The sequence below is a fragment of the Anaerostipes hadrus ATCC 29173 = JCM 17467 genome (genome assembly GCF_030296915.1).
GTDB classification, from domain to species: Bacteria; Bacillota; Clostridia; order Lachnospirales; family Lachnospiraceae; genus Anaerostipes; species Anaerostipes hadrus.
This window is the reverse complement of the sequence record NZ_AP028031.1, coordinates 1,102,843-1,160,513: the sequence shown is the minus strand read 5'-3', so window position 1 is coordinate 1,160,513 and position 57,671 is coordinate 1,102,843. Positions and strand designations below refer to the sequence as shown.

The 57,671-nt window shown below is 36.3% G+C and carries 61 protein-coding genes, 1 tRNA gene and 1 other RNA gene (2 of these 63 only partly in view); 10 read left to right on the top strand and 53 right to left on the bottom strand.

What is annotated here, in order from left to right; translation table 11 throughout:
* The 10 genes from QUE18_RS05650 to argC all read right to left on the bottom strand — a co-directional run.
* Nucleotides 1-475: the start of a DNA internalization-related competence protein ComEC/Rec2 gene (locus QUE18_RS05650; RefSeq protein ID WP_009203482.1), read on the bottom strand. Its footprint begins 1,715 nt before the window's first position; 475 of the gene's 2,190 nt are visible here — the first part of the coding sequence; the start codon lies at nucleotides 473-475; its stop codon lies off the left edge, out of view.
* A 3-nt stretch (nucleotides 476-478) separates the two neighbouring features.
* Nucleotides 479-997, bottom strand: a complete 519-nt coding sequence (locus QUE18_RS05645) for a GerMN domain-containing protein (protein ID WP_008392898.1) — start codon at nucleotides 995-997, stop codon at nucleotides 479-481.
* 9 nt (nucleotides 998-1,006) lie between these two features.
* The gene (locus QUE18_RS05640; RefSeq protein WP_008392899.1) at nucleotides 1,007-2,407 is read right to left on the bottom strand and encodes a sensor histidine kinase; all 1,401 of its coding nucleotides are present in this window, start codon (nucleotides 2,405-2,407) and stop codon (nucleotides 1,007-1,009) included.
* Nucleotides 2,408-2,435: 28 nt separating this feature from the next.
* Entirely contained in the window at nucleotides 2,436-3,125 is a 690-nt protein-coding gene (locus QUE18_RS05635) for a response regulator transcription factor (RefSeq protein ID WP_008392900.1), read from the bottom strand.
* Between the two features lie 16 nt (nucleotides 3,126-3,141).
* Nucleotides 3,142-3,708: a helix-hairpin-helix domain-containing protein gene (locus QUE18_RS05630; RefSeq protein ID WP_009203483.1), complete on the bottom strand. Its 567-nt coding sequence runs from the start codon at nucleotides 3,706-3,708 to the stop codon at nucleotides 3,142-3,144.
* An 86-nt stretch (nucleotides 3,709-3,794) separates the two neighbouring features.
* Nucleotides 3,795-4,298 (bottom strand): DMT family transporter, encoded by a 504-nt coding sequence (locus tag QUE18_RS05625; RefSeq protein WP_009203484.1) that lies wholly within the window; start codon nucleotides 4,296-4,298, stop codon nucleotides 3,795-3,797.
* A gap of 1 nt (nucleotide 4,299) precedes the next feature.
* Nucleotides 4,300-5,493, bottom strand: coding sequence for an aspartate aminotransferase family protein (locus tag QUE18_RS05620; RefSeq protein WP_015530235.1), 1,194 nt, complete (start codon nucleotides 5,491-5,493; stop codon nucleotides 4,300-4,302).
* A 1-nt stretch (nucleotide 5,494) separates the two neighbouring features.
* A complete protein-coding gene (gene argB / locus QUE18_RS05615; protein ID WP_008392904.1) occupies nucleotides 5,495-6,436 on the bottom strand; it encodes an acetylglutamate kinase in 942 nt (313 codons plus the stop codon).
* A 70-nt stretch (nucleotides 6,437-6,506) separates the two neighbouring features.
* A complete protein-coding gene (gene argJ, locus QUE18_RS05610; RefSeq protein WP_009203485.1) occupies nucleotides 6,507-7,733 on the bottom strand; it encodes a bifunctional ornithine acetyltransferase/N-acetylglutamate synthase in 1,227 nt (408 codons plus the stop codon).
* Nucleotides 7,734-7,759: 26 nt separating this feature from the next.
* Entirely contained in the window at nucleotides 7,760-8,800 is a 1,041-nt protein-coding gene (gene argC / locus QUE18_RS05605; protein WP_008392906.1) for an N-acetyl-gamma-glutamyl-phosphate reductase, read from the bottom strand.
* 300 nt (nucleotides 8,801-9,100) lie between these two features.
* On the opposite strand from argC, the gene QUE18_RS05600 reads away from it, so the two are divergent.
* On the top strand, nucleotides 9,101-10,330 hold the full coding sequence (locus QUE18_RS05600; protein WP_008392907.1) for an argininosuccinate synthase: 1,230 nt from the start codon (nucleotides 9,101-9,103) through the stop codon (nucleotides 10,328-10,330).
* A gap of 568 nt (nucleotides 10,331-10,898) precedes the next feature.
* Here QUE18_RS05600 and QUE18_RS05595 read toward each other — a convergent pair.
* The 5 genes from QUE18_RS05595 to QUE18_RS05575 form a co-directional block, all read right to left on the bottom strand.
* Complete coding sequence (locus tag QUE18_RS05595) at nucleotides 10,899-12,017, bottom strand: IS110 family RNA-guided transposase (protein ID WP_044925645.1); 1,119 nt, start codon at nucleotides 12,015-12,017, stop codon at nucleotides 10,899-10,901.
* A gap of 732 nt (nucleotides 12,018-12,749) precedes the next feature.
* Nucleotides 12,750-13,271 (bottom strand): nitroreductase, encoded by a 522-nt coding sequence (locus QUE18_RS05590; protein WP_008392908.1) that lies wholly within the window; start codon nucleotides 13,269-13,271, stop codon nucleotides 12,750-12,752.
* 37 nt (nucleotides 13,272-13,308) lie between these two features.
* Nucleotides 13,309-13,842: a DUF3877 family protein gene (locus QUE18_RS05585; RefSeq protein ID WP_009203660.1), complete on the bottom strand. Its 534-nt coding sequence runs from the start codon at nucleotides 13,840-13,842 to the stop codon at nucleotides 13,309-13,311.
* Between the two features lie 21 nt (nucleotides 13,843-13,863).
* The gene (locus QUE18_RS05580; RefSeq protein WP_008392910.1) at nucleotides 13,864-14,322 is read right to left on the bottom strand and encodes a hypothetical protein; all 459 of its coding nucleotides are present in this window, start codon (nucleotides 14,320-14,322) and stop codon (nucleotides 13,864-13,866) included.
* Nucleotides 14,323-14,424: 102 nt separating this feature from the next.
* Nucleotides 14,425-14,850, bottom strand: a complete 426-nt coding sequence (locus QUE18_RS05575) for a putative ABC transporter permease (RefSeq protein WP_009265752.1) — start codon at nucleotides 14,848-14,850, stop codon at nucleotides 14,425-14,427.
* A 227-nt stretch (nucleotides 14,851-15,077) separates the two neighbouring features.
* Here QUE18_RS05575 and argH point away from each other — a divergent pair, with 227 nt between their 5' ends.
* Both argH and QUE18_RS05565 read left to right on the top strand, forming a co-directional pair.
* Nucleotides 15,078-16,460: an argininosuccinate lyase gene (gene argH / locus QUE18_RS05570; protein ID WP_009265753.1), complete on the top strand. Its 1,383-nt coding sequence runs from the start codon at nucleotides 15,078-15,080 to the stop codon at nucleotides 16,458-16,460.
* A 13-nt stretch (nucleotides 16,461-16,473) separates the two neighbouring features.
* Nucleotides 16,474-18,195 carry a hypothetical protein gene (locus tag QUE18_RS05565; RefSeq protein WP_009203662.1) on the top strand — a complete coding sequence of 574 codons (1,722 nt, stop codon included), beginning with the start codon at nucleotides 16,474-16,476 and terminating at the stop codon, nucleotides 18,193-18,195.
* Nucleotides 18,196-18,599: 404 nt separating this feature from the next.
* Here QUE18_RS05565 and QUE18_RS05560 read toward each other — a convergent pair whose 3' ends face one another.
* The gene (locus tag QUE18_RS05560; RefSeq protein ID WP_008392917.1) at nucleotides 18,600-18,755 is read right to left on the bottom strand and encodes a hypothetical protein; all 156 of its coding nucleotides are present in this window, start codon (nucleotides 18,753-18,755) and stop codon (nucleotides 18,600-18,602) included.
* Between the two features lie 25 nt (nucleotides 18,756-18,780).
* Complete coding sequence (locus QUE18_RS05555; protein WP_242852751.1) at nucleotides 18,781-19,272, bottom strand: hypothetical protein; 492 nt, start codon at nucleotides 19,270-19,272, stop codon at nucleotides 18,781-18,783.
* A gap of 385 nt (nucleotides 19,273-19,657) precedes the next feature.
* Here QUE18_RS05555 and QUE18_RS05550 point away from each other — a divergent pair, with 385 nt between their 5' ends.
* On the top strand, nucleotides 19,658-19,972 hold the full coding sequence (locus tag QUE18_RS05550; protein ID WP_008392919.1) for a PadR family transcriptional regulator: 315 nt from the start codon (nucleotides 19,658-19,660) through the stop codon (nucleotides 19,970-19,972).
* 88 nt (nucleotides 19,973-20,060) lie between these two features.
* Here the strand turns inward: QUE18_RS05550 and QUE18_RS05545 are convergent, their stop codons facing one another.
* The 3 genes from QUE18_RS05545 to pdxS all read right to left on the bottom strand — a co-directional run bounded on the left by QUE18_RS05545 (nucleotide 20,061) and on the right by pdxS (nucleotide 23,160).
* Nucleotides 20,061-21,026, bottom strand: coding sequence for an RNA-guided endonuclease InsQ/TnpB family protein (locus QUE18_RS05545; RefSeq protein ID WP_286259528.1), 966 nt, complete (start codon nucleotides 21,024-21,026; stop codon nucleotides 20,061-20,063).
* A gap of 690 nt (nucleotides 21,027-21,716) precedes the next feature.
* Entirely contained in the window at nucleotides 21,717-22,280 is a 564-nt protein-coding gene (pdxT, locus tag QUE18_RS05540; RefSeq protein ID WP_009204579.1) for a pyridoxal 5'-phosphate synthase glutaminase subunit PdxT, read from the bottom strand.
* A gap of 1 nt (nucleotide 22,281) precedes the next feature.
* On the bottom strand, nucleotides 22,282-23,160 hold the full coding sequence (gene pdxS, locus QUE18_RS05535) for a pyridoxal 5'-phosphate synthase lyase subunit PdxS (protein ID WP_008393773.1): 879 nt from the start codon (nucleotides 23,158-23,160) through the stop codon (nucleotides 22,282-22,284).
* Nucleotides 23,161-23,307: 147 nt separating this feature from the next.
* Here pdxS and pdxR point away from each other — a divergent pair, with 147 nt between their 5' ends.
* The gene (gene pdxR / locus QUE18_RS05530; RefSeq protein ID WP_015530238.1) at nucleotides 23,308-24,720 is read left to right on the top strand and encodes a MocR-like pyridoxine biosynthesis transcription factor PdxR; all 1,413 of its coding nucleotides are present in this window, start codon (nucleotides 23,308-23,310) and stop codon (nucleotides 24,718-24,720) included.
* Here the strand turns inward: pdxR and QUE18_RS05525 are convergent.
* The 10 genes from QUE18_RS05525 to hrcA all read right to left on the bottom strand — a co-directional run bounded on the left by QUE18_RS05525 (nucleotide 24,709) and on the right by hrcA (nucleotide 33,764).
* Nucleotides 24,709-24,936, bottom strand: a complete 228-nt coding sequence (locus tag QUE18_RS05525; protein ID WP_118738749.1) for a hypothetical protein — start codon at nucleotides 24,934-24,936, stop codon at nucleotides 24,709-24,711. The genes pdxR and QUE18_RS05525 overlap by 12 nt on opposite strands.
* 500 nt (nucleotides 24,937-25,436) lie before the next feature.
* Nucleotides 25,437-25,820, bottom strand: a complete 384-nt coding sequence (locus QUE18_RS05520; protein WP_009204576.1) for a hypothetical protein — start codon at nucleotides 25,818-25,820, stop codon at nucleotides 25,437-25,439.
* A 68-nt stretch (nucleotides 25,821-25,888) separates the two neighbouring features.
* Nucleotides 25,889-26,560 (bottom strand): hypothetical protein, encoded by a 672-nt coding sequence (locus tag QUE18_RS05515; protein ID WP_173760669.1) that lies wholly within the window; start codon nucleotides 26,558-26,560, stop codon nucleotides 25,889-25,891.
* A 326-nt stretch (nucleotides 26,561-26,886) separates the two neighbouring features.
* On the bottom strand, nucleotides 26,887-27,201 hold the full coding sequence (locus tag QUE18_RS05510; RefSeq protein WP_009204572.1) for a hypothetical protein: 315 nt from the start codon (nucleotides 27,199-27,201) through the stop codon (nucleotides 26,887-26,889).
* A gap of 15 nt (nucleotides 27,202-27,216) precedes the next feature.
* Entirely contained in the window at nucleotides 27,217-28,323 is a 1,107-nt protein-coding gene (locus QUE18_RS05505; RefSeq protein ID WP_226816091.1) for a M56 family metallopeptidase, read from the bottom strand.
* Nucleotides 28,324-28,561: 238 nt separating this feature from the next.
* Nucleotides 28,562-28,915 carry a BlaI/MecI/CopY family transcriptional regulator gene (locus tag QUE18_RS05500; RefSeq protein WP_009204570.1) on the bottom strand — a complete coding sequence of 118 codons (354 nt, stop codon included), beginning with the start codon at nucleotides 28,913-28,915 and terminating at the stop codon, nucleotides 28,562-28,564.
* Nucleotides 28,916-29,040: 125 nt separating this feature from the next.
* Entirely contained in the window at nucleotides 29,041-30,201 is a 1,161-nt protein-coding gene (dnaJ, locus tag QUE18_RS05495) for a molecular chaperone DnaJ (protein WP_008393762.1), read from the bottom strand.
* A 24-nt stretch (nucleotides 30,202-30,225) separates the two neighbouring features.
* Complete coding sequence (dnaK, locus tag QUE18_RS05490; protein ID WP_009204569.1) at nucleotides 30,226-32,085, bottom strand: molecular chaperone DnaK; 1,860 nt, start codon at nucleotides 32,083-32,085, stop codon at nucleotides 30,226-30,228.
* 49 nt (nucleotides 32,086-32,134) lie between these two features.
* Nucleotides 32,135-32,755 carry a nucleotide exchange factor GrpE gene (gene grpE, locus QUE18_RS05485; protein ID WP_009204568.1) on the bottom strand — a complete coding sequence of 207 codons (621 nt, stop codon included), beginning with the start codon at nucleotides 32,753-32,755 and terminating at the stop codon, nucleotides 32,135-32,137.
* A complete protein-coding gene (gene hrcA, locus QUE18_RS05480; protein ID WP_172675719.1) occupies nucleotides 32,730-33,764 on the bottom strand; it encodes a heat-inducible transcriptional repressor HrcA in 1,035 nt (344 codons plus the stop codon). Before hrcA ends, grpE begins: the two co-directional genes overlap by 26 nt.
* A gap of 162 nt (nucleotides 33,765-33,926) precedes the next feature.
* On the opposite strand from hrcA, the gene QUE18_RS05475 reads away from it, so the two are divergent.
* A complete protein-coding gene (locus QUE18_RS05475) occupies nucleotides 33,927-34,262 on the top strand; it encodes a hypothetical protein (RefSeq protein ID WP_009204566.1) in 336 nt (111 codons plus the stop codon).
* A gap of 59 nt (nucleotides 34,263-34,321) precedes the next feature.
* Here the strand turns inward: QUE18_RS05475 and QUE18_RS05470 are convergent, their stop codons facing one another.
* The 3 genes from QUE18_RS05470 to QUE18_RS05460 form a co-directional block, all read right to left on the bottom strand.
* Entirely contained in the window at nucleotides 34,322-36,070 is a 1,749-nt protein-coding gene (locus QUE18_RS05470; protein WP_008393757.1) for a leucine-rich repeat domain-containing protein, read from the bottom strand.
* Nucleotides 36,071-36,229: 159 nt separating this feature from the next.
* A complete protein-coding gene (locus QUE18_RS05465; protein ID WP_008393756.1) occupies nucleotides 36,230-36,988 on the bottom strand; it encodes a DeoR/GlpR family DNA-binding transcription regulator in 759 nt (252 codons plus the stop codon).
* 89 nt (nucleotides 36,989-37,077) lie between these two features.
* A complete protein-coding gene (locus QUE18_RS05460; protein ID WP_008393755.1) occupies nucleotides 37,078-37,758 on the bottom strand; it encodes a fructose-6-phosphate aldolase in 681 nt (226 codons plus the stop codon).
* Nucleotides 37,759-37,947: 189 nt separating this feature from the next.
* Here QUE18_RS05460 and QUE18_RS05455 point away from each other — a divergent pair, with 189 nt between their 5' ends.
* Nucleotides 37,948-38,850, top strand: a complete 903-nt coding sequence (locus tag QUE18_RS05455) for a glycyl-radical enzyme activating protein (protein WP_009204565.1) — start codon at nucleotides 37,948-37,950, stop codon at nucleotides 38,848-38,850.
* 159 nt (nucleotides 38,851-39,009) lie between these two features.
* Here QUE18_RS05455 and QUE18_RS05450 read toward each other — a convergent pair whose 3' ends face one another.
* The 4 genes from QUE18_RS05450 to QUE18_RS05435 form a co-directional block, all read right to left on the bottom strand.
* Entirely contained in the window at nucleotides 39,010-41,424 is a 2,415-nt protein-coding gene (locus tag QUE18_RS05450; RefSeq protein WP_009204564.1) for a glycyl radical protein, read from the bottom strand.
* 176 nt (nucleotides 41,425-41,600) lie between these two features.
* Nucleotides 41,601-41,738: a hypothetical protein gene (locus QUE18_RS05445; RefSeq protein WP_009204563.1), complete on the bottom strand. Its 138-nt coding sequence runs from the start codon at nucleotides 41,736-41,738 to the stop codon at nucleotides 41,601-41,603.
* A 161-nt stretch (nucleotides 41,739-41,899) separates the two neighbouring features.
* Entirely contained in the window at nucleotides 41,900-42,556 is a 657-nt protein-coding gene (locus tag QUE18_RS05440) for an SdpI family protein (protein ID WP_009204562.1), read from the bottom strand.
* Nucleotides 42,537-42,821, bottom strand: a complete 285-nt coding sequence (locus QUE18_RS05435) for an autorepressor SdpR family transcription factor (RefSeq protein ID WP_147368731.1) — start codon at nucleotides 42,819-42,821, stop codon at nucleotides 42,537-42,539. Before QUE18_RS05435 ends, QUE18_RS05440 begins: the two co-directional genes overlap by 20 nt.
* Nucleotides 42,822-43,010: 189 nt before the next feature.
* On the opposite strand from QUE18_RS05435, the gene QUE18_RS05430 reads away from it, so the two are divergent.
* Nucleotides 43,011-43,553: an HAD hydrolase family protein gene (locus QUE18_RS05430; RefSeq protein WP_009204560.1), complete on the top strand. Its 543-nt coding sequence runs from the start codon at nucleotides 43,011-43,013 to the stop codon at nucleotides 43,551-43,553.
* Between the two features lie 35 nt (nucleotides 43,554-43,588).
* Here the strand turns inward: QUE18_RS05430 and QUE18_RS05425 are convergent, their stop codons facing one another.
* The 12 genes from QUE18_RS05425 to QUE18_RS05370 form a co-directional block, all read right to left on the bottom strand.
* Nucleotides 43,589-43,804 (bottom strand): histidine kinase dimerization/phospho-acceptor domain-containing protein, encoded by a 216-nt coding sequence (locus QUE18_RS05425; RefSeq protein WP_009204559.1) that lies wholly within the window; start codon nucleotides 43,802-43,804, stop codon nucleotides 43,589-43,591.
* 125 nt (nucleotides 43,805-43,929) lie between these two features.
* The gene (locus QUE18_RS05420; RefSeq protein WP_009204557.1) at nucleotides 43,930-44,160 is read right to left on the bottom strand and encodes a hypothetical protein; all 231 of its coding nucleotides are present in this window, start codon (nucleotides 44,158-44,160) and stop codon (nucleotides 43,930-43,932) included.
* Between the two features lie 216 nt (nucleotides 44,161-44,376).
* Nucleotides 44,377-45,027: a YczE/YyaS/YitT family protein gene (locus QUE18_RS05415; RefSeq protein WP_040344566.1), complete on the bottom strand. Its 651-nt coding sequence runs from the start codon at nucleotides 45,025-45,027 to the stop codon at nucleotides 44,377-44,379.
* A gap of 123 nt (nucleotides 45,028-45,150) precedes the next feature.
* Nucleotides 45,151-46,380: a tyrosine--tRNA ligase gene (gene tyrS / locus QUE18_RS05410; protein WP_008393745.1), complete on the bottom strand. Its 1,230-nt coding sequence runs from the start codon at nucleotides 46,378-46,380 to the stop codon at nucleotides 45,151-45,153.
* 250 nt (nucleotides 46,381-46,630) lie between these two features.
* Nucleotides 46,631-47,995, bottom strand: a complete 1,365-nt coding sequence (locus QUE18_RS05405; RefSeq protein ID WP_009204555.1) for a PFL family protein — start codon at nucleotides 47,993-47,995, stop codon at nucleotides 46,631-46,633.
* A 12-nt stretch (nucleotides 47,996-48,007) separates the two neighbouring features.
* Nucleotides 48,008-48,280, bottom strand: a complete 273-nt coding sequence (locus QUE18_RS05400) for an ACT domain-containing protein (RefSeq protein WP_015530898.1) — start codon at nucleotides 48,278-48,280, stop codon at nucleotides 48,008-48,010.
* A 22-nt stretch (nucleotides 48,281-48,302) separates the two neighbouring features.
* Nucleotides 48,303-49,085, bottom strand: a complete 783-nt coding sequence (locus QUE18_RS05395; protein WP_008393741.1) for an MBL fold metallo-hydrolase — start codon at nucleotides 49,083-49,085, stop codon at nucleotides 48,303-48,305.
* Between the two features lie 107 nt (nucleotides 49,086-49,192).
* A complete protein-coding gene (gene coaE, locus QUE18_RS05390; protein ID WP_008393738.1) occupies nucleotides 49,193-49,780 on the bottom strand; it encodes a dephospho-CoA kinase in 588 nt (195 codons plus the stop codon).
* Nucleotides 49,781-49,791: 11 nt separating this feature from the next.
* Nucleotides 49,792-52,521: a DNA polymerase I gene (gene polA / locus QUE18_RS05385; protein ID WP_009204554.1), complete on the bottom strand. Its 2,730-nt coding sequence runs from the start codon at nucleotides 52,519-52,521 to the stop codon at nucleotides 49,792-49,794.
* The gene (gene cysK / locus QUE18_RS05380; RefSeq protein ID WP_009204553.1) at nucleotides 52,522-53,451 is read right to left on the bottom strand and encodes a cysteine synthase A; all 930 of its coding nucleotides are present in this window, start codon (nucleotides 53,449-53,451) and stop codon (nucleotides 52,522-52,524) included. It lies immediately after the preceding gene.
* A gap of 158 nt (nucleotides 53,452-53,609) precedes the next feature.
* Nucleotides 53,610-54,047 (bottom strand): RrF2 family transcriptional regulator, encoded by a 438-nt coding sequence (locus QUE18_RS05375; protein ID WP_008393735.1) that lies wholly within the window; start codon nucleotides 54,045-54,047, stop codon nucleotides 53,610-53,612.
* A 22-nt stretch (nucleotides 54,048-54,069) separates the two neighbouring features.
* Nucleotides 54,070-54,675, bottom strand: coding sequence for a DUF4362 domain-containing protein (locus tag QUE18_RS05370; RefSeq protein WP_243881087.1), 606 nt, complete (start codon nucleotides 54,673-54,675; stop codon nucleotides 54,070-54,072).
* 119 nt (nucleotides 54,676-54,794) lie between these two features.
* Here QUE18_RS05370 and QUE18_RS05365 point away from each other — a divergent pair, with 119 nt between their 5' ends.
* Together QUE18_RS05365 and QUE18_RS05360 are read left to right on the top strand one after the other, a co-directional pair.
* A complete protein-coding gene (locus QUE18_RS05365; RefSeq protein ID WP_009204551.1) occupies nucleotides 54,795-55,409 on the top strand; it encodes an NUDIX hydrolase in 615 nt (204 codons plus the stop codon).
* 84 nt (nucleotides 55,410-55,493) lie between these two features.
* Nucleotides 55,494-55,577 (top strand) — tRNA-Leu (locus QUE18_RS05360).
* A gap of 116 nt (nucleotides 55,578-55,693) precedes the next feature.
* Here the strand turns inward: QUE18_RS05360 and QUE18_RS05355 are convergent.
* The 4 genes from QUE18_RS05355 to QUE18_RS05340 form a co-directional block, all read right to left on the bottom strand.
* Complete coding sequence (locus QUE18_RS05355; protein ID WP_009265669.1) at nucleotides 55,694-55,864, bottom strand: (2Fe-2S)-binding protein; 171 nt, start codon at nucleotides 55,862-55,864, stop codon at nucleotides 55,694-55,696.
* A 48-nt stretch (nucleotides 55,865-55,912) separates the two neighbouring features.
* Entirely contained in the window at nucleotides 55,913-57,040 is a 1,128-nt protein-coding gene (locus tag QUE18_RS05350; protein WP_008393731.1) for an AI-2E family transporter, read from the bottom strand.
* Between the two features lie 79 nt (nucleotides 57,041-57,119).
* Nucleotides 57,120-57,296, bottom strand: a non-coding RNA gene (gene ssrS / locus QUE18_RS05345) — 6S RNA.
* A gap of 67 nt (nucleotides 57,297-57,363) precedes the next feature.
* On the bottom strand, nucleotides 57,364-57,671 hold the 3' portion of the coding sequence (locus QUE18_RS05340) for a DUF5662 family protein (protein ID WP_015530897.1). It continues 286 nt past the right edge of the window; only the last 308 of its 594 coding nucleotides appear in the window; its start codon lies beyond the right edge, outside the window; its stop codon occupies nucleotides 57,364-57,366.

Genomic DNA, 57,671 nt, shown 5'->3' with positions numbered 1-57,671 from the left:
AAATTCCTTTACTGAAATAATAATGTCTGCTTGAAAATTGGCCAGGGTTAGCTACATCTTCCCATTCTTCTAATTCTCCTTGAAACCGAAGAATATCTCCTGGAATGATCTTTTCATCCTCGGGTGTATATAAAAGGATCTTCCCCTCCAAATTTTTATTTTTTAAAAGTACTGCTAACTTTCCCTTCTTTGTTTTCGATACTTCTAAAACTCTTCCCATTGTATATTCTGTTGCCTTTTCCTTTACCTGGATCAGATCAAGTTTCATGGAAGTCTTAAAACCTAACGATAATAAAATTCCTGCAAGTATTCCAACTACAATCCATCCATAACGCCTATCACTAAAAATCAAGGACGCCAACAGACAAATACCTGTCAATAGATAAAAAGCCGCTGTCATGGACATAATATTCCATACAACGGCTGTTCCGGATAACACTCCGGCAAATATAAGAACCATCGGTCTTTGTTTCATAAATTATTTCATTGGCAACTTACCAAATACAAAACTATCTCTTCCAAGAGCACCAATTGCTGTACCATCTGTATCAAGCATTGGCTCTCCAGAAATTGAAAATGATACATAATTGATATCTTTTAACTGAGTCAGTGTATATACAATACCAGCACGGCAGATCAAATCTCTATTCTCTGAAATTCGTTTATACCCTGTCGAAAAATCAATCTCAACGATATTTGTATTCACTGATACACCATTGATCATAATTCTCTTTGGAATCACTGAGCGTATCTTATCACTCTTTGGAGTCTGTTGAAGTTTCTTTAATAAAATCTTCACTTTCTGCTGCTGATTCCCTTCAAGCTCCACATTTTCTTTCTTCATGATCAATTTCGTAACATCATTATTAGTATAGTAAATTGCTGTTCCTTTTTGATTGCCTTGGTCATTGGTTTCTTTTTTTGACCGGCATCCTGCCACTAAAGTCATCAAAGCCAGACAAAGCAAAAAGATCATGCATAATTTTCTTTTCTTCATCTCTTCCTCCTAGCCTTTATACTTTAATGGAATTCTAAGTGTAAATGTTGTTCCTTCACCAACCTTACTGTATAACTTAATCTCTCCATTATGAAGAGAAACAACGCTCTTTGTGATCGCTAATCCAAGTCCTGTGCCTCCAGTATCTCTTGATCTTGCTTTGTCCACGCGATAAAAACGATCAAATACCTGATCCTGGCAATCCTCAGGAATTCCAACACCAGAATCTGCAACTTTCACATAAAAATACTTATGATCTGCATTCAGTGTCACGCGGATCCACCCATCATCTTTGTTATACTTGATACCATTCTCGATCAGATTCGTAAGCCCTAAAGACAACTTCACTTCATCAATCTCTGCTGTTACCGGACGGAAACTTTCAAAGATCAATTCGATATTACGCTGCAGAGCCAATGGTTTTAAACGCTTCATGATAATCTCCAACAATTCATTGATACTTACTGTTGTGATCTGAAGCTGCGCTGCTTTCTTGTCTAGTTTCACCAGAGATAACAGATCTGAAATGATCACGTTCTCACGGTCGATCTCAGCAACGATATCCTGCATGAATTCTCGATATAATTCAGCCGGAACCTGATCTCCCTGCTGAATTAAGGAATCTGCAAGAACTTTCATCGATGTCATTGGTGTCTTTAACTCATGCGATACATTCGATACAAACTCCTGTCTTGAATCTTCCAACGTCTGCATTCTTCCAAGAATCTCATTAAAACGCTGCACAATACTGCGTACTTCTAGGAATCCTGTCTCTTCAATGGATTCATCTTCATGACCAGCCGCAATAAAATCAACATCTCTCTGAATCTTCTTTAAATCTCTCGTCAGCAGATAACTAATGATCATTGCCATTGATAATCCACAGATGATACATGCTACCAGCAGCATATTCCTGCGATGCTCCATCTCCGTAACTGCTCCCATCATATCCTCAGATGGCACAGTCGCCTGCACAGCTCCCAGGATATGATTCTGCTTTCCAGCTTTTGATACGATCGGAACCATCACTTCGATATACTTTCCACTCTCTGATACAATCCTTGTCTTCTTTCCATCCATAACATCCAATACATTATCATTTAAAAAGAATCTAGACTGAAAATCTGTATGAGTATCCTTGATGATCTTATAATTATTCTTAATTACGATGATCCGCCCATTCATACTTGCTGCAAGTTCATCAATCTGATTAGAAAGAGAGTTGGAGCCATCATCTAAATGAAAATCGACTCCAACTACCTGATCACCAAGCCAGCTACACTGACTGACCACACTATCCACTTTCTGGTCATATGTTTTCTGACGATATCCATCATTTAACAACTTACTAAATAAAACTGATATCAATGTCGTCAGAAGGAAAACTGACAAGAAAATAAAGAACTGCATACTATGTAAAAAGGCAAATCTGTTCTTCTTAGGACTGAAAATAGTAACCTACCCCCCACTTTGTATGTACATAGTCCGGTACTCCCGGATTCACTTCGATCTTCTCTCTCAATCTTCGGATATGCACGTCAACCGTTCTTGCATCCCCCGGATAATCATATCCCCATACTGTATTCAACAAATCCTCTCTGCTGTATACTTTGTTTGGATGAAATACCAGTAACTCTAACAAGTCAAATTCTTTCGCTGTCAGGTTCACTTCTTTGCCATGAATATGCACTCTGCGGCTTTCGCAGTCAATCTTTAAACCTCTGCATTCTACAACCTTTGCTGATTCTTCTTCTTTCACATCGTGATGTGCGCTTCGACGTAAGATTGCTTTGATCCTTGCCTTTACTTCCAGAATATTAAATGGCTTTGTGATATAATCATCTGCCCCATATTCAAGGCCAAGAATCTTATCCATATCTTCTCCCTTAGCCGTCAACATAATGATCGGGACGCTAGAGAATTCACGAATTGCCTGACAAACCTCAAACCCAGTCAGTCCTGGAAGCATTACATCAAGAAGAATAATATCATATTGATTCTCTTTGGCTTTCTCTAATGCTTCTTCTCCATCATAAGCACAATCTACTTGCATCTCATCTTGTTCCAGACTGAATTTGATGCCCTTCACAATTAGTTTTTCATCATCAACAACTAAGACCTTCCTCATTTTTCCACCTCTAAAATTATATTGTTATCTTGTCTTTGATCTTATGATATATCCCCTCTTTAATTCCCTGAATCTTCATAATATCTGAAATATCAGAAAAAGGGCCATGTTCCTCTCGATAAGAGATAATATCAGAAGCCTTCGCTTCCCCTATCCCTGAAAGCGTCATCAACTCCTTGACACCTGCAGTATTGATATTGATCTTTCCAGAGGAAGATTGCACTGCTTTGGAATCAGATCCTTCATTCTTCGCTGTCTGTTTCTTTGACGGAATCGTTATCTGCTGCCCGTCTTTCATCTTCTCTGCCTGATTAATACTCTCTGCTGAAGCCTTCTTAGTTAGTCCACCAGCTGCTTTCACAGCAGAAACAATACGTTCACCTTTCGAAAAACGATAAACTCCTGGATGTTTTACTTCTCCACATACATAGACATAAATAGTTTCCTTAGAAGAAGACTTCTCAGCCGTTGTCTTTGTCTCCTTCTTTGGTTCTATCGATACTTCCTTCCTGCGGCTACATCCAATGGACATCATAAAAACCATCAGCAAAATGGTTATCACTTTAACTCTTCTAAACAACATAAACCTCCCGGTCTTATGCAAAGAGTCTGGAACATGTAAATCTAACTTCTATTTTAGCGAAAATTATAATACTTTACAAGAGATATTTATGATTTCCATTTAAATATTATCAATCCTGTGACAAACAAAACCACTCCTAAAAGCTTTACCCATGCAAAAGCTGTTTTTTCCACACCAAACAGACCGAAAACCTCGATCAGATAGGAAACAACACTTTGTGATGCGACAATCAGCATTGCTGACTGTGCAGGTCCTAAACTTGCCACACTTTTGATCACTGTAAATGTGATTGCCGCTCCGATCACTCCTCCTAATAAAAGGTATCTTGGGCTGACCTTTAAAAGCATCGTAAAACTTTGTTCCCTCTCAGCGATCAACCAGATTAACAAACATGCGAGAAATCCTGTTGCCTGTACAAATGTACTCGTTGTCCATGTACTGCTTTGTTTAGTTACTTCTGTGTTAAATACACCTTGAATACTCATTAAAGCTCCTGAAATCAATGCAATGATCAATCCAAACATATAAAAACCTCCATGAAAAACTATCTTTTTACGGATAGTTTTTCCATAGAGGTCTTTTTTATACATTCTATGCGATACAGTCTTCTAAAATAGAAATCATCTCATCTACATGTTCTTTTTCAATCACAAGCGGCGGTACAAAACGAATGACATTATTTCCTGCAGAAATTATGATCAATCCTTTCTCCAGTGCTTTCTTAACGATATCACCAACTGGATGATCTGCATTAAATTCAAGTCCTTGCATTAAAGCAATTCCGCGATGCCCTGTAATACAATCATGCTTTTCTTTTAACTCTTCTAACTTATCCCATAGATAAGTACCAATTTCTTTTGCATGTTCTGGAACCTGTAACTTCTCAAACTGGTCAAATACTGCATTGATCGCCGCTGCTGCAAATGGATTTCCACCATAAGTTGTTCCATGATCACCTGGTACTAAAGCCCCATCAGCCTTTTCACCTACAACAAACGCCCCAACAGGAACACCACATCCAAGCGCTTTTGCAAGTGTTAAGACATCCGGTTTTACTCCATAAAGATCATGTGCAAACAAAGATCCACAGCGCCCCATTCCACACTGAATCTCATCAAAGATCAGTAAGATATCTTTCTCATCGCAGACTTTACGAAGTCCCTCTAAGAATTCTTTATCCGCTGGGAAAATTCCACCTTCACCCTGAACAACTTCACATATGATTCCACAAGTTTTATCTGTGATCTTTGATACAACATCTTCTAAGTTATTGAATTCTGCAAATACAGCACGAAATTCTTTTGGAACAAATCCATCCTGATAATGACTGTTACCAGTCACTGATAAAGCTCCCTGGCTTCTTCCGTGGAATGAATGATTCATTGCGATAAATTCATAATCTTTGGAATCGTCTTTATTATATGCATATTTTCTTGCAACTTTTAACGCACCTTCGATTGCTTCTGTTCCACTGTTTGTAAAGAACACTTTTTTAAGCCCTGAAGCATCGACAATCTTCTTTGCAGCTTCTACTGCTGGAATATTGTAATATAAGTTTGATGTATGGATCAATTTATCAATCTGGTCTTTTAATGCCTGATTGTATGCTTCATTTCCATATCCTAATGCAAATACAGCAATTCCTGCACCAAAATCCAGATATTTCTTCTGGTCAGCATCATATAAATAGACACCTTCACCTTTTTCTAATACAACTGGAAAACGATTGTATGTCTTTAAGATATACTGTTCTCCCTGCTCAATATATTCCTGCTGCGTTTTCATCTTAACATCCTTCCTCATCTTCTTCGTTGAATAATGGTTTATCAAATAATGGTTCTTTTAAGATGGCTGTTCCAATACCTTTTTCTGTGAAGAATTCCAGTAACAGACAATTTGTTAAACGTCCGTCTAAGATATGGACTCTGGATACTCCACCTTCGATCGCTTCAATACAGTTCTTAAGTTTTGGAAGCATTCCTCCTCCAACAACTCCGTTATCGATAAATTCTTTTGCCTGTTTAAGATCCATCTCAGAGATCAATGTTGATTTATCTTCTGGATCTACGAATACCCCTTCGATATCAGTTAAGAATACTAGTTTTTCTGCATTCAATGCTTCTGCAACTGCACATGCTGTGTCATCCGCATTAATATTATATGGTTCATAGTTATCTCCTAAACCAATTGGAGAAATAACTGGTACAAAATCATCTTCGATCAATGCTTCAAGAAGTGTTGTATCGACACTCTTAACCTCACCGACATATCCAAGATCTTTTCCAGGCATTTCTTTTTTCTTTACACGGATCATTTCAGCATCTTTTCCAGAAAGACCTACGGCTTTAACCCCAACTTCTGCCATCATGGCCACCAGTTCCTGATTGACTTTAAATAATACCATTTCAGCAACTTCCATTGTCTCTTTATCTGTCACACGAAGTCCATGGTAAAATTCTGGTTCTTTTCCTGACATACGAACCCATTTACTGATCTCTTTTCCACCACCATGTACGATGATCGGTTTCATACCTACTAGTTTTAATAGTGCAACATCTCTGATCACGCTTTTTTGAAGATTCTTGTCTTTCATAGCGCTTCCACCGTATTTTACAACAACGTAACAGTTATTGAAACGACGGATATATGGTAATGCCTCTGTTAATACTTTTGCTTTTTGTTTTGACTGCTCGATCAATTCGTTAATTTCATTTCTCATCTGTTCCATTGATTCTTCCTTTCATAGTTGTCTGCTTTTATGCCTTTTATTTTGTCGTCTATCTATAATAATCTTATTCTTATGATCGGTAATCTGCATTAATTGTTACATAATCGTGTGTCAGATCACATCCCCATGCAGTTGCTTCAAACACTCCATTATGAACATTAATATCTGCTGTCACTGCATCTGCAGATAATACTTTCGTTGCCTCATCTTCAGAATAATCTGTTGCAATTCCGTCTTTTACGATCTCGATCACACCATCCGCACTTTTTAAACTAATATCAACCTTGACTGGATCAAAATCAACTCCAGCATAGCCAAGTGCACAAAGAATTCTTCCCCAGTTTGCATCTTTTCCGTAAATTGCTGCTTTTGTAAGACTTGATGTTACGACAGATTTGCTTAAGATCTTCGCATTTTCTTTGGAGTCTGCACCAGCTACATGAACTTCAAATAAACGTGTACATCCTTCTCCATCCCCTGCGATCTGTTTTGCAAGAGACTGGTTAACATATAATAATCCTTCTCTGAATGCTTCATAGTCTGCATCTTTTTCTGTAATTTCTTTATTTTCTGCCATTCCATTTGCAAATACAAAAACTGTATCATTTGTAGATGTATCTCCATCAACTGATACCATGTTGAATGTATCTTCAATGAGTTCCCTCTGCAGTTCTAATAATAAAGCTTTATCGATTGCTGCATCTGTAGTGATAAATCCAAGCATTGTTCCCATGTTTGGGTGAATCATTCCAGAACCTTTGCACATGCCTGCAATTGTAACTGTCTTTCCATTGATCTCTACTTCTACTGCCGCTTCTTTTGGTTTTGTATCGGTTGTAAGGATAGCCCAGGATGCATCTTCTTCACTTTGTCTGTCTGCTTTTAATTCTGGAACTAACTTCTTGATTCCTTCTTTGATCACATCCATTGGCAGCTGCTGTCCGATAACTCCTGTGGAACCTACGACAACTTCCTCTGGTTTAATATCTAACAATTTCGCTACTTCTTTTGCTTCGGTTACTACATTCTCATATCCTTGTGCACCCGTACATGCATTTGCAATTCCTGTATTAATTACCACTGCTCTGACTGCTTCTTGTTCTTCTACAATCTTCTTTCCCCATAAAACTGGAGCGGCTTTTACAATGTTCTTTGTAAATGTTCCTGCGATCTTTGCTGGCACTTCACTTACGATCATTGCCATGTCTTTGTTTGTCTTCCCTGGTTTCACTCCGGCACGAAGTCCTGCACATTTAAAACCTTTTGGAGCTGTTACTCCGGCATTGATGATCTTCATAATTCTAGTCCTTCCTTACCAAAGCCCTATGGGAACATTGGTACTAATTCTAATCCTTCAGTTTCTTTTAATCCAAACATAAGATTCATGTTCTGTACGGCCTGTCCAGCTGCACCTTTTACAAGGTTGTCCATGGCACCCATCATGATAATACGGTTTGTACGTTTATCGATCTTAAAGTTGACATCCACATAGTTACTTCCCTCTACCCATCTTGTCTCAGGGCAGACATCTTTATCTAACACTCTGACGAATTTTTCATTCTTATAATAAGAGTCGTAGATTGCTTTCACTTCTTCGTAACTTACATCTTTCTTAAGTGTTGCATATGCTGTCACTAAAATTCCACGGTTCATTGGAATTAAGTGTGGTGTGAAGTTTAATAATACTTCTTCTCCAGATGCATAGCTTAACTGATCTTCGATCTCTGGCGTATGTCTGTGAGTTGCAACTCCATATGCTTTGATATTTTCATTTACTTCACAATATAAGTTATTGACTTTCGCACCACGTCCAGCTCCGGATGTTCCTGATTTAGCATCGATGATCACACTGTTCATCTCAATGAGTCCTTCTTTCGCCATTGGATAAATGGATAATGTAGAACATGTTGGATAGCATCCTGGGTTAGCGATCAGTCGTGCTTTCTTGATATCTTCACGATTGATCTCGCAAAGTCCATAAACTGCCTCATCAATAAATTCTGGGCTCTGATGTTTGATCCCATACCATTCTTCATATCGATTTACATCTTTAATACGGAAGTCCGCACTTAGATCAATGATCTTAACTTTAGATAAGATTTCTTCTGATACTAAAGAACTACAAAGTCCCTGCGGTGTTGCTGTAAAGATCACATCCACTTTAGATGCAAGCTCATCCATGTTATCATCCAGACATTTGTCATCAACGATCTGGAACATATTTCTAAATACTTCATAATATTTCTGGTCTATATAACTTCTGGATCCATACCATACAACCTCTGCATCTTTATGCTGTGTAAGGATTCTTACAAGTTCTTGTCCTGCGTAACCTGTGGATCCAATGATTCCTGCTTTGATCATGTTAATCTCCTTGTCCTTCTCTTTATAATGTAGGTTATTTTTTTAATCATTGTTCATAAGTATACAACTGAATTTTAAAATATGCAATAGTTTTGTATAAATATGCAATTATTTTTCATTTTATTCATTTTTATATTATAAATATTCATTATTTTCGAAAATAATCCTTGCAAAAGATGTAAATATAACGTATATTAGTAAACAAGCAAATATTTATATGAACATACGGGATTTTCAATATCAGATCCTATATATAATAGGAAAACATCCCGTCAATATACACTTAGGAGGATTTATTTCATGAAAGAAAAAGTTGTTTTAGCATATTCCGGAGGTCTTGATACTACAGCTCTGATTCCTTGGCTTAAGGAAACATTTGACTATGAAGTTATCTGTTGCTGTGTTAACTGTGGACAGGGTAACGAATTAGATGGACTTGATGAAAGAGCAAAATTATCCGGAGCATCTAAATTATATATCGAAGATATCGTTGATGATTTCTGCGATAACTATATCATGCCATGCGTACAGGCTGGTGCTGTATACGAACATCAGTATCTTCTTGGAACATCTATGGCTCGTCCAGCAATCGCTAAGAAATTAGTTGAAATCGCCAGAAAAGAAAATGCTGTTGCAATCTGCCACGGTGCCACAGGAAAAGGAAATGACCAGATCCGTTTTGAACTTGGTATCAAAGCATTAGCTCCAGACATCAAGATTATTGCTCCATGGCGTATGACAGATGTATGGACAATGCAGTCTCGTGAAGATGAGATTGAATTCTGTGAAGCACACGGAATCCACCTTCCATTTGACGCAAGCCACAGCTACAGCCGTGACCGTAACTTATGGCATATCAGTCACGAAGGTCTTGAATTAGAAGATCCTTCTTTAGCACCAAACTACGACAACATGCTTGTTTTAGGAGTAGCTCCAGAAAACGCTCCTGATAAAGATACAGAAGTTACTATGACATTTGAAGCTGGTGTTCCTAAAACATTAAACGGAAAAGAAATGAAAGTTTCTGAGATCATCACTGAATTAAACCGTCTTGGTGGTGAAAATGGTATCGGTATCGTTGATATCGTTGAGAACCGTGTTGTAGGAATGAAATCCCGTGGTGTATATGAAACTCCAGGTGGAACAATCTTAATGGCAGCTCACGATCAGTTAGAAGAATTAATCCTTGACCGTGAAACAATGGAAGCTAAAAAGAAACTTGGAAGCCAGATGGCTCAGGTTGTATACGAAGGAAAATGGTTCACACCACTTCGTGAAGCAATCCAGGCATTCGTTACATCTACTCAGCAGTATGTAACAGGTGAAGTTAAATTCAAACTTTACAAAGGTAATATCATCAAGGCTGGAACTACTTCTCCATACAGCTTATACAACGAATCTTTAGCATCTTTCACAACTGGTGATATGTATGATCATCATGATGCGGATGGATTTATTACATTATTTGGACTTCCTTTAAAAGTTCGTGCTATGAAGATGCAGGAAGCTGAGAAGAATAATAATAAATAAATTCTGATTGTAATGATGTTACATGTATAAGTCAGAAAGAAGATAAGAAGAAATATTTATAAGAAAAAAGGGTGACACTCCGCATTTTTGAAAGCGTTTTTTACAAATCGCCGATCCGCGCCTGTTCCTTCGATAACTGATATGTAATGACTTTTGTCAATAGTAAATTAACAGAAATCACAACAAATGTTTATTTTATTGTTTCTGAAGACATCCAGAAAGAGTTCCGATGTATCAGTTCCCGGCATTGGCCACTCTGATATACGTGGATTGGTTACCGACAGGTCAATGGTCCGCCGCGAACTCTAGCTGTCTCACTGGCGTGGATCACAGATATTACTGCGCCAACAGAGTTATCTCGTAGATAGTTCAAACCTAAACATATTCGAAACTCTTTCGGGATGCCTTCAGTTGCAACTTTAATTACAGGCTGGATGATGTATGCGGCAGAGACCGGCTTACATCATCTTGATTATCATTTCTAGCACATCGATCAGTATGTCAAGACTACGCAGTACCGCCTTTGGCGGCTTGGTCTTGATATAGTGATCAATGTGCTATATTTATATCAGTAAATATTATCTGTCATCATTCCCCATATAAAACAAGCAAGCTCTCTTGCAACTGCTATTTTTGCAATATTATATTTTTTACCATCTTTCAGAACCATCTGGTAATAACGCCGTCTCAGACGTTCATTTGCCCTGTCTGCATAATTGATTATCTGCGGTGAATTTCCCGCCTGTCGTGATCTTAAGACTCTTGATTTATATCCGATCTTTCCACGGGTATAACTTTGTGCGGATTCTACCAACAGTCTGCGTACATGGGTGTTCCCTGCTTTTGTAATGCCAAGTCCGTTTCTGTCATCGCCACTGGAATGTTGTCCAGGTACCAATCCAAGATACCCTGCAAACTTTCGTGCAGATACAAAACGCTGAAAGTCTCCAACTTCAACAATTACAGATAACGCAGTATGTATCTTGATTCCTAGAAAACAGGTTAACTTACTGACAGATTCTTTATACTCTTCTTTGGATGCTAGTTCTTCAATCCTCTGATCCAGACGGTTCAGTTTATCTGTCAGGATTGTATAAGTCAGCAGATATTCATCAAGTATTTCTTTATAAAGACCCTCTGTTTTTAATGATCTCAGCCATTTCACATGTTTTGCTGTCCAGTTACCACTTCCATCATACTGATAACCCTGACGTAAACAGAAGGCAAGGATCTGTTGTTTAATCTTTTTCAATTCCGCTTTATGATCATCACGCATACGGATGAATTCTTTTGTCTGATTATCCATTTTCGTTGGAATATGTACCGGACTGTAATTGTGCTGTGCCAGAGATTTTGCAATGATCTCTGCATCTCTTTTATCAGTCTTAATCCTTCTTTTGCTGCGTTGTTCGAGCATTGTAGTTGGTGCAAGGATCACACATTCCACATTAAAATTTTCCAATTGATGATACAAAGAATACCCAAGGCATCCTGCTTCGTAGCCACACACAAATCTTGTATCTTCTCCATATATAGTGCGAAGAAATGCAAGATATCTTAATACATTCTTGTAACTGGCTGGTGTTCTCTGGTAATGAGATGCCTTTTCATCTTCATATTTGCAAGAACAAAGAGTAAAACTTTCCTTATGAACGTCCATTCCTACGTAAACTGTGTTATAATTCATATAATGACCTCCAATTTGTATGCGGTAATCCCTGTTACCATTGTTAGTTTCCAATTCATAGTATACAGGTAAATCCACGATCCTACAAACTTGGGGGTCATTACATATTGTCTCACTTGCTGCGAGCCAAAATGCCCGCAGCTCCGTTCAGACAATCGACCACAGGGCGCTGCGAATTTGTAAAAAACGCATTCAAAAAGTGCTCATGTTGTCACCCTTTTTTCTTATAAATATTTCTTCTTATCTTCTTTCTGACTCATACAACAGAACACTATTCAAATCACTACACAGTGTGTATATTAAACGGTATTGGTTAATGATTTCTCTTATCTTAATTTCTACGAAACCTTAAATTGCGAGAATTTTCAGCTATCGATTACCTAAATATATAAACAATACAGTAAAACATACACACCACCTTAAATTTTCCAATCTTGTGAATTGTCCACCCTATAGACTTCAGGTATATGATAAAAAATAAATAAGCAACCGAAAGCGATGCATTGGAATTTTGCCATATTTTGAATAAATTCGCAGCCCAATTGGACGAATGTCTGAGCTTCAAAGACTTTGGTCTTAGACAAAACTCCAGAGCGAGTTTTCGTAGGAAATTGGGCGAATCAGCGATTTGTTCAAAATATGAGCAAAATTCCACCGCATCGCTTTCGGTTGCTTATTTATTTTTTATCATATACTGAAAGACTACAGTTGGCCAACTTACAAAATTAAAATTTATTCTACATAGTACACCCAATTATCTTTACGTTCAGGAATTCCCGGATACTCTCCATCGACATATCCAAGTACGCAATGTCCGATTCCAACATAATCCCCTTCAATTCCCAGAGATTTTAATAATTCTTTCCCTTCTTCACTTTCAAATTCTTCTTTTGCTCTGTGGATCCAACAGCTTCCGATTCCTAAATCATGAGCTTCTAACATTAGATTTGCCATAACAAGACTTCCGTCATAGACTGCTGTTGGACGGTTTTTGTCTGCTAAGACAACCAATACAACAGGTGCTCCATAAAATGGGTCGGTGTCTGTTCCCATGATATCTGCATTCCATTTAGACAGTTTATCTCTCACTTCTTTGTTCGTAACTGCAAGAATAATCGGTGACTGCTGTCCCATTCCTGTGGCTGCGTAAGTTCCTGCTTCTACGATCTTATCAATGATCTCTTTTGGTACCATATCTGATTTGTACTTTCTGATGCTTCTTCTTGTTTTGATCATGTCTAATAATTCACTCATAACTTATTCCTCCTGTATATATTCATAATAACATTGTTTAAAATCCGAAATCTTCATAATCTTCTGGTAAAAAACGGTGATAGATGATATGACATCCCTCATCGTGAAAACAGTAATAATATGGATCTTCATTTTCTTCTGAAAAACGGATCAGATAATCAAATTCTCCATTATGAATTTCTTCTACAAACATGTTTTTATCATGTTGTTTAAATAACGCAATAATATCTTCCATTTTACATCCGTGTTTTCCAACGATTTCTACCAGTTCTTTGATAAATTCATTTGGGTTTGTATTTTCATGGACGTAGTTACTGCCTTCTTCTGAAATATAGAAGCAAAATCTTTCTTTTTTGCTAGTAACTTTGATATCTCCTAAAGTTTCTTTGATAAAATCTGGTATTCCATGAAGTCTGTTTTTCATCTGTTCTTCTGTATCCTGTGTTTCAAAAAAATGGTTTAACGAACTTAATGGATAGTACAGACGGATACTTTCTCTTCGAAATCCCAATTTTGCCTGTTCTTCCTTGATAATGTCAATCAAATTTTTATAAAGACGTTTATATCCCATGATGTCTTCCCCTATTATATTTTATTCACTCTTTAAAATCTTGTTGATGCTTTTCATCATTTTTTTCGCATCTTTTCCACCAGAATATCCCATGCGGTATACATGATTATCTAGAAGGATTTCTCCTGAATCACTGATCACAAGCATTTTATTTCCAAATAACATGATCATCTGTGGCTTACTAGAATCACTCATCTGAGATGAGTTAGTTAATGTCTTTGTTGTAAAATGATAAGAATACTGATCTAAAACATTAACGATCTCTGTGTATTTTTTATCATCTTTTTTATATGAATATACCTGCTGTTTTTTCTTACCATTTGCATCTTTTGTTACAGTATCAGTCGAAGTAACCTGAATCATTTTAGATGATGCTGTATATTTTTCAAAAGAATATGGTGAGAGCATAACGATCGCAATGATTGCTACGATCAAAATTGCTACAAGGATCTTCATTGTCCTTCCCATTGTAAATTTCATTTTGTTGTTCCTCCAATCTACTATTTGTACCTATAATAGATTAACAGAATTTCTCTCAAATGTCGATAGCTTTCCCTGTGAACTACTATTTATACTACATTCTTAAAAAATCTTATAATGTGGCTTTTCTTCATTGAATAATTTGTATCTTAGAAAATCATCCAGCACGATTGCTACACTTGAAATAAGAAACCAAAATACCGAGTACAATAAACAGATCTGCCCCTTAAAGTTATATGGAAGATGCGAATAATCCCAAATATCCATCTTAAGCCATATATTTACAATAAAACCTGTAATAAGTTCTAATACCGTGATGATCACAGAAGATAATACCATCTGACTAATAAAACTTATCTTGATCTTTACATTTTCGTTTAGAAGCCCACAGCAAAGGAAACATGCCCCACCACATAAAAACATCGAATAATGTGAATATCCACGTACTAAAACTTCCAGCAAAAAATATGCCATTCCTCCAATCGCAAACAGGATTGTATATTTTTCTATCTGATATCTCTTTTTCATAGTCACCGCCCATTTTCATAACTTTCTTTTTATTGTGCGTTAATTTTTCTCTGTCTATTCTATCTTAATTCAAAGAATCTATATGATGAGAGTGTCAAAAATAAATTTTTCCCCTTTGATGCAAAAAATTTGTGGCAAAATCGAGTTATTTCATGTAGAATAGAAAAGTAAATTCATTTGATTTTATGATAAAGAATAAAAATATATACAGAAAAGAGGAAACACTTATGGCACAATTATGGGGCGGTCGCTTCACAAAAGAAACAGATCAGTTAGTTTACAACTTTAATGCATCTATTTCCTTTGACCAGAAATTTTATAAACAAGACATCCGCGGAAGTATTGCACATGTTACGATGCTTGCAAGTGTTGGTGTATTAACAGAAGAAGAACGTGATCAGATCATCGATGGTTTAAAAGGAATTTCAAAGGATATCCAAACTGGAGCAGTTGAGATCACAAGTGAATATGAAGATATCCATAGCTTTGTAGAGGCAAACCTTATTGATCGTATCGGTGATGTTGGAAAGAAACTTCACACTGGAAGAAGCCGTAATGATCAGGTTGCTTTAGATATGAAACTTTATACAAGAGATGAAATTGTTGATATCAAATATTTATTAAAAGAATTAATGGAAACACTTCATCGTATCATGAAAGAACACATTGATACATTTATGCCTGGATTTACACATCTTCAGAAAGCTCAACCTGTCACTCTTGCTCACCATGTAGGTGCTTACATGGAAATGTTTAAAAGAGATTACAGCCGTTTAACTGACATTTATGATAGAATGAACTACTGTCCTTTAGGAGCTGGTGCTCTTGCAGGTACTACTTATCCATTAGACCGTGAACAAACAGCTTCTTTGCTTAATTTTTATGGTCCTACATTAAACAGTATGGATTCTGTATCTGACCGTGATTATGTGATCGAGCTTTTATCTGCTCTATCTACGATCATGATGCATTTAAGCCGTTTCAGTGAAGAAGTTATCATCTGGAACTCTAACGAATACAAATTTGTATCCATTGATGACGGATTCAGTACAGGAAGCAGTATCATGCCTCAGAAAAAGAATCCTGATATTGCTGAGTTAGTTCGTGGTAAGACAGGACGTGTCTATGGAGCTTTAACTTCTATCCTTACAACAATGAAAGGAATCCCTCTGGCATATAACAAAGATATGCAGGAAGATAAAGAACTTACATTTGACGCGATCGATACTGTCAAAGGATGTATTTCTTTATTTAATGGAATGATGAATACCATGACATTTAACAAACCACAGATGGAAAAAAGTGCAAAACACGGATTTACAAATGCAACTGATGCTGCGGATTATCTTGTAAATCACGGTGTTCCTTTCCGCGATGCTCACGGAATCGTTGGGCAGCTTGTACTTCTTTGTCTTGATAAACATATTTCTCTAGATGAACTTCCTCTAGATGAATACCAGAAGATCAGCCCTGCTTTCGAAGAAGATATTTATGATGCCATCAGCATGAAAACTTGCGTTGAAAAACGTAATACGATCGGAGCTCCAGGACGTGATGCTATGAAAAAAGTTATTGCGATCAATGATACTTATTTAGCTAATCTCAAATAATAAGGAGACCCTTATGAAGAAAAAAGTTTTTCTTTTTGGATTACTGTTCTCACTGCTTCTCTTATGCGGGTGCGGTGTGAATCTTACCAGTACAGTAAAATTAAATAAAGACTTTTCAGGTACAAGAGTGATGTCTTGTACCTTTTCTTCCCGCGATTTTCATAGTTATTTCAAGGGAAGCAAAGAAGATCTTAATAAACTCATCAAAGAATCCTGCCCGGATGCTCTTACTTATACTTCATCTTCTTCTGACGGAAACGATGCGTATACTTTCTATCTTCGTTTTTCTTCTCTTGATGATTATAAGAAGAAAGTTCGTGATCTTCTTAATTTTTCCCCAGAGATCACTTATGAATATGGAGATTCCCCATTTGTTTCCGGTCTTATTTACAAAGAAAATTTCACATCTAAAGATCTGATGACATGGCTTTATACGGCTTTGTATGAGGGAAAATATATTGACAAAGACTCCTCTTCTGACCTATGGGATTTAAAAAGTACGGAGATTTCTTTCCTTGGAACAACTTATGAAACGAAAGATAAGATCAATATTGATGAAATGGCTTATGTACCATTATCTTCCATTCATATTGATACAAAGACAAAGAAATCTGGAAAACTTGCAAGAGTGATAGAATTTGATCTTCCACAACAAACATTAGATCAAAATGCAGGAAAGATCCGTTCTTATTTTGCTGGAAATGATATCACTTGGGAAAATACATCCGATGGAAAAACTTTATGTATCAGTTTTGACGCCAACAATTTCTCTGATCTTGCACAGAAAACAAGAACTGTCCTTCATTCAAAGAATTCTTTTGGAACTTACAGCTCCACATGCAGCAAGGGCAACCCTTTTACACTGAAGATCAACTATGAAGAATCTCTGGATCTCTCTCATTTTATTCAGAAAAACCAAAAGATTCCTGTTACTTATACATTTGATGAAAAACAGATGTTTAGTGATTCGATCAAACAAAAAGAAATCAGCTTTACTTCTTCTGTTACACAGCCAATTTCAACTTATGAGATTGCTACGGTATGGAACACATCCAAAGATATCCGTCGTAAAGTGTCTTTTTCTTTTGAAAAGGCTGTGACTGACCATCAGTTATCTGTGATCAAAAAGCAGTTCAAAGGACAAACCATTGATTCTGTAAATTTAGATGGTGATCAGAATGTTACGTTATCTTTTGTACAAAAAGGAAGTGTTTCAGACTGTAATAAGGATTTCTCTGCTTTGTTTCCGAATAGTTTGATGAAATCACAAGCGCATTTTTCATTTGCTGGTGGTAAGAAGGTCACATTTTCTGATAAGATTTCATTACCTGCGAATCAAAATGGTGAGAAACTTCATGGGCATTATGTATTTGCTTCTGTGAATTCGAAAGAATCTGTTACTGTAGCTGTTATGCCTGAGAAGATTGTGACAAATACGGTAAAACAGAATACATCTACCAAAGCAGTCTCTGCCCTGATCAAGTCGGATGAGAATATTCATGATCTTTGTGATTTTGAATTGACTGGAAATCGTTTGGAATTAAGCTATCGTGGAAGTACTGCTGCCAGCTTTTGGATGGGTGCATTAAGATGGATGTTGCCTGTTGTTGTTTTGATCGTGATTGGTTTATTTTTGATTCGAAAGAAAGTGGCTATTAGAGAAATGTTTGGGGATTTGAAAAAGGAATTAGCTGAAAGTGTTAATTCACTTATTGATAGGATTAATAAGAGGTAAGACACTAATCTTTCATCCCACAACCTCTTGATTTACAACTACTAGTACTGACTTGTAGTTCGCTACACTTGGCGGTAAATACCCATGACTGGACTTGCACCAACGAGATTAGTGCCATGCTCGGCACACAAATAAGTAAGGACTGCCATAATGACAGTCCTCTCCAGCATTAAGTTGCTATTAGATTAACTTAAGCTCTACAGAATTTAACGAACTTCAATTCCTCCCCCTGTATTGCAATAAAATTCAAATGACAGCGAAACTTGCTTTGTAAAACCAGAAGAATTTTTTATGACTCCTAAACATAAAATTTCTCCTGTTCTGCCACCATCAATCACACGTTTTGTAATTGTAGGTGACTTCTTCCATGAAAATCCATAACCACTTACTTAAAAACTTAAAATCTATAAAATATAGTAATATAATGCTGATAACACAAAAATCACAAAAACCACAATTCCAAATAATACTTGAGATTTTCCATATCCTTTCCAATCTTTTTGTAATTCCTTTGTTTTTTCTTCATCAATAAATCGAAGCTTATTATTTTTTGTTGACATATGAACACCTCCTCATAGCCATATATCATGGTAACGATATAGTCTTAGTTCCTGTCATAGTATATGTTCCCCCAGCTGTAAGTTTACATGTACCTTTAAATTTCATTTTATTTGCTGACCATGAAGATACCGTTACAGATGGTTTTGAATATCCTGTCGCTCCATATGCACCTGAAACACCTGTTACTACTGGTTTTTCATGTCCTACTGCTTTTGTTGATTTAAAAAATACATTAACATAAAATGTAATATTAGCATTTAATAGATATGAACTTGCAGCACCAGACCCCTTACATGTAACACCTGTTCGATATGTTTTATAATAATCATAAGAAGCCTTTGCTGACTGCGGTTTAATAATTTCTTTTTCATCTAATCTCGAATCATATACCTCTATCGTTTCTATAGTTTCTGGAATACAACTTATTTTATTCACGTTATTATCAAATGCTTGTTTTATCACATCGTTACTCATAATATCTTTTTCCGTTGCCATACTTGTTTGAATAGACATCATTAATATTGCACTCATTAATAAAAACGCTACAATCATTTTTGGTTTAGATTTGATCCTATCATATTCCTCCTTTATTTACTTTAATACCTTCTATGTTTATGTTACCCCTTTTTCTTCCATACAATATAATCCAGGATTTTCTTCATTGTATGGATTTTTTACCGATTCTTATTTTTCGTACCCCCCCCCTTTTATTTTCTAATTTCATAAATACTATGTTAATTTACGTTTAACTATATACTTTATTATTTAATATATTATTTATTTTATTATACAATTTTCTATGTATTATTGTCAACTATTACTTATATAATTTGTGTATTGTTTTATCATATATATAATATTACAATTAGTCATAGAAAATTTATTAAGTAGTGGAGAAAATATGGCAAAGAAAAGTTTTTATAAAATTGAAATGCTGTTTTTAAAAATTCTAGAAAAAGAAGACTGTTACGGATACCAACTAACACAATCCATACAAGATATCACAAACGGACAAATCAAAATTGCAGAAGGTACCATGTATCCAATTCTTTATAAATTACAAGATCAAGGATATATCTCTGATCGGCAGGTTAAAGTTGGGAAACGCCAAACCAGAGTTTACTATCATTTAGAACCCGCTGGAAAAGAATATCTTTCTCAATTGACACATGATTATTATCAAATGGTGAATTACCCCTCCCATGCGGTACAGTAGTTTCTATGGAAGTGGCTTCTAACAGTCGTGACAGTTACCCATTTCTGACCAAAAGATTGGCTGTCCGTACCAATCAAGGCATATTCACTTATGCCGCTATCCCTTTGACGGGAATACCTTTCGGATTCAGTTTGTGGAATCCATACACATCAGGAGCAGAAAGAAACGTATAATCTCTGGTATCTTTCCAGATATCAGGGATCGCTTTCCGCATGATATTTGCTGCTGCGTGACAATCCGCATTTAAGATCATTCCGTTAGAGCAACGGTATAAACCACGTTTGATCCTCTTTCCAGAAAACGAAGCATCCTTATCATCGACACCATAGGTTGGGATCCTGTCATTTGCGATCAGATCCGCTTTGGAAGTATAACTTTCTTCCTGCTCTATGATTCTGATGCCGGCATTCAGAGCTTTATATGTGATCATTGTCCGCAGGAGAGTGATCGGCATGGAGACAAAATTCTGGTTGTTGATCTTATTCATATTGGATCTCTGCTTCCAGAGCAGATTCACACCAAGGATCAGTGTTCCACACTGGTGTTCCATACAGAAGTCAATGATACTACGACTGATCTTGTGGCACTGGTCTTTCACAAAATTGGCATAATGGAAAGAAAGGTCTCTTAACCGCCTGGAAACAGCGTGTTTCTTTTCATGACCTTTTGTGATGATGGAGACATACTTTGCTCTCTGTTTATGGAACCATTGGATCTTGGATAAGACAGCTCCGCCTTTGTATATTGCGGATGAGTAATCATCACATACGATCGCTGCGAAGTTATCTGTTCCAAGATCAATAGCACATACATGAGATCCGGAAGGATCAAATGCAACATCTGGTTCTTCCAGTGTCAGACAGAGTAAAAAACGACCATAATACGGTTTGATCTTGACTTCTTTTAATACAGGATCCGAAGAAAGATTTGAAAAGTACAAGCGTTGCTTTTGCAAAGGCAGTTTTAAGGACATCCCGATATCGTCCCGATACAAGACAGCATCCTGGTTTGTGATGATCACAGTCGTCAGGTCACTTTTCTTATAGCGAGGCATCTTAGGCTTACCCAGATACTTTTCTGGATGCTCTTAATTTGATCAAAGATCAACAAATAATATATGAAAAAGAAGGACCTGTTGAAGAAACAAAATAAATTAGCGAGGAATTTAGTGTGAAAAAATTTATAATTTTATTTTTTAGTACCTTACTTATGTTAAATCTATTTTAATTGACGATTCAGCAGATACTTCATCATCCAAATGTATTAAATCAGAAATTTCCACAACTTTCCCTGCAAGTAATTGGAAACTTTCTGAAAAAAAAGCATACATATCTGGAGCATCAGCTAAAGCAACTGCATCTTTTAAACAATATAAAAAAGATGTGTATCTTCAAACAATTACAAGGACAGTTACAATTAGTTGTAATAAATCAGGAAAATTATATTAATTTCTTTAAATTATTTCCTTTTGCCACTTGTACACTTGATGTATATGATAAAACATAAATAAGAAACCAGAATCACAGCATTGGAATTTTGCCATATTTTGAATGAGTTCGCCGCCCAATTGGACGATTGTCTGAGCTTAGAAGTCTACAAGTTTCTACTAACTTCAAAGCGAGTTTTCGTAGGAAATTGGGTGAATCAGCGACTCGTTCAAAATGTGAGTAAAATTCCACCGCTGTGATTCTGGTTTCTTATTTATGTTTTATCATATACTTATAGCCTACAATTGGCCAATCAATTAAATTTTATCTACAAACCTCTGATGTATCCGCAAATCCCCATCCAATTCCGGATGAAATGCAAATCCCATCTGTTTCCCATATTCTACCCCAACAATATTTCCGTCAACTTCTGCTAATACTTTTACCCCATCTTCTACGCTTTCCACATATGGTGCGCGGATAAATGTCATTGGGACTTCTCCGACTCCATCTACTTCTTTTGTTATAAAGAAGCTTCCGAGCTGTCTTCCATATGCATTTCGTTTGACGCACATTGGGATTGTTCCAAAGTATGTTTCTTCCTGATCTTTAATATCTTTTGCAAGAAGAATAAGTCCTGCACAGGTTGCGAGGACTGGCATTCCTGCTTCGATCTGTTTCTTGATCGTATCAAACATATCAAGTTCTTTTAGAAGTTTCCCCTGAACGGTGCTTTCACCGCCAGGGAGGATGATTCCATCGTATGGTTTTTCTAAATCTTCTTTGTTTCGTAATTCAATAAAGGAAACGCCTAGTTGTTCAAGCATTTTTTCATGTTCGATAAATGCGCCCTGTAATGCTAAAACACCGACTTGTTTCATCTTATTTTCCTCTTTCTGCCATTAATAATTCGATTTCCTGTTCGTTGATTCCTACCATTGCTTCCCCAAGGTCTTTGGATAATTCTGCGATTCGTTTGGCATCTGTAAAGTTTGTCACTGCCTGTACGATCGCTGCTGCTCGTTTGGCTGGGTTTCCAGATTTGAAGATTCCTGATCCTACGAAGACTCCTTCTGCTCCTAACTGCATCATTAAGGCTGCATCCGCTGGTGTTGCGACTCCACCTGCTGCGAAGTTTACGACTGGGAGTTTTCCATTTTCGTGAACGTATACTACAAGATCATATGGAACTCTTAACTGTTTTGCAGCTTCAAATAATTCATCTTCCCTCATGCTGACTAACTGTGCGATCTGGCTGTTCATCTTTCTCATATGGCGCACTGCCTGTACGATATCTCCTGTTCCTGGTTCTCCTTTGGTACGGATCATGGATGCTCCTTCATTGATTCTTCGAAGTGCTTCTCCAAGATCTTTTGCTCCACACACAAATGGAACTTTGAAGTTTCTTTTATTGATATGATATACATCATCTGCTGGTGATAATACTTCGCTCTCATCGATATAGTCAATTTCAATTGCTTCTAAAACCTGTGCTTCTGCAAAATGTCCGATTCTGCATTTTGCCATCACTGGAATTGTGACTGCTTCCTGAATTCCTGCGATCATTTTTGGATCACTCATTCTTGATACTCCACCTGCTGCTCTGATATCTGCCGGAATTCTCTCTAATGCCATAACTGCGCATGCTCCAGCTTCCTGTGCGATCTTTGCCTGTTCTGGTGTTGTAACATCCATGATCACTCCACCTTTTAACATCTGTGCCAATTCTTTATTTAATTCGTATCTCTTTGTTGTTTCCATGTTGTAAGCCTCCACTGTATTTTTCTAAATTCATTTGCTATGTTTTCTTTACATATGCTATGGGACTGATTATAATTAATTTGTGGCCTTTTTAAAATCATCAATTTGAATATGTTCAATAAGGCCAGATTGGAGAATTTACATATCATGTTAACCTATAACTTTGCAAATAAAGGGTCAGATTCCCTTTATGAATATTTATACAAATGCATCAAAAACGACATAATACTGGAAAATCTTGACGTTCATGAAAAACTTCCTTCCAAACGAAGTTTCGCAAAAAATCTGGGTATCAGTGTGATCACTGTTGAGAATGCTTATGAGCAGTTGATGGCGGAAGGATATATTTATTCCATTCCAAAGAAAGGATTTTATGTTGCCGATCTTCGTGAGTTGAATCTTACAAAGACTCATTCTGTAGGCCCTGACAATGCATTACTTTCTATCAAAGAAAAAGTTCCTTATCTTGCGGACTTTACAAGTAATCAGACAGACAGTGAGATCTTCCCTTTTACGATCTGGGCAAGAACGATGCGTGAATTATTAAATGAAAACCAGCAGCAATTGATGGAAAACCCACCTTGTGGCGGTATTATGGCACTTCGACAGGCGATTGCCGATTATCTTCATGCATTTCGCGGGATGGTCGTAAACCCAGAGCAGATCATCGTTGGAGCTGGGACAGAATATTTATATGGTCTTTTGATCCAGCTTCTTGGAGATGATAAGATTTATGGAATTGAAAATCCTGGTTACCCAAAGATTGCTAAGATCTATGATAGTATGCATGTGTCTTATTCCGCGATCGATCTTGACAAGCATGGTGTCTGCATCGACTCCTTGGAAAATCATCAGATCGACATTATGCATCTTTCCCCATCCCACCATTTTCCAACTGGTATCATCACACCGATCAGCCGTCGTTATGAATTGCTTGGTTGGGCTTCTAAGGATGAGAATCGTTATATCATTGAAGATGATTATGACAGTGAATTACGCCTTGGCGGAAAACCGATCCCTACACTGCAAAGTATTGATATCTCTGATAAAGTCATTTATATGAACACTTTTACAAAAACATTATCTTCTACCGTAAGGATCAGTTATATGGTACTTCCGGCTTCTTTGACAGAACTTTTTTATAAGAATTTGTCTTTTTATTCCTGTACAGTTTCTAATTTTGAACAGTATACGCTGGCTCGTTTTATGGAAAGTGGAAGTTTTGAGAAACATATCAACCGACTGCGTAATTATTATCAGAATAAACGAGATGCCATTTTAGAAATTTTCAAGACTGCACCCTTGGATCAATATATTACGATCAAAGAAGAAGATTCCGGGGTTCATTTTATGATGAAATTAAAGACAGAAAGAACAGAAATGGATATGATGTCTGATTCTAAATCAAAAGGAATCAAACTTGCGCCATTATCAAAATATTTTGTTGGACAAACATCCAATGTGAACTTTCAGAATGTTTATGTTATGAATTATTCTTCGATTGATCTTGAACAATTGCCTTTAATCTTTGATGCATTGTGTCAGGTTTTAATAAAATAAGTAAGGGCTGCCACCATCGATCACACGTTTTGTAATCGTAGGTGACTTCTTCCATGAAAATCCATAACCACTTACCGTTATTTTTGCACTTTTTATTTGTGTTATAAATCTACGTTTTTTAGATGCATTATAGCGTGTCACAAAAGTTGCCGTACATTTCACTGTAACAGAATGATTATCAGGCACTGATACTTTCTTATTTTGACTTTGTGTCACTGTCTCTCCAGAAGGCTCTGGCAGTCATATTATCATTCGATTCATTGGAATATTCCCCTCCATTGTCATCTATCACAGGTTTTTGAGTATCTAATTGAATTGCTGCATTGACTGCCTTTTGAAATTCTTTGGTTAATTGTTATTCATATTATATAGACTTTTTCTAAATCATAAATATCACCTTCTAAAATAACAGTATGAAAACAAAAACAACGCACGAAGCAACCATTAATTTATATTCATCGGAAAAGTTTTCTTTGTTTTGTAATTTCACAAGCACATGATATAAAAAATAAAAAAATGAAAAAAAACATAGTGCTAATATAAATAAAACTATAATATGCTCCATAGTTTGTTCCTCCTTAGCTAAAATTCATAATATTTACTATAGACTATTATAACTTTTTATAATAGTCTATATTTTCAGTGATCGAAACCACTGCTAGGTGTGTATGTTGATGATTACAGGATTCCTATTTGGGTAATATAAAGCCATTGTCTTACTTTTGTTTGATTTTATAAATCCAAATACCTATCAATATTCCAGGAAGAACTGACCAAATAAATAACATATCATTATTTATCAGTATTTTTTCCATCATAAATAACAAAACACTACAAACTAATATTATGATCATAACTGCTGTCGAACATATTGCCATAAAAGTTGAAGATTTATTTAACCATAACATATATATTCCAATCAAAATCCCCCACACTAAACGGACGAATATTTCTTGCATATATTTTCCATTCATTATAGACTGTTCAATATAATTATGAATATAATTTTGATTATATAGCCAAAACCCAATGTATGGAAGGACAATCAATAGCAATATCGGAAGAATAAATCCACATATAACATTTTTAAAATTCTTCATAATGATCACCTTTTTTACTTTACATCTTTCTTTTCAATTCATATTGTGGTATTGCATTTCCATTTTTATCAAACTTCAATTCCTCCCCCTGTATTGCAATAAAATTCAAATGACAGAGAAACCTGCTTTGTAAAACCAGAAGGATTTTTTATGACTCCTAAACATAAAATTTCTCCTGTTCTGCCACCATCGATCACACGTTTTGTAATTGTAGGTGACTTCTTCCATGAAAATCCATAACCACTTACTGTTACTTTAGCACTTTTTATTTGTGTTATAAATCTACGTTTTTTAGATGCATTATAGCGTGTCACAAAAGTTGCTGTACATTTCATTATAACAGAATGATTATCAGCCACAGATACTTTCTTATTCTGACTTTCTGTCACTGTTTCTCCAGAAGCTCTGGCAGACATATTATCATTCGATTCATTGGAATATTCCCCGCCATTGTCATCTATAACAGGTTTTTGAGTATCTAATTGAATTGCTGCATTGACTGCCTTTTGAAATTCTTTCGGTGTTAACATATCATCTTCATTAATTTCATCGATCGGAAGCAGCTCAAAATCTTTACTTCCTATTTTTTCATTTGCTTCTCTAATAATTCTTTTATATTCCTGATAGTATTCTTGCTTTTTATCTTTTATCCCTTCTGCATGTGCAATGATCCCAGAACAAGAAAATATTATACTTGCAGATAACATTATAACTGTTAATTTTTTTGCGATTTTAAACATATTTGTCTCCTTTCTTCAGAGAACCTGAGAAAACTTTGTTTATAATTATTTTGTTTTAAACTATAATTTATGATATACTTCTCTATATCCATATAATACTTATCCTTTTGAAAGGATTTTGGTTGGTCGCCATTCGTGTTATATGGATTTTTCCTAAATCATAAGCATTACCTTCTTTTGATAAATAAATATATTACCTATCATCTATTTAACATATATATCCCATTAACTGTTATTTTTTTATTTGAGTTATTTTGCACAAATATCCAATATGTATCTGTTTCCCCTACTTTTATTCTCTGTATATCATTTGATTTAATATTTTTTTATGCCACATATTTTCTACTTTTACTAACAATTCCAACTCTTATTTTATTAGTTGAAGAATATGAAATTTTTAACGTAACATATTGATTAGCTTTTAATTTATAACTGCCTACCCTTTTTTCTCCATTAGGATTAATACTAAGCGATACCTTATGTCCCACAGAAAATGATTCCATTTCTTGATCTATTTCTACATATTCTATATTTGATTCTTCTTGATCTACTCCTATCTCCACTTCATCATCTGCCTTTACATTAATAGGAATAAGCATTAACATTATCATTCCTAAAACTAATATAAAAAACTTTTTCATTGTATATCTCCTCCGTTATCTCTCTAAAATTTCAATTTCTCCTAATAATTCAATATTTTGATCATTATAATTACTAACAAAACATTGATACTTTCCACTTTTTTCAATTGAAAACTTATAATCAATTTCTTCTGATCTGTTAACATATTTTATATTATTTGAAAAGTCCCGTATTCCTGCCTCTAATTTTCTTTTGTTTGCATCTTTATCAGTCATATCAAAGACTTTAAAAAATACTTTTTGTCCTTTCTTTAAATAAATCCATTTCGTTTGTACTCGTTCTTTCTTTTTCAGAAAATCCACCCCATAAATTGAACCATCATCTTCCAAATATTTAGTATGGAAAATTCTTGGATCATATCCATATCTTTTATGTACAACTAAATTCATAACCTCTGGTGTACCATCTACCACAATTTCTTCTGTTGTATTTCTATCTAAAATTCTATATCCCAATTGCATTGACTCCATTGCAGTAACAACACTGATTCCCCCAAATAATATAAAACACATGCTCAAAATAAAACCTATGATCCATTTCTCCGTATTCATTCTCTTAATATTCTTTGCGATTAATATTCTTCGTTCCAAGTTACATTCCCCAATTCCTGCACAGATATATTCCTGGAACTGAAATTGATGAATCATAATATCATAGATTGTCTTAAAATATCCCTTCTTGCTTCCCGTCTCATTGATCACACTGAAATCGCAATAGACTTCACTCCATTCATTCACTGCTTTAAATATTTGACGTTTTAATGGATAAAACCAGTAGATCAGTAAAATCATTCTGCATAATAGTTTCCAAAAGATATCCTTATGTTTTATATGTGTCAGCTCATGCAATAAAATAATCTTTAGCTGGTCTGTGGTATATTCTTCTGTCGGAAGTAAAACTTTTGGATTCCTTATTCCATATACCATCGGTGTCTGTACAAATGGGTTGTATTCAACACTTACAGAATTATGAATCTCAAATTTTTCCATTAATTCTAGCGCTTGCTTTGAAATCCATTCTCTACATGTTTTTCCTGACTGACATATATCTAAAAATACCCTCTCCTTACGTTTGCTTTTCCATATGCTGATTCCAAATCCTATTCCCCATATCCCTACCATACATATTGCAAAATTTCCTATCCTATCATTTACCAAAAAGGTAATTCCATCCCAAAGAACCGTCCTTAAGATTACAATTGGAAAAGGAATCAAAAAAAACAAGATGACAATCTTTAACAATCCATAATTCAGCCTGACAAATCCTTTCTCCTCCATCTTTTTACATAGAATCTTCCATATAAGAAACAATATACTTCCTATGAGAAGACAGATAAATAAATAGCACAATATATAAATGCTAATCTGCTGAATCATCCAGATCATCGATCAACCTCCGTAATTTATCATTCTCCTCTTGTTTTACTACATCAGAAAGAGCTACTGAAAATTCATCCCATGAATCATCAAACCATACTTTTTTCATCTGCTCAAACTGCACTTTATGATAATCTGATTCATCGACTTTCGAACAAATAAAACTTCTTCTTCCTTCTTTCTTTGTCTCTATGAAATCTTTCTTCTCCAATCTTCTCAAATAAGTCGAAACACTATTCCTATGATATTCTTTCCCTGTGTTCCTTTTTATTTCTTCCACCAAATCCTGTATTATTACTCTGCCCTGCCTCTTTTCAATATTCCAAATAGCTTTCATTGTATATGATAAATAATAATAAGGATCTCCCGACCATTAGAATTCTGTCAAAATGACATGCCGAATTCTAATGGTCGAGAGATCCTTATTATTTATCATATACATTTGAACGATTATCATTCAAATTACTTTTTATGTTTCCCAAAGAAACCTTTATGTTCTTTATGAGCTTCTTCCTTCTTAGGAACTTCACCCATAGCTTCCTGGAATTTCTGAAGAGCTGCTCTTTGCTCTCCGTTTAAGTGTTCTGGTACCTGAACGACAAGTGTTACATAGTGGTCTCCTCGTACATTCTTATTACGTACCATTGGCACACCTTTTCCTTTTAAGCGGATTCTGGTGTCTGTCTGTGTTCCTGGTTTGATCGTGTATTCGTATGGTCCATCGACTGTAGGAATCTGGATCTTACCACCAAGTGCTGCCTGTGTAAAGGAAATTGGCTCTGTTGAATAGATCGTTGTATCCTGACGCTGGAATTTTGGATGTCTTTCTACGATCACTTCTACTAACAGATCTCCTCTTGGGCCTCCATTTGTACCTGGCTCTCCTTTGCCACGGATACGGATACTCTGTCCGTTGTCAATACCTGCTGGTACTGTCACTTCGATCGTCTTACGATTGCTTACATAACCTGTTCCATGACAATCTGGACACTTATCACGAATGATCTTACCTGTTCCATGACAATCTGGACATGTCTGAACATTCTGCACCGTTCCAAACATAGACTGCTGTGTAAATACAACCTGACCACGTCCCTGACATTTTGGACATGTTTCTGGACTTGTACCTGGTTTTGCACCGGTTCCGTGACATGTTGTACATTCATCTTTTAATGTAATTTCTATTTTCTTTGATGTACCAAAGACTGCTTCTTCAAATGTTACGTGGATTCTTGCACGAATATGTGATCCCTGTGTCGGACGATTAGCCTGTCTTGCTCCGCCACGGCTTCCTCCACCGAACATACCTCCGAAAATATCACCAAAGATATCTCCCATATCACCACCGAAATCAAAACCGCCAAATCCGCCGCCATTAAATCCGCCAGCACCCTGCTCAAAGGCAGCATGACCATACTGGTCATACTGCGCTTTCTTTTCAGAGTCGCTTAATATCTCATAAGCTTCTGTTACTTCTTTAAATTTGGCTTCTGCCTCTTTATCTCCAGGATTCGTATCTGGATGATATTTCTTGGCGAGTTTTCGGTAGGCTTTCTTTATTTCTGATGCTGAAGCATTACGGTCAATGCCTAGCACTTCATAGTAATCTCTTTTTTCCGCCATTTTTAGTCTACCTTCTCTTTAAAATTATACTTCTTTGTAGTCACCATCTACAACATCATCGTTTGCTGCTCCCTGGTTTGCTCCTGCATCTGCTGCTCCCTGAGCTCCCTGCTGAGCCTGTGCTGCTGCTTCATACATCTTTGTAAATAAATTCTGAGCACTTGTCATCAGTTTGTCTTTCTTAGCTTTTAGATCTTCAACCTGAGCATCTGTCATATCCTGATCTTTTGTAGCTTCTACAAGATCTTTTAAATCTTTTAAGTCAGCTTCTACAGCTGCTTTTTCTGTAGGATCTACTTTATCTCCTGCTTCTTCTAAGGCTTTCTCTGTCTGGAATACGATAGAATCAGCTTCGTTTCTTGCATCGATCGCTTCTTTACGTTTCTTATCTGCAGCTTCGAATTCAGCAGCTTCTTTTACAGCTTTATCGATATCTTCATCAGACATGTTAGATCCAGCTGTGATCGTAATGTGCTGTTCTTTTCCTGTTCCAAGATCTTTTGCAGATACATTTACGATACCATTTGCATCAATGTCGAATGTTACTTCGATCTGAGGTACTCCACGTCTTGCAGGTGCGATACCATCTAATCTGAATCTTCCTAAAGATTTGTTATCTTTTGCGAACTGTCTCTCACCCTGTACAACGTTGATATCTACAGCACTCTGATTATCTTCTGCTGTTGAGAAGATCTGGCTCTTCTTTGTAGGGATTGTTGTATTTCTTTCGATCAGACGTGTTGCAACTCCACCCATTGTCTCGATAGACAGTGATAATGGTGTAACATCCAGAAGAAGGATATCACCGGCACCAGCGTCTCCTGCTAATTTACCACCCTGAACAGAAGCTCCGATCGCTACACATTCGTCTGGGTTGATTCCTTTGAATGGTTCTTTTCCTGTTAACTGCTGTACTTTGTCCTGTACGGCTGGGATACGTGTAGAACCACCAACTAATAATACTTTGCTTAATTCAGAAGCTGTCATTCCAGCATCGTTTAATGCAGAGTTTACAGGTCCTGCTGTTCTCTCTACTAAATGAGCTGTTAATTCATCGAATTTCGCTCTTGTAAGGTTCATATCAAAATGTTTTGGTCCTTCAGCTGTTGCTGTGATGAATGGCAGGTTGATGTTTGTTGTTGTTGCAGAAGATAATTCTTTCTTAGCTTTCTCTGCTGCTTCTTTTAATCTCTGCATTGCCATCTTATCTGTTGATAAGTCAACACCTTCCTGTTTCTTGAATTCATCTAACATATACTGTGTGATAACGTTATCAAAGTCATCTCCACCTAATTTGTTATCTCCTGCTGTTGATAATACTTCGATGACACCATCACCGATCTCGATGATAGATACGTCGAATGTACCACCACCTAAGTCATATACCATGATCTTCTGTTCTTCTTCATTATCAAGTCCATAAGATAAAGCTGCTGCTGTTGGCTCGTTGATGATACGTTTTACATCAAGTCCTGCAATCTTACCAGCATCTTTTGTTGCCTGACGCTGAGCATCATTAAAGTAAGCTGGAACAGTGATAACTGCTTCTGTTACTTTCTCTCCTAAGTAGTTTTCAGCATCTGATTTTAATTTCTGTAAGATCATTGCTGAAATTTCCTGTGGAGAGTATGCTTTGTCATCGATCTGAACTTTGTAATCTGTTCCCATATGACGTTTGATAGAAGCGATTGTCTTCTCAGCGTTTGTAACTGCCTGACGTTTTGCAGGTTCACCGATCACACGTTCTCCTGTCTTTGTAAATGCTACTACAGATGGTGTTGTTCTCATACCTTCTGCATTTGTAATAACGGTTGGTTTTCCACCTTCCATAACTGCTACACAACTGTTTGTTGTTCCTAAGTCAATACCAATAATTTTACCCATGATCTATGTCCTCCTAAGATTTCTTCTTATTCTATATATAATATAAATATTAGTTAGCTACTTTTACCATACTATGGCGCAGTACATTTTCTTTGTACATGTAACCTTTCTGTAATTCTTCTGCAACGATGTTCTCACCGAACTCATCATCTTCGACATGCATCACTGCGTTATGAAGATTTGCATCGAATTCTTTTCCTTGTGCATCCATTGGTGTTACTCCCACATCTTCCATTACAGCGACAAACTGTTTATAGATCTGTTCGATTCCTTTAACGAATGCGGAGTCTTTCTCTTCTTCGGATACGGCTTCTAAGCCTCTCTCGAAGTTATCAATAACTGGAAGAAGTTTTTCTAAAACTCCCATTGCTCCCATATCATAACGCTGTGTAGCTTCCTTTGCTGTACGCTTTCTTGCGTTCTCAAATTCAGCCATCAGTCTCTGATATTTGTCTTTCCAGTCAGCTACGGACGCTTCTAATTCTGCAATCTTGTCATCAGCGGCTGCTTCCTTTGTCTCTTCTGTTTCTTTGGAAGCTTCCTCTTTTGTTTCTGTATCTTTTATATCTTCAGCAGTCTCTTCTGCGTTCTTTACTTCTTCGTTGATGTTTTCGTTTTTCTTACTCATCACATCACTTCCTTTCTTAAGATTTGTCTTTAAAAATATCATCTAATTCTTCAGTGAGGTTCTTTAAAGTCTTAACAACTTTCTTGTAATCCATTCTCTTCGGTCCGATGATACCAACGGTACCTGTACCTCCTTCTGCAAGCTCATATGTTGCAGTTACGATACTACAGTCCTTCATATTCTTAACCGGAGATTCTTCTCCGATATAAACCTGGATCCCTGTATGATTATCAGAATCTGATTCCAAAGTAGAATCAACCAGTTTCGTCAGTGCCTTCTTCTCAACTAATGTATCAAGAAGTTCTGTTGCCGTATCCGGATTCCCAAGCTCCGGATATTTTAAGATATTGGTCGCTCCTCCTGTGTAGATTTCCATATGATCTGCATCATGGATCGCTTTGGCAATCTCTTCAAGAATCCGTTCTAACACATCCTGTCTGATCCCTGCCTGCTCTCTCATCGTCTGGATCAGTGCAAGGTTGATATCTTGTAATGATAATCCTTGTAAAAATGTATTCAACAATACATTCAATTTCAGAACATCTTCATTCGAAAGCGGTTCTTCTACCTGGATCATCTTGTTCTTTACGATATTGCCTTGTGTAACGATCACTGCAAGCAGATGTTCGTGATCCACCTGAGACAGCTGCACAAATTTCAGTGTTACATTCTGATAATGTGGGGAAGAAACCATCGTTGCATAATTCGTGCTGTTTGCCAATGCATTGGCAACCTGTTTTAATAAGACTTCCATCTTATCAACTCTCTGAATCAATGCCTGTTTCTCTTCGTGTTCGCTGTCACGTTCCGTCATCAGCTGATCTACATAAAAACGATAACCTGTGTCGGAAGGAATTCTTCCTGCGGATGTATGAGGCTGTAAGATATATCCCATATCTTCCAGATCTGCCATCTCATTACGGATCGTTGCTGAGCTTAAATTCAACTCAGGATGTTTGGCAATGGTTCTTGATCCTACCGGCTCACCAGTTTCAAGGTAATTGGCGATAATCGCTTTCAATATTAACTTCTTACGATCATTTAACTCCATATCTTCGCCTCCTGTTATTAGCACTCATTTATATCGAGTGCTAACATCTATATTTAAAGTAGCACTTTCGCATTTTAATGTCAACCTTTTCTTTCAATTTTTTTGAAAATTTGTTCAGTTTTTTTCTTCTCTGAATAGAATGTACAAAAGGAGGTACTTTTCATGCATAAAAATACGGATTTTCATATAGAACAAACTCGACTTAATGATACATATCGAAAATTAAATTCTGGTAATGATTTTTCTTCCTATATAAATGAGCAAGAAAACCAATCACCAACATACTGGTCTTTTTTAAAATTAAGAATTGGCTTTTCTATTTTGTTTTTATTCTTTTTAATCGCATGCTTTAAGACTGCTTCTGCCAAAGAATTCAAAAAAATTCAATCTGCTTTTTCCCACATCAACCAGACCGATTCCTACAGTGAGCATATTCTAAATCAATTTGATTTAAATTTCTCATCATGCATAGATAATCTTCACAAAAAGAAACGCTAGTTTTGGCAAAATACCAATCTAGCGCTTCTTTGTTTAAATACTTCTTTTCATTTTTCTTACTATAACTGCAGATAAGACCATCTTCCGTAAACGTTCTTCTTATTAATTGTCTGATATGGGCGAACTTTAATATAGAGGGTTTTCTTCTTATTCTTTACATATGTTGTAGCATTTGACACATTTTTCTTGACCATTACTGTTTTCAATACTTTTTTAAATTTCTTGTCAGTACTGAATTTTAACTGATAACCATTAGCTCCTGATACTGGCTGCCACGTTGTACGAACTTTATTATTTCCATTCTTTCTGGCTATAATATAGTCATAAGATAATTCTGTTTGCGCTTCCTTGATCCCTTTCTTATATACAAGTTTTATTCCTGTGGAATTCATAAATGCATCCGTTGCAACATACTTTGTACTTCCCTCAAATGTAACCGTCCCAATCTGATTGATTCCAGCAAAAGCACCTGTCTCTATCTTTTGAATTCCTGATGGGATTGTAAAGTTTCTGATATTTACTGAAGCAAACGCATGATCTTTGATCACTTTTAAGGATTTTCCAAATGTTACGGATTTTAATACCGTACATTCATCAAATGCTGACTTGCCGATCATGGTTACCTGATCTGGAATTACCACGGCTTCCAATTCACTACATCCATAAAATGTATTTTCTTCGATCGTAGTGATCTTAGATGGAAGTTTGACATTCTTTAATGTTTCATTTCTATAAAATGCTTCTGGTGCGATCCATGTGATCTCTTCTGGAATTTCAACATTTGCATCTTTTCCGTCATATTTTAATAAACCGTGATCTTTTGTAATATACATATGATCTTTGTATGTAATCTGATCTGGAAGTAATTTCATTAATGATTCAATCGTGATATTCTTCCCAAGAGAACTTCCTAATGCGTAAAGGCTGTTCGCATCAAAATCTTTTGGAGCAATTTCAATGGTATCAACGTGCATATCACACGCATCCGCTCGATCCGTTTTATATTTTATTTTATTAATACTCTTTACAGATGATGGAATTACAATCTTCTTTAATTTAGAACAATTGTTGAACTCATCTCCTTCAGAATCTGTGGAATTATATAATACAGATTGCATATTAAACTCTGTACATCCTTCTTTGATCTTAAGCTCTGTTCTCTTTTGAGGTACTCTTACAATTCCTTTTCCATCTTTTGTATAGATTACACCCTCGATACTCTGATATGATGGATCATTCTTTGCAACTACCAGATTATTTGCTGACAGATATGATACATTTGCCAATTTTAATTTTGTATTAAATGTTATGGTATCAACTGCTGACTGATCACTTGTGACATACCATAACTTATCGTCAGTATCCTCTTCGAGTTTTAATTTAAAGTCTCCTGGCATAACGATCGTCTTTAAATCTTTGCAACTTCCAAATGCCCCCTGCCCGATCGTCTTTGTCTTTGATGGAACCGTTATTTTAGAAATCTTTGTTCCATAGAAGCTTCGAATTCCTATCGTTTTTACTGTTGATGGAATTGTCACAGAATTTAAATTCTTACATAATGCAAACGCTTCATATGAAACAGATGTCACGCCTTTTTTAATGATAACTTTCTTGATCTTCTTGTTCCTTCGAAATTTCATCTTCGCAGGCATTGCACCTTTTCCTTTGATTGTCAATGTTCCCTTCTTAAGCGTGTATGTTACTTTAGTTTTCGCTTCCACTTTCTGCTGACCTGTTCCGCTTATAAAAATCCCCATTGTCAGAGATGCGATCATGCCCGCATACAACATCATCTTTCTTGTTCTCATCCACTGCCTCCTTTTGTTTTAATTATTAAATTACAACTTTATTATATCTTATGTATTTATTTTTGTACATATTAACAGCAGTGTTTTTACTGTGAAAACGAAAACTGCCATACGAATTTTTCTTCCATTCATATGACAGTTTCTATTATCATTTCTTCCTTATCTAGGTACTGTTTCTACGATAATCCCATTTTGTTCCATCGCATCTTTAGCTTCTAATGGCACTTGATCGTCCGTAAATACCATATTAATATCTTTGAGTCTACACTGCATGACAACTCCATGTTCTGAAAACTTGCTGGAATCTGTTAAAATGATAGAATTCCTTGTAGAATCCGCCATACTCTTGGCAGCTTCGGCCCTTAACATATCTCCGCTTGTGAATCCGATGCCAGGGATATATCCATCTGTTCCCATAAATAGTTTATCTACATAAAAAGCTTCTGCACAAGTTTTCACCAATGGTCCCACCATAACTTCTGCTTCCTTCTGATATTCCCCTCCAAGAACGATAACCTTTGTAACACCGCCCTCTGTTTCTCTGATAAATCGGGCAATATAGGATGAATTCGTGATAACTGTAATATCTTTCTTAGTCTCTGAAAGGTATTTTACAAGCAATGCACAACTTGACCCAGATTCCACCATGATCGTTTCTCCATCAGATATGATCTCACTTGCCTTTTCTGCGATCCTCTGTTTCGTCTCATAACAAAAAGCCATACGATTGCTGATGTCTGACATATTCTTCATTGTCGCATATCCATGTTCTCTTGTCAGAAAATTCAGTTCTTCCAAAGCATCAAGATCTTTTCTGATCGTGACCTGTGATACCTCCAGCATCTGTGACAAAGTTGCCACTTCTACTTTCTTTTTTTGATTTACGATTTCAAGAATCTTTGTTTGTCTGTCTGTCATGAAACTTTCCCTTTCTTCATAATATTAGGAAAGAGCCGTCTTGCGGCTCTTTATCCCTCTGCACTATTCATATAATAGCATATTTTTAATTAAAGGTCACAGATTCCTTTACCTTCTCCATAAACTGCATACCAGTCATTGTTGAAGTCTGTCACTGCTTTGTCAATATTAGGATTTGCAAATACCTGTTTTAATACTGCATATGGTGCTGTGATTGCTTCTGCTCCATAGTTAAATGCGTTCTTTACCTGTTCAACGCCTTTAAATGATGCTGCAACGATCTTACAATCATATCCATCATCTTCGATACGGTCCTGAAGATTGCTGATCAGTTCCATAGGGTCTGCCCCGAGATTTCCGATACGATTTACATATGGTGCGATATAGTCAGCTCCTGCTGCTAATGCAAAATATGCCTGCATCAGATCATAAACTGCTGTTGCTGTTACGTTAACACCTTCTGATTTTAAGATCTTGATCGCTTTTAATCCTTCATAGGATACAGGAACTTTGATATATACCTGATCATCAATCTCTTCTAAGATTCTGTGTGCTTCCTTAACGATTGTTTCTGCATCTAATGAAATTACCTGTACGTGAAGGCTTCTTTCTTTCCCGATGATCTCACGAACCTTTCTCATATGTCCAAAGAAATCTTCTGGTGATGTTTTCTTAACGATGGATGGGTTGCTTGTTACTCCAACGATTGGCATGTGGTCTACACCGTCTTTGATCTCTTCAAGATCTACTGTATCTAAGATAAATTCCATGATTAAAACTCCTCCTAAGTCTTATTACGTGTTTCGTTTTTTGATACTTCTATCTTACCATAATTTTCGAATATGTCAACAATTATTTTCGTTTAATGTTTTTTAACTTTCATTTGTAAGTATATTATTTACTTTTCGTAAGTTGTGTGATAAGATATACAAAAGAATCAGAAAGGAGAAATATTATCCATGCAAACAAATGGTATTGTTTTTAATATACAGAAATTCAGCATTCACGATGGACCAGGAATCCGTACAACAGTTTTCCTAAAAGGCTGTCCACTGCGTTGTAAATGGTGTGCAAATCCGGAATCACAGTTGAGCCAAGTCCAAATTTTATATGATAAAGAAAAATGTGCTCATTGCGGTACTTGCACCCATGTCTGTCCAAACCAGGCAATTTCTATGGGAGATGACAGTTATGTAGGTATTGATCCATCAAAATGCGCTGGATGTCTTCAATGTGTAAAAAACTGTCCTGCAAAGGCCTTAAGTTATGAAGGAGAAGCAAAAGATGTAGATGAAGTTGTCAAAGTCTGTCTTCAGGATATTGATTTTTATGAGGAATCTGGAGGCGGTGTAACAATCTCTGGCGGTGAAGGAATGGTTCAACCAGATTTTGTAAAGGCTTTACTTGCAAAATTAAAAGAACATAAGATTCATACTGCGATTGAGACGACTGGATATATCAAGAAAGAGATTTTTAGAGAATTGGCTCCGATGTTTGACTTGCTTTTGTTTGATGTGAAGCACTATGACAGTGATAAGCATTATGAAGGAACCCATGTCCATAACGAACTGATCATTGAGAATTTAGCATGGGCGATCTCACAAGGAATTGAAGTTCTTCCTCGAATCCCTGTGATTCCTGATTTCAATGATTCTTTGGATGATGCAAAAGGAATCGCTGCTTTATTAAATCAGGTTGGAGCGAAGAAGGTTCAACTGCTTCCTTTCCATCAATTCGGAGAAAACAAGTATCATTTACTCGGAAAGACTTATTCTTATGAGAATGTGAAAGCATTGCATCCTGAGGATCTTACCGATTATCAGCGGATCTTTTTAGATGTAGGTATCAATTGCTTTTTCTAACCTTTTGAAAATTCCATATACGCAAAAAGCTTTGGCAGAACAGTTTCTTGCCAAGGCTTTTTTAATTGTTTCTTTCATGAATATTATTTCTTCTAGTCTATCACGAAAAACAGCAGTTAACCCTACTCAAGTCAACTGCCATTCCTCTATTTTTGTAAATTATAATGTCTGCTCTGTTCTTCCGATGATATCATCCTGTGTCTTCTTAGATAATACATTAAAGAATGCACTGTATCCTGCCACACGAACGATCAGGTCTTTATGTTTCTCTGGATGTTTCTGGGCATCGATCAGAGTTTCTCTGGATACAATATTATACTGTACATGATATCCATGTAAACGGTTGAAGAATGTACGGATCAGCATCTCTAATTTCTGTTTGTTTTCTTCTGTTGATAACATCTGTGGCGTCATCTTCTGGTTTAATAAAACTCCACCTGTGATCTTCTCTGTTGGAAGTTTCGCAACCGTCTTAAACACTGCTGTTGGACCATTCTTATCTGCATTATGTGCCGGACTGCTTCCTTCGGCTAATGGTTCAAATGCATTTCTTCCATCTGGAGTCGCAATGGTTCCCATTCCCTGTCCAACGTTCGCACTGATAGATGATGTTCCACCATAACGAATACCGCCGATCGGTCCTCTGTGGTAACGTGTGTTTGGATATTTCTTAATCTCATCTAAGTAAGAATCGTATGCTTCTACGACTAACTGATCGACATAGTCATCATCATTTCCGTATTTTGGAACGTCATTAATGAGCATTTCCTGAATCTTCTTGTTCTCTTCTGATTGGAAATCGTCTAAGATTGCATTCCAAAGCTGTTCTTTTGTGATCTTCTTCTCTTCGTATACAAGTTTCTTGATCGCTGCAAGAGAGTCTGCCATATTAGCAATACCAACCTGAAGTCCAGAGATAAAGTCATAGACTGCTCCACCTTCTTTGATCGTTTTTCCTCTTCCAATACAGTCATCTGTTAATGCAGAACATAAAACGTCTGGTACATCTCGCTCAGAGGCTTTATCAATTGCATTTTCCACAATAACACTATAACGTGTCATTTCTCTGACGGTCTTATCCCATGCTGCTAAGAGATCTTCATATGTTTCCATCTCTGTAAATTTACCATATCCTTTGGTAAATCTCTTACCGCTTGTTAAGTCAACTCCATCATTCATCGCACAAAGCAGAACTCTTGGGAAGTTAATATAAGACATACCGGTACAACGATATCCCCATTTACCTGGAACAGCTGTCTCTACACATCCGATCGCACTATAATTGTATGCATCTTCTTCTTTGACACCCCAATTAATAAAAGATGGGATGATGATCTCATCGTTATTTAATGCTGGCATACCAAATCCAAGTTTCATAACTTCGATACATTCATCAAAGAAATGTTTGTCGATATTGGCATGATAACGGACTGTCAAGTTTGGCTGTGTCAGTCTTGTCTGTGCAACGGATTGTAATACTACAAAACTTAACTCATTGACAGCATCTTTCTTATCAGTTGTCTGTCCACCGATCGTTACATTTTGGTACATTGGTGATCCTGCAGAACTTAATGTATGTGACTGGGAACGTACTTTATTGATCGTTAATGTCTTGATCCAAAGACATGTTAATAATTCTAATGCATCTTCTTTTGTGATCTTTCCTTCATTGATATCTTTCATATAATATGGATACATATACTGGTCAAAACGTCCATAACTTAAAGAATGTCCGTTAGATTCGATCTGAAGGATCAACTGGATAAACCAAACAGACTGTACAGCTTCCCTAAAGGAATTTGCTGGTTCATATGGAACCTTTGCACAGATTTTGCTCATCTGTAATAATTCTTCTTTACGTTTTGCATCTGTTTCTTTGTCTGCTAATTCTTTTGCAAGTTTGCTATAACGCTGTGCAAAATCACGAACGGCTTCAATGACTGTTAAGACTGCTTTATAAAATACGTTCTTATCAATGCTTTCTGGATCTGTGAAATCTAATGCTGCTCTTAATTCTTTTACTCTTTTTTCATATCCTTTCAATCCATCAGATAAGATTCTCTGGTAATTCACTGCCAGATGGGCATCTCCAGCATTTAATTTTCCTTCCATTCCAAAGACACCTGTCTCCATAAAGACATCTACCTCTTCTGGAAGTAAAGCTTCTCCTCTGGCACGAAGATTGTTATTCTCCCAGAACGGTGCAATCTCTCTTAACTGTTCTTTTGTCTCTTCTGTAATATAGAAAACATCTCCGTCGCGTTTCTCAAAGAGATCTAATTCATTCATTACAAATTCCATGGTATATTCTGGGAAGATTGGAGCATTCTTGTTCTTTGTTGCCTGATTTCCTGCGATCAAGGATTTGTCATCAATGTAAATGCTCATTCCTTCTAAGATCTTCTGTAGCATTAAAGCTCTTACCATAACTCTTGGCTGATTCTGGTTTTCTTTATAAGCTTCTGTTGCCAGTACGGCTCTCTGTGCGTCAATATATGGTTTTGCATCGAGCACTTCCTCACGAAATGCCTGCATGCGTTCTGTTAATTTACCGAAATGTTCTGTGTTGTTCATGGTATCTCCTTTCAGAATGTTTCGTTCGTAACTTATTTTTGTTTTGTTTGTAATTATAAGTTAGCATTTTTTTGTTTGTATGTCAATAGATTTGGTTCATAATTATTTTTATTTTCATTTGAAACTTCTTTTTTGTGTAAAAGAAAAGATGCCATATTCTATTATGACATCTTTTCTTATTTTCCGATCAGTACTTTCTTTCCACAAAAGGCAAAACCATAATGTCTGATCTTTTCTTTTTTCATTCCTTTTGCAAGCAATTGTGCATCATAATGTTTTTCTTCTATCTGCTTTCCATAAAACAAATCTTCCATGATAACTTTAATATCCGAATTACTTTGCCTGCTCTTTCTCTGATTGATTTAAAATCCTGATTCCCTACAGATATTACTTGTTGCATGTGATCACTCCCTTCTGTCCGATAATTAACTTTATTATAATATCTGATTTCTTTTTTATCTACCACAATGCTTTTTTACATAACTCTATGCTTCTTATAATAAATATAAGAAGCAATCGCAGGAATCAATGTAACGATCAAAATAATCCCTACTGCTGCTCCAATTGGATCAACAAACTTCTGAAATCCAAGCAGAATCGTCAAAACTCCACCGATGATCCACCATTTTCCCGCCATTCGATGTGTGTAATCCCAGTTTTCTTCATTATCCAATGTCCATGGAAGTTTGATTCCAATCATATAGTTCTGTCTGCACTTTGGAAGATAGTTTCCAACAACGATCAGAACTATTCCTAGTAAAACATTCGTCCACAGATTTAAATTGATCACGTCTTTATATCCTAATGCATTTCCATAGATCATTACCCCACACCAAAGTGATACAACCGGACAGATACATAGGATCAGATGATAAATCTTAGACCCAACATTCCTTTTCTTAGGATCAAATTCTGTGATAACACTACATAAAATATGCACTGCCAGCAAAAACAGATAAATTCCTGCTACTGCAAATAATTTACTGCTGTATCGATCGGCCTCGCCGTTTCTTCCAAAATGTGTTGCCACCTGTGCTGGCAACTGATCCCATAATAAGAATCCAACAAACATTGGTAATAAAATTACAATACAACTTGCAATAAAAAACTTCTTATTCTTCTTTAACATCATGATTCCCTCCCTTCAATTCTGACAACCATAACATAACTTCCTCAACAACTGATGTATTTAACGTGTAGTAAATATAATTTTTCTCTTTCTTCTCGAAGATCAGCTCTGCTTTTTTAAGAATCTTCAAATGATAAGAAATGGTTGCACCTGTCATATCAAAATGAGATCCAATCTCTCCAGCCGACATGCTTCCATCCCGCAGCATCATAAGAATCTCTCTTCGTATTGGATCTGATAAAGCTTTAAATGTCTCTGCAAATCCCATAACTCTCATCCTTTCTGTAGCTATTTAGAAATATTTCTAATTACTTTATAGCATGAAATATCTTGAAAGTCAATTAGTATTTAGATTTTTTTCTAAATAGTTTTCATTGCAGAAATTTAACATAGATATCATTTAAATTTTGTATTTCCCTGTTACTATCATCTTATACACACGAAAGGAGTACTTAACATGATACGATTATTTGCATCCGATATGGATGGAACTTTATTAAATGACAAAGGATATATATCTGACCGAACGATCAATGCGGTGAAAAAATTGCAGAAACATGGAATTCATATCGCTTCGCTTCCAAAAAGTATTGCAAAACAGATCTTAACTGTTTTTGAACGGCATGGTGCTTTTGCTGACATTGCAACGGAATATGGAAAAACCTCGATCACTAATAAAAATACGTTATTATCTTATTATAAAAATGAAGTGTTTCCTGCCGTTGAACAAGACGGTAAAGTATATTTCCGTACTTGGCACGACTTTGCAATGATGGTTTCTAAAGTTCGCTTTTTTGAAGGGAAAGAAAGTCTGCTTGGCTGTGAAACGCCAATTTATAAAATCTCTACTACTTTTTTTGATTCAGATAAGATTAATGCTTTAAAAGACAATATTCATGGGATTGATCAGTTACATACGGTATCAACTTCCAAAAATGATCTGGAGATCACGCATGTAAATGCACAAAAAAGAACAGCATCGCTGCAATCGATATCATGAGACATACATAGCCTGCTTTGTTTTTTACCATTCTCTTATCCCTGCTCTGCAAAAGAAAGCATTCCCATAATTCCATTTATTGGTGTACGGATTTCATGAGACATTCTGGATAAAAAGGTTGTCTTAGAACGGCTTTCTTCTTCCAATGTTGTAATCTGTTGTTCATATTGTTCCAGCTTTTCATGAAATTTTGTTGCACGATAAAAAGACAGCATGTCGTAAATATCATCCTGCACTCTTTGGACACTCATTCGTATCTATTCATTATTGTTCAGACAGATATCTTCTTCTAGTGGAGCTTTCCCTTCCCAGTCTTGATATCCTTTCCTGATTTTATCCCGCTTTCTGCTGTCTTTCACATTTTGAAAAATCAGCATCAGACTTCTTGTATCTTTGTAAAACTTACTCCTAGCATTGCTTCCAGATTCCCAATCTCATATACTGGCATAAGATCTGTTCTGCGGATTAAGATCATCACCTCACCCTTCCGATGATCTAATTGCTCCAGCGCAAGTTTATCGTACCCTGTAACACTGACTTTATCTATTGTACTTATATTCTTTTTACTTATCATTTGAATGAATAAGATCAACACTGCAATGATCATACATCCAATGACGATCGATAAGCTGTGTTCCCCCTATCCATATTAACATTGTTATAAGCCCCTTCATACTAATCTTTCTCCCCGATATTGCCATCCCTTTTGGAAAATTGTTACAATAATTATTGCATATTTTTCATATAGAAACAGTGCAAATCATAAATTCCGACAATTTTCTACATATTTTTTGTAACATAAAGGGCTTTCATTATCTCTGGCTTATAATTCTGCAGTGATTCCTGCAAGATTCTGCATTGGATGTTTTAGGAAATAATTATAAACTGCAATGACTCTTCCTGTAAAAATAACTGCCAGTACAGTTCCAATTCCAAGTCCTATGATATGTCTTGTAAATACAAGTCCAATGATTCCTGACGTACAAAAACAAGTAACATCAAAAACATTTTTGCCAATCCCCATGCCTTTGCCAAGTTTATCTCCGATCGTCGCTGCAAGTGCATCTGCAGGATTGGGTACAAGCTTCATATTAACCATCGTTGCTGCACCGATTCCCGTAACAACGATCGCAAAAAATAATACTAGAAGTTTCTGTCCCAATGTATCTGGTACAATATTTAAATACTGGTCAAAAATATTGATAAATACACTTGTCACAAGACTCATTGGAATCTGTAATAATTCATATAATTTAAATTCTTTTCCTTTTAAGATTGACTCTATCAGCACACAAAAGCAGTAAAACACAAAGGTTATTGCTCCTAGGTTTAAATGCCAGATATGACAGATATTATATGGAATAGATATAATCGGTGATACTCCTAACAATGTTTTTGTATTTAATACAATTCCAAGTGCAAGCACGATCAAACCGATAAAATATATGATTCCTCTTGTGCATTTTGTTTTCAAAGTTCTCTTCCTCTTTTCTTTTTCTGATTCTCTTTCTAATATTTCTTTTTTATTTTCCTTTTGAATATTGAAAAGAACCCCGGAGTATCAACTCTCCGGGATTCCTACTTGTTTATTTTTTAATTATTTTTCTTTGATCTGGCAGAATTTCTTCTTACCTTTCTTTAATAAGATACGATCTTTATCGTCAAAGTCCGCCTTACCAAATGTTGCATCAATTGCATCTACTTTCTTACCATTTACAGAAACTCCACCCTGCTGTACCATTCTTCTTGCATCTGAACGAGTTGTGCAAAGTTTAGAATCTACTAACATTGTAAGAATATCGATTCCTTCTGCTAATTTATCTGCTTCATATTCAAATGTAGGGGCATCTTCGTTTGCTCCACCACTTACAAACATTGCTTTTGCAGCTGTCTGAGCTTTCTTCGCTTCTTCTTCTCCATGAACGATCTTTGTAACTTCATAAGCAAGAACTTCTTTTGCTTTGTTGATCTCTGCTCCTTCTAAGGCTCCCAGTCTTCGGACTTCATCCATTGGAAGGAATGTAAGAAGTGATAAACATTCTTCTACTTTCACATCTTCGATATTTCTCCAGTACTGGTAGAAATCGTATGGAGATGTCTTCTCTGGATCAAGCCATACAGCACCTGCCATTGTTTTACCCATCTTCACTCCGTCGCTTCTTGTAAGAAGTGTTAATGTTAATCCGTAAGCATCTTTCTTTTCTTTTCTGCGGATCAAGTCAGCTCCTGCAAGGATATTAGACCACTGGTCGTTTCCACCCATCTCTAATTTACATCCATATCTTCTATTTAACTCAAGGAAATCATATCCCTGCATTAACATATAGTTAAACTCGAAGAATGTAAGTCCACGTTCCATTCTCTGTTTGTAACATTCTGCTGTTAACATCTTGTTGACTGAGAAATGAACTCCAACTTCACGTAAGAATTCAACGTAATTTAAATTTAATAACCAATCTGCGTTATTTGCTAAGATTGCTTTGTCATCATCAAATGTGATAAATCTTGATAACTGTTCTTTGAAACGTTTCGCATTATGATCGATCGTTTCCTTTGTTAACATATTTCTCATATCAGATTTTCCAGATGGATCTCCAATCATAGTTGTCCCGCCACCTAAAAGAGCAATTGGACGATGTCCTGCTTTCTGCATATGCATCATTGCCATGATCGTTAAAAAATGTCCTGCTGTTAAACTGTCTGCTGTTGCATCAAATCCGATATAGAATGTTACTTTTTCTTTTCCTAACAGTTCTCTTAATTCCTCGTGTGTTGTCTGTGCGATAAATCCTCTTTCTTGCAGCACATCATATACGTTTTGACTCATTTTATATATCTCCTTTTAAATTCTCTTCTTAATTTGTGTTTATATAATATAGTCCACGGCCTATGCCGTTCCTTTGAACTTATGGGAATTCCTCTATAATCTTATGCAGCCGCTCCCAAGTTCTCTTAACAGATGATCCGGACATTCGTTCTCTTCCTGTATGCATGTCCACCATATCTGATTCTGATGATATAATGTCTGCATGCTGATCTAATACCCCAAAATTGTCACCTCAAAAATATCATGATTTCTAGTTTTTAAAGCTATGGATCGGTGCTGGAATTCTTCCTCCACGATTCACAAATGCATCACATGAAAATTCATTCACTGGCATAATTGGTGCATATCCAAGTAATCCACCAAATTCTACCTGATCTCCAACATCTTTTCCGATTGCTGGGATCACACGGACAGCAGTTGTCTTCTGATTGATCATACCAAGTGCCATCTCATCTGCGATCAGTCCTGCGATCGTTGTTGCTTTTGTTTTTCCTGGAATTGCGATCATATCAAGTCCTACAGAACATACACATGTCATTGCTTCTAATTTCTCAATTGTCAGAGCTCCAGCATTCACTGCATCGATCATTCTCTGATCTTCGCTGACTGGAATAAACGCTCCACTTAATCCACCAACGTAAGAGGAAGCCATAACTCCACCCTTCTTCACTTGGTCATTTAACATCGCTAAGGCTGCTGTTGTTCCTGGTGCTCCTGCATACTCTAATCCAATCTCTTCTAAGATCTCTCCAACACTGTCTCCTGCTGCTGGTGTTGGTGCAAGAGAAAGATCAATGATCCCAAATGGAATTCCAAGTCTCTTAGATGCTTCTTTCGCTACTAACTGTCCGACACGAGTTACTTTAAACGCTGTTTTCTTGATCGTCTCGCAAAGAACTTCAAAGTTTTCTCCTCTAACATTTTCAATCGCACGTTTTACAACACCTGGTCCACTAACACCTACATTGATGATCGCATCTGCTTCTGTAACTCCATGGAAAGCTCCTGCCATAAATGGGTTATCATCTGGTGCATTACAAAATACTACGAACTTCGCACATCCAAGACACTGGTTGTCTTTTGTAAGTTCTGCTGTTTCTTTGACAATCTCACCGATCAATTTCACTGCATCCATGTTGATTCCTGTCTTTGTAGAACCTACATTAACAGAGGAACATACAAAGTCTGTCTCTGCTAATGCTTTTGGAATAGAACGGATCAATAATTCATCTGCTTTTGTCATTCCTTTGCTTACTAATGCAGAATATCCACCTAAGAAGTTGACTCCAACTTTCTTTGCTGCTGCATCTAATACTTTCGCAAGTTCTACGAAATCATCTGGTGTCTTACATACATTTCCACCAACTAAAGAAATTGGTGTGATAGAAATTCGTTTGTTAACAATTGGAATACCAAATTCATTCTCGATATCTTTTCCTGTCTTCACAAGGTCTTTTGCAACTGTTGTGATCTTATTATAAATATTCTCCTTGACCTCTTCTAGTGTTGTACCAACACAATCTAACAAACTGATACCGATCGTGATCGTACGAACATCTAAATTCATCTCATGGATCATTTTATTCGTTTCAAATACTTCATTCAGATTAATCATGATGCCACCCCACTAAATTCTGTGCATAATATCAAAGATTCTTTCGTTCTGCGCCTGAATTACAACACCGATTTCTTCACCGATCTGTTTTAACTCACTGGATAATAATGCGATATCTTTGGATGAACCAGCTGGATCTACGACCATCATCATGTTAAAGAAGCCGCCTGTGATCGTTTGGGAGATGTCTAAGATGTTAACATTGTTGCTAGCTAAATAGTTACACACCTTTGCGATGATTCCTACACCGTCTTTTCCAACAACTGTGATTACTGTTTTTTCCATTTTTGTTATTCCTCCTAAATGTTTATGATACACTGGTTACGGTAGATACCGTGTCTCTTCTGGCTACTTCAATCGGTAATGTAAAATTATGTAAAGAAATCTTTACCGTCTCGTATGCCAGTTTTTCGTAATTATTCTCTTTACTCAGATGTCCAAGATAAACTTTCTTTGTCTTCTGTGTTGCAACTTCCTCAATCAGTTCAGCACATCTTTCATTCGATAAATGTCCCTCTCTTCCAAGAATCCGTCTCTTCAAATAATACGGATAACGTCCAACCTGAAGCATATTCACATCATGATTAGCTTCTACAAATAAAATATCCGAATCATAAATCTTCTCTACCAGATATTCATCGTAGTCTCCAAGATCTGTTGCAATGCTTGCCTTGGCTCCTTCTTCTGAGTAAAATGAGTAACAAACAGGATCTGCAGCATCATGCCATATATGAGATGCATTGACTTTCATATCTCCAATCTCAAATGGTTTGTCTGCTTCAATCGAATGAAAAAGGCTTTTATCAACTTTCCCAAGGTTCTTATAATCAAAAATCGCATCGATCGTCTTTCCTGTTGCAAAGATTGGAAGTCCATATCGTCTTGCGATAACACCAAGTCCCTTGATATGATCCGTATGCTCATGTGTGATCAAAATTCCATCAAATTCTGGAACGGTAAGATCAAGTTCTGAAAGGGAATTTTCAATACGCTTTGCACTGACTCCACAATCAACTAATACATTCGTCTTCTTCGTTCCAACATATATGCAATTTCCTTCACTGCTGCTTGCTAAACTTGATAGTTTCACAGATTATACCTCTTTCTTCTCTTCTGGGCTGACCCTATTGGCAAACATTATATCATAAGGTTATTTAAGATTCAAGAATTGCACTGTATTCTTAAATGTACAAAATATCAACCAAGAATCTTTATGATCTGTGCTTTTGTGTCTTCTAGATCACCTGAATTATCAATGATATTGCTTGCCATAGATTTAAACTCTTCTTCTTTTTGCTGTTTTTCGATCATCTGTTTGATCTTTTCATCAGAATATCCTCTGGAAGCTTTTAAGCGTTCATATCTTACTTCTTCTCTCGTGTAAATATACCATAACTGATCAAATCTCTTTTCATATCCTGCTCCAACTAACAAAGCTGACTCTATGACAAGCAAACCTTCTGGTTCTTCTTTTCCAAACTGATCAATTCTTGATAAAATCTCTTCATCTACATTTTTATGAGTGATGCTGTTTAATAATGAAAGTTTTGTTTCATCATGAAACACGATCTCTCCAAGTATCGGACGATTGATCGTTTGGTCTTCATTTAAAATTTCATTTCCAAATGCCTGAACGATCGCATCATAACTTTTTGCCCCTGGTACCATCAGCTCATGTGCTACATGATCAGATTGAATGACTTTTGCCTGATAATCATTTTTTAGTATATTTAAAATCTCACTTTTTCCAGAGCCAACTCCCCCGGTGATTCCTATGATTTTCATTTATCTTCTCCTTATTTTGCTTCGTACCAGCTTGCTCCCTGTTCAATATCAATATTTAATGGCACACGAAGGCTTACTGCATTCATCATTTCATTCTGTAAGATTTCTTTGACTTCCTCAAATTCATCCAAATGTGTTTCAATCAGGAGTTCATCGTGAATTTGTAAAAGCAGACGGGATTTCATCTGTTTTTCTTTTAATTTCATGTTCACTCTTACCATTGCAATCTTAATGATATCTGCTGCTGTTCCCTGAATCGGGGAATTCATTGCTACACGTTCTCCGAAGTTTCTCTGCATGAAATTGCTGGATTTTAATTCTGGGATCGGACGGATTCGATTGAACATTGTCTTTACATATCCATCTGTTTTTCCTTTTTCCACCTCCCCATCTAAGAATTCCTTAACTCGTGGATACATTGCAAAATAACGATCAATATATTCCTGTGCCTGTTTTCTTGAAATCTTAAGATCCTGACTTAAACCAAACGCACTTAATCCATAAATGATCCCAAAGTTAACCGCTTTTGCATCTCTTCTTTGTGTACTCGTCACTTCATCCATCGGAATTCCAAATACTTCAGAAGCTGTTCTTGCATGAATGTCCTGATTTTCCTCATATGCATGGATCAGTTTCTCATCCTGTGACAAATGTGCCAGAACTCGAAGTTCGATCTGTGAATAATCCGCATCTAAAAATATATATCCCTCTTCTGGCAAAAATACTTTACGAATCGCTCTTCCAAGTTCCATACGGATTGGAATATTCTGAAGATTTGGTTCCGTACTACTGATTCTTCCAGTTGCGGTGATTGTCTGATTAAATTTTCCATGAATTCTCTGATCATCCTGAATAAAGTTTGCCAATCCATCTGCATACGTTGATTTTAATTTCGTCAACTGTCTGTATTCTAAGATCATCGGAATGATCGGATAGAGATGCTCGATCTTTTCTAACACTTCCACACTAGTGGAATATCCAGTCTTTGTCTTTTTTGCACCTTCTAATTTCATATGTTCAAATAAAACAACACCTAACTGTTTTGGAGAATTGATATTGAACTCTTCCCCTGCTTCTTTGTAGATAGACTCCTGTAATTCTTCAATCCTTCCAACCAGCTGATCTCCATATTCTTTCAACGCTTTCGAATCTACGTGAATTCCTCGTACTTCCATATCATGAAGTGCAAACATTGTTGGAATCTCAATCTCTCGATAAAGATCCATCATCTCAAGTTCCGTTAATTTATCACTTAATGGTTGGATCGATTCTCTTGAAATATAAGCTTCATAACCCATGATCTTCTTTCCTGCATCACTTAAAACCCCATCTGTAACCATTGGATGTTTCTTATCGATCAATTCTTTTTTGGATGGAAGCATCATAGATTTATAATCTCTTGCAATATCATCATATTCATAAGTGCTTTTTAATGGATTCACAAGATAAGCAGCCAATGAAACATCAAAAATACTCTTTGTCGTCTCATGGATCGTTAAATGAGACAAATGTTCTTTCACTTCCATCATTGCCACATATCCTATGTTGTCATATAGATCATCAATTTTCTCATATAAAAAATCTTGCGTTATAAATCCAAAACCTTCACAACTAAATAAATATACTTCTTCTCCTTCTGTATTTAATGCAACCCACATTGCATCATTTTCTTTATAAATGGAGATTCCTGCTTCTTTCTTCTTCACTGCTTTTGCAAAAATATCTTCCGCCTCTGCAAGATCGATGATTTCTTTGATCTTAATTTCGAAATCCTCTTGTTCTTCTCCATCAAAACGTTTGAGAATTGCTTTAAATTCCAATTCTTTCAACATATGATACGCTTCTTTCGTATACAGATCACCAAGCTTCGCATCATCAAACGAAATATCGATCGGACTATCTACCTTGATCGTTGCAAGTTCTTTACTCATAACACCCTGATCATAGTATTCCTGCAGATTGTTTTTTGCACGATTGGGTTTTACTTCATCAATATGTGCATATGCATTTTCAATTGATTGAAATTCTTTGATCAGTTTTGTCGCTGTCTTCTCCCCTATTCCAGGAATTCCAGGAATATTATCCGATGTATCACCCATCAAAGCTTTCACGTCAATAAATTCCTTTGGCGTTACCTGATATTTTTCTAACACATCATCTTCATAATAATCTTCAACAACCGTTCCAGCCCTGTTTGTCTTTGGAATACGAATCTGCACTTTCTTTGTCGCAAGCTGTAAAAGATCTCGATCTCCAGAGACAATTTTCACTTCAAATCCTGCTTGTTCTCCAAGAACAGACATTGTCCCAAGAAGGTCATCTGCTTCATAACCTTCTTCCATCATCAAAGGAATGTTCATTGCCTTTAACACTTCACGGATCACTGGAACCTGTTCTTGTAATTCATCTGGCATTCCTTTTCTCGTTCCTTTATAATCCGCAAACATTTTATGGCGGAATGTTGGCGCTTTTAAGTCAAATGCAACTGCCAGATGTGTCGGATTCTCTTCCTCTAAAAATTTAAACATAATATTCAAAAAACCAAGGATCGCATTCGTATGGAGTCCTTGACTATTGGTCATGTCGGGCAATCCATAAAATGCACGGTTTAAAATGCTGTTTCCATCAATCAATAATAATTTCTGTTTCACTCCAGATTGTTCTCCTTTTCTATAAATGCGTTCTGAGACATTGTAACACAAAACTACAGAAATTGAAAACCAATAACATTTAACATGCATTTATGAAAACAATGGTGTTGACAAATATCGATCTCCATTATCTGGCAAAAATGCTACAATTGTCTTCCCTTTATTTTCCTTACGTTTTGCCACCTGAATCGCCGCATATAATGCAGCACCTGATGAAATTCCAACTAAGATTCCTTCTTCTATTGCGATCACTTTTCCATAATCAAAAGCGTCCTCATTCTCCACTCGAATGATCTCATCATAAATTTCTGTATTTAACACTTCAGGCACAAATCCGGCTCCGATTCCTTGAATCTTATGTGGTCCTGCCTGACCTTTTGAAAGCATTGGAGATGTTGCTGGTTCAACAGCGATCACTTTCACATCTTCTTTCTTGGATTTTAAATATTCTCCAACTCCTGTAACAGTTCCTCCTGTTCCAACTCCTGCAATAAAAATATCTACTTCTCCGTCCGTGTCTTTCCAAATCTCTGGCCCTGTTGTCAGTCTGTGAACTTTCGGATTGGATGGATTAACAAACTGTCCTGCGATAAATGCATCTTCGATTTCTTCAGCAAGTTCTTCAGCTTTTGTGATTGCTCCTTTCATACCTTGTGAACCATCTGTTAATACAATTTCCGCTCCATAAGCTTTTAATAGATTTCTTCGTTCAACACTCATTGTCTCTGGCATTGTGAGGATTACCCTGTATCCTTTGGATGCACCGATCGCTGCAAGTCCTATCCCTGTATTTCCTGATGTTGGTTCTATAATAACAGACCCTTCTTTTAATTTTCCTGTTTCTTCTGCATCAACGATCATCTGATATGCGATACGGTCTTTTGCGCTTCCTGCTGGATTATATCCATCTAGTTTTACTAATAATCTTGCCTGTAGTTTAAATCTTTTTTCTACATTTTCAACTTCTACAAGCGGTGTTTTTCCGATTAATTCTATAACATTTTTATATATATTTGACATTATTTTTACTCCTTTGATTTTATTTTCATATAATTCCTATCTTTTTAATATGTTATTAGTATATCAGATTTTAAAACAATGTCAAACTCTTTTATCTTTCGCATTCCTTTTGACACTCTCATCATATTTTTAATAAAAGAAAAACGACCATGTGATCCTTAGATCACATAATCGTTTCCACCTTTGATTCTTGCTTTATTTACGACATCTTCTAATGTAATTCCACTTAAATATTCTTCAATTACCTGTCCTAATCCTTCCCAGATCTCTATCGTTGGACATTCATGGTAGCGTTCACACTGATTCACCTTATCATCCAAACACGCTACTGGCTGTAAGCTTCCCTCTGTTATCTTTAAGATTTCATAAATCGTATAATCTTTTGGGTCTCTGGAAAGCTGATAACCTCCTTTAGGTCCTCGCAAACTCTTTAAATATCCCCTGATACTTAACTGTCTTACAATCTGTTCCAAATATTTTACAGATATCTCCTGTCTTCTTGATATGTCTTTTAATGCGATCCAATCGCCTGTATGATGCATTGCAAGATCATACATTAAACGGACTGCATATCTTCCCTTTGTTGAAATTTTCATATTCTCTGCTCCATTTTCTTAATTATTGTTTAACATCCAGTAACTGTATCGCTGTCTTTAAGCTTCTGACATCCTGTGCCTCATCAAATGTCAGTTTGTTATCCATTGTCAGAATTGCTGTGTAATGGCCATCCTGTTTATAAATCTTGTAGTAGTCATAAGTATACTGTACGTATTTTTCACTGCCATAAGCATCTCTCGTAGAATCCTCTACATAGTAAAACTTCCCATTTACATTAGAAACATACTGAAGAATCGGATCTCCCTCTACGGTATACTGACAAATTACGATAGCACAATCTTTATGATCTTTTACATTCTTTAAAAACTGATTCCAAAGCTTTTTGCTTCCTTTGCCAAATGAATCATATTCAATTACCACAATTCCCTGATATGATGTATCTTCTGCCGTCATTTCTTTCGGATATTTTGAAAGTAGTTTTTTTATCTGATCATATTTTGAAAGTATTTTTATTTCGATCTTCTCATCTCTTTTTGTTTCTTTTGTGGTTTTCTCCGTCTTCGCACTTGTAGAATCCTTGACTGATTTTCCACAACCTGTAAAAGAAACTGCTGTTAAAAGCATCGCTGTACCAAGTATTGTAGCCATAATTTTCTTTCTCATCATAACTCCTTTCTTGCAATCCCCTTATTTCATATCGTTTTAGTATATAATACTTGTTTTTATGTCTATTGTCAATCTTGTTGTGATGCTTTACAATAAAAATATACAGGGAGGTAATATCTATGAGTAAGATAAATAAAATCACACCACTAACAAATGTAAAATTTCTGAATCTTTATGAATTAGAAGCTGAAAATAAATTTGGAGATACACATCCATATTATGTTGCCAGTCGCAAGAATGAAAATATGATGATGGCTGCCACGAAAGAAGTCATTCCTGATGGCGTTGTCATTTATAGTCTGTTTGGAGAAAAAGCTGATCATCTGATCATGGTAAGACAATTTCGTTATCCTTTAAATGATTATATATATGAATTACCTGCCGGATTGATTGATCCCGGAGAATCTATCAAAGAAACTGCAATCCGTGAAATGAAAGAAGAAACAGGTCTTACGTTTACACCCGCTGAATTTGATGATTTCTTAAGTCGTCCTCATTTCTCTTCTGCTGGAATGACAGATGAGACCAATTGCACGGTTTATGGAATTTCTACTGGAATGCCTAATCTTGATCATTTAGAGCCCAATGAAGATTTATCAGTAGAGTTAGTTGATAAAAATGAAGCAAAACGTATTTTAAGAGAAGAAAATCTTTCTGTGAAAGCTTATTATCTCTTATTACATTTTATCCAAAGTGATCCCTCCGATCCTTTTGCCTTTTTAAAATTGGATTAAAATTTAATTTTCATAATTTTTATAAAAATTATTGACATTATGATTCAAAAGTGATAGTATATTTTAGGTCGAACAATTGAATCAGCCGATGTGTCGGAACTGGCAGACGAGACAGACTCAAAATCTGTTGTTCTTATGGACGTGTGGGTTCGAGTCCCACCATCGGCATTTGATGAGAATCTCTGAGAAGGGATTCTTTTTTTATTGCATAGGAAATTTCAACGAAATCCCCTATGCAATAAATAAGATGCTGCTCAAAAACATCGAACAACATCTCTTTATAATTACAAACTCTGTATTAATTCTTCAATTTCATCCAAGCAAGCTCCGCAAGCCGTTCCTGCTCCCGTTACCTCTTTGATCGCTTCGACACTCTTCGCTCCTTCTTTGTATGCATCCATAATCTGCCCTGCTGTGATATCAAGGCATGGACAGATGATCTGATCTCGATTCATAACAAATACCTCCATTTTTATTTTATAGAAGTATTATGTGCATTTTCATTAAGGTATATCCACATTCTTTTTCTTTATCTGTTTGTTCACAATCTCAGAAAACAGCTGATATAAGACAGAACAAAACGGAATACTAAAAATCATTCCTACGATCCCAGCGATATTTCCACCGATCGTTACAGCTACTAACACCCATATTGCCGGAAGTCCTACAGAGTTTCCTACAACATGTGGGTAGATAACATTTCCTTCAAATTGTTGTACAACAACGAACATGATGATAAAAATGATAGCCTGTTTCCAATCTACCATAAAGATCAATAAGACCCCGACCCAGCATCCAATAAAGCCGCCAATGATCGGAATTAATGACATCACACCGATAAAAACTGCGATCAGTACCGCATATGGAAGTCCTAATAGTTTCATTGATGCAAAAATCAGACAGCCTAAGATCACAGCTTCTAAGCACTGCCCTGATAAAAAGCTTGAAAATGCATTATTTGATAGTCTTCCAACTCGTACAATATACTTCGCAACCCGTTCCGGTAAAAAAGCGACCAATACCTTTTTCACCTGCATTGATAATTTTTCTTTCTGAAGCAATGCATTGAGTGCAAATACAAATCCCAATGCAAAACTTACAATAAATTGCACAACATCCGTAATCGCACTTACCGTTGAATTTAGCATACTTGTTGCGCCGTCTTGTAAAAATGTGATCAACTCTCCACTGATCTTATCCCAGTCAAACGTGATCTGATTCACATATTTATGTACCATTGGTTTATTCATTGATGTTTTCTCTAATAGGGCTTGTATCTCTTTTACATATTCAGGAATATTGTTTGATAACTTAAATATTGTATCTACCAATTCTGGAATGATCAATCGTGATACTAACAAGATCACACCCACAATACTAACGATTGCCATAATAAGGCTCAATGAACGCTTTCCTTTTTTTAACTTATAAAACAATTTCCTTTCAAAGAAACTCATTGGAACATTGATGATAAAGGCAACACAACTTCCTAAAATAAACGGAAATGCCACTGAGCTTACATAAGATATTCCTGAAAATACAACTGGAAGATTACTTAACACAAGATATAAGATAATCCCAAACGCCACTAAGATAAATGGCGTTTTATCATTCTCTTTAAAAAATTTCAAAACTTTAACTCCTTTATAGGTTTGTTATGTTAAAAGGGACTGTTAAAACTAACAGTCCCTCTTGTTATCTTTTGCATATCATATACCCGGAATGCCGGTCTCGCGATTTTGACGCCTAGCAGAGCTAGGTGGGTTTTCTCGATCAACGTTCTGCCGTCCCCCGGTATCAGGGCTTGACATCCGGTCGATTATACGAAGTCCCATGATAAATAAATGTAGGTTCAAAATAGCAAGTTATCGTACACCCCAGGCTTCTTATCTGATTTACATTACATATTATACTGTAAGTATGGTAATATTTCAAGTCACAGATACATGAAATTCTATCCAATCTTAATATTTTTTTTACATTGTTGAAATGGTGAGATCTTATCATATCCACTCATGTCATTCTTCAAGTCATTCTTCAAGTAGGCAAACGTATATTTTTCACCTTTTTCTGCATACATTCTAAGCAAGTTTAACAGATAATCTCTCGATGCTTCACACATGATCGATGCTCCAATTCCGTGTTCAAAATATTCCAACGGGCTCTTCTGATCGAATTCATCTCCATTATAAATCTTTCCTGCACTGACACGATCAACAAACATCTCTGCCATATATTTCTTTGGAATCTTCATCCCAACCA

What these genes read in the sequence shown, in the direction of transcription:
- QUE18_RS05645 (WP_008392898.1), bottom strand. Translation starts at nt 997, where the DNA reads ATGAAGAAAAGAAAATTATGCATGATCTTTTTGCTTTGTCTGGCTTTG.
- QUE18_RS05640 (WP_008392899.1), bottom strand. Translation starts at nt 2,407, where the DNA reads ATGCAGTTCTTTATTTTCTTGTCAGTTTTCCTTCTGACGACATTGATA.
- QUE18_RS05635 (WP_008392900.1), bottom strand. Translation starts at nt 3,125, where the DNA reads ATGAGGAAGGTCTTAGTTGTTGATGATGAAAAACTAATTGTGAAGGGC.
- QUE18_RS05630 (WP_009203483.1), bottom strand. Translation starts at nt 3,708, where the DNA reads ATGTTGTTTAGAAGAGTTAAAGTGATAACCATTTTGCTGATGGTTTTT.
- QUE18_RS05625 (WP_009203484.1), bottom strand. Translation starts at nt 4,298, where the DNA reads ATGTATAAAAAAGACCTCTATGGAAAAACTATCCGTAAAAAGATAGTT.
- QUE18_RS05620 (WP_015530235.1), bottom strand. Translation starts at nt 5,493, where the DNA reads ATGAAAACGCAGCAGGAATATATTGAGCAGGGAGAACAGTATATCTTA.
- argB (WP_008392904.1), bottom strand. Translation starts at nt 6,436, where the DNA reads ATGGAACAGATGAGAAATGAAATTAACGAATTGATCGAGCAGTCAAAA.
- argJ (WP_009203485.1), bottom strand. Translation starts at nt 7,733, where the DNA reads ATGAAGATCATCAATGCCGGAGTAACAGCTCCAAAAGGTTTTAAATGT.
- argC (WP_008392906.1), bottom strand. Translation starts at nt 8,800, where the DNA reads ATGATCAAAGCAGGAATCATTGGATCCACAGGTTACGCAGGACAAGAA.
- QUE18_RS05600 (WP_008392907.1), top strand. Translation starts at nt 9,101, where the DNA reads ATGAAAGAAAAAGTTGTTTTAGCATATTCCGGAGGTCTTGATACTACA.
- QUE18_RS05595 (WP_044925645.1), bottom strand. Translation starts at nt 12,017, where the DNA reads ATGAATTATAACACAGTTTACGTAGGAATGGACGTTCATAAGGAAAGT.
- QUE18_RS05590 (WP_008392908.1), bottom strand. Translation starts at nt 13,271, where the DNA reads ATGAGTGAATTATTAGACATGATCAAAACAAGAAGAAGCATCAGAAAG.
- QUE18_RS05585 (WP_009203660.1), bottom strand. Translation starts at nt 13,842, where the DNA reads ATGGGATATAAACGTCTTTATAAAAATTTGATTGACATTATCAAGGAA.
- QUE18_RS05580 (WP_008392910.1), bottom strand. Translation starts at nt 14,322, where the DNA reads ATGAAATTTACAATGGGAAGGACAATGAAGATCCTTGTAGCAATTTTG.
- QUE18_RS05575 (WP_009265752.1), bottom strand. Translation starts at nt 14,850, where the DNA reads ATGAAAAAGAGATATCAGATAGAAAAATATACAATCCTGTTTGCGATT.
- argH (WP_009265753.1), top strand. Translation starts at nt 15,078, where the DNA reads ATGGCACAATTATGGGGCGGTCGCTTCACAAAAGAAACAGATCAGTTA.
- QUE18_RS05565 (WP_009203662.1), top strand. Translation starts at nt 16,474, where the DNA reads ATGAAGAAAAAAGTTTTTCTTTTTGGATTACTGTTCTCACTGCTTCTC.
- QUE18_RS05560 (WP_008392917.1), bottom strand. Translation starts at nt 18,755, where the DNA reads ATGTCAACAAAAAATAATAAGCTTCGATTTATTGATGAAGAAAAAACA.
- QUE18_RS05555 (WP_242852751.1), bottom strand. Translation starts at nt 19,272, where the DNA reads ATGATGTCTATTCAAACAAGTATGGCAACGGAAAAAGATATTATGAGT.
- QUE18_RS05550 (WP_008392919.1), top strand. Translation starts at nt 19,658, where the DNA reads ATGGCAAAGAAAAGTTTTTATAAAATTGAAATGCTGTTTTTAAAAATT.
- QUE18_RS05545 (WP_286259528.1), bottom strand. Translation starts at nt 21,026, where the DNA reads ATGCCTCGCTATAAGAAAAGTGACCTGACGACTGTGATCATCACAAAC.
- pdxT (WP_009204579.1), bottom strand. Translation starts at nt 22,280, where the DNA reads ATGAAACAAGTCGGTGTTTTAGCATTACAGGGCGCATTTATCGAACAT.
- pdxS (WP_008393773.1), bottom strand. Translation starts at nt 23,160, where the DNA reads ATGGAAACAACAAAGAGATACGAATTAAATAAAGAATTGGCACAGATG.
- pdxR (WP_015530238.1), top strand. Translation starts at nt 23,308, where the DNA reads ATGTTAACCTATAACTTTGCAAATAAAGGGTCAGATTCCCTTTATGAA.
- QUE18_RS05520 (WP_009204576.1), bottom strand. Translation starts at nt 25,820, where the DNA reads ATGAAGAATTTTAAAAATGTTATATGTGGATTTATTCTTCCGATATTG.
- QUE18_RS05515 (WP_173760669.1), bottom strand. Translation starts at nt 26,560, where the DNA reads ATGTTTAAAATCGCAAAAAAATTAACAGTTATAATGTTATCTGCAAGT.
- QUE18_RS05510 (WP_009204572.1), bottom strand. Translation starts at nt 27,201, where the DNA reads ATGAAAAAGTTTTTTATATTAGTTTTAGGAATGATAATGTTAATGCTT.
- QUE18_RS05505 (WP_226816091.1), bottom strand. Translation starts at nt 28,323, where the DNA reads ATGGTAGGGATATGGGGAATAGGATTTGGAATCAGCATATGGAAAAGC.
- QUE18_RS05500 (WP_009204570.1), bottom strand. Translation starts at nt 28,915, where the DNA reads ATGAAAGCTATTTGGAATATTGAAAAGAGGCAGGGCAGAGTAATAATA.
- dnaJ (WP_008393762.1), bottom strand. Translation starts at nt 30,201, where the DNA reads ATGGCGGAAAAAAGAGATTACTATGAAGTGCTAGGCATTGACCGTAAT.
- dnaK (WP_009204569.1), bottom strand. Translation starts at nt 32,085, where the DNA reads ATGGGTAAAATTATTGGTATTGACTTAGGAACAACAAACAGTTGTGTA.
- grpE (WP_009204568.1), bottom strand. Translation starts at nt 32,755, where the DNA reads ATGATATTTTTAAAGACAAATCTTAAGAAAGGAAGTGATGTGATGAGT.
- hrcA (WP_172675719.1), bottom strand. Translation starts at nt 33,764, where the DNA reads ATGGAGTTAAATGATCGTAAGAAGTTAATATTGAAAGCGATTATCGCC.
- QUE18_RS05475 (WP_009204566.1), top strand. Translation starts at nt 33,927, where the DNA reads ATGCATAAAAATACGGATTTTCATATAGAACAAACTCGACTTAATGAT.
- QUE18_RS05470 (WP_008393757.1), bottom strand. Translation starts at nt 36,070, where the DNA reads ATGAGAACAAGAAAGATGATGTTGTATGCGGGCATGATCGCATCTCTG.
- QUE18_RS05465 (WP_008393756.1), bottom strand. Translation starts at nt 36,988, where the DNA reads ATGACAGACAGACAAACAAAGATTCTTGAAATCGTAAATCAAAAAAAG.
- QUE18_RS05460 (WP_008393755.1), bottom strand. Translation starts at nt 37,758, where the DNA reads ATGGAATTTATCTTAGATACAGTAGATCTTGAAGAGATCAAAGACGGT.
- QUE18_RS05455 (WP_009204565.1), top strand. Translation starts at nt 37,948, where the DNA reads ATGCAAACAAATGGTATTGTTTTTAATATACAGAAATTCAGCATTCAC.
- QUE18_RS05450 (WP_009204564.1), bottom strand. Translation starts at nt 41,424, where the DNA reads ATGAACAACACAGAACATTTCGGTAAATTAACAGAACGCATGCAGGCA.
- QUE18_RS05445 (WP_009204563.1), bottom strand. Translation starts at nt 41,738, where the DNA reads ATGGAAGATTTGTTTTATGGAAAGCAGATAGAAGAAAAACATTATGAT.
- QUE18_RS05440 (WP_009204562.1), bottom strand. Translation starts at nt 42,556, where the DNA reads ATGATGTTAAAGAAGAATAAGAAGTTTTTTATTGCAAGTTGTATTGTA.
- QUE18_RS05435 (WP_147368731.1), bottom strand. Translation starts at nt 42,821, where the DNA reads ATGGGATTTGCAGAGACATTTAAAGCTTTATCAGATCCAATACGAAGA.
- QUE18_RS05430 (WP_009204560.1), top strand. Translation starts at nt 43,011, where the DNA reads ATGATACGATTATTTGCATCCGATATGGATGGAACTTTATTAAATGAC.
- QUE18_RS05425 (WP_009204559.1), bottom strand. Translation starts at nt 43,804, where the DNA reads ATGAGTGTCCAAAGAGTGCAGGATGATATTTACGACATGCTGTCTTTT.
- QUE18_RS05420 (WP_009204557.1), bottom strand. Translation starts at nt 44,160, where the DNA reads ATGATCATTGCAGTGTTGATCTTATTCATTCAAATGATAAGTAAAAAG.
- tyrS (WP_008393745.1), bottom strand. Translation starts at nt 46,380, where the DNA reads ATGAGTCAAAACGTATATGATGTGCTGCAAGAAAGAGGATTTATCGCA.
- QUE18_RS05405 (WP_009204555.1), bottom strand. Translation starts at nt 47,995, where the DNA reads ATGATTAATCTGAATGAAGTATTTGAAACGAATAAAATGATCCATGAG.
- QUE18_RS05400 (WP_015530898.1), bottom strand. Translation starts at nt 48,280, where the DNA reads ATGGAAAAAACAGTAATCACAGTTGTTGGAAAAGACGGTGTAGGAATC.
- coaE (WP_008393738.1), bottom strand. Translation starts at nt 49,780, where the DNA reads ATGAAAATCATAGGAATCACCGGGGGAGTTGGCTCTGGAAAAAGTGAG.
- polA (WP_009204554.1), bottom strand. Translation starts at nt 52,521, where the DNA reads ATGCATGTTAAATGTTATTGGTTTTCAATTTCTGTAGTTTTGTGTTAC.
- cysK (WP_009204553.1), bottom strand. Translation starts at nt 53,451, where the DNA reads ATGTCAAATATATATAAAAATGTTATAGAATTAATCGGAAAAACACCG.
- QUE18_RS05375 (WP_008393735.1), bottom strand. Translation starts at nt 54,047, where the DNA reads ATGAAAATTTCAACAAAGGGAAGATATGCAGTCCGTTTAATGTATGAT.
- QUE18_RS05370 (WP_243881087.1), bottom strand. Translation starts at nt 54,675, where the DNA reads ATGATGAGAAAGAAAATTATGGCTACAATACTTGGTACAGCGATGCTT.
- QUE18_RS05365 (WP_009204551.1), top strand. Translation starts at nt 54,795, where the DNA reads ATGAGTAAGATAAATAAAATCACACCACTAACAAATGTAAAATTTCTG.
- QUE18_RS05355 (WP_009265669.1), bottom strand. Translation starts at nt 55,864, where the DNA reads ATGAATCGAGATCAGATCATCTGTCCATGCCTTGATATCACAGCAGGG.